Here is a 57,671-nt window from a genome sequence, read left to right as displayed (position 1 = left end):
CCTCAAGATTTGCCTGTTCGGTTGCTAATTTATCAAAGTCTGCTTCAGGATCTGCATATAATGCGTAAACCTCATCTAAGCGAACTAACGCATTTTTTACCTCAGCGACAGCTTCCTCAATGGTCTCTCGAACGGTTTGTTGAGGTTCAAGCTTAGGTTCTTGTGGCAAATAACCAATTTTAATACCGGGTTGTGGGCGAGCTTCTCCCTCAATATCCTTATCAATTCCAGCCATAATACGTAATAAGGTAGATTTACCGGCACCATTTAAGCCAAGCACTCCGATTTTTGCACCGGGAAAGAAACTTAAAGAAATATCTTTTAAAATATGACGTTTCGGCGGAACTACTTTACCTACTCTGTGCATGGTATAAACAAATTGTGATGACATATATTCTCTCTATAATGTAAAAAGTGCGGTTATTTTACTTGAAATTATAGGATTTAGCGAATTGAACGTAGAAATTTAGCGAGTAAGGACCTAGTGCCATAGACATATAGGAAGAGAACAGTGTATCAGTCAAAGAAACGTTAAACTTCCAACTTTGTAATTAATTAAAAAAACCTCCCAAGAGGGAGGTCACAAAGCAGTTTTGCTATATTATGATTATTTTATTTAGGAACTTTATGAACATCAAGCAATCACTTGATGGTGCATATACTACAAAATTTTAGCCTACAAACTCAACCAACATTGAATACTTTATTGATATAAATCATATTTTATGGCAATAATTTAACTGAAATTCACACTTGTTTTGCGTCTTTCGTTGATTATAGCAAATTCATACAGCATTTTTGACGTAGTCTTCCCACATCCAAATAGTTTTCAGTATTTTTAAACAAAAGCCTATTGAAAGTTTAAAGCATAAAGTGCGGTCAATATTTCCCGAATTTTGCCACTCAAGAAACACGATCCAAATAATCCCTTTCAGCTTGTTCATCAAAAATTTCTTGTTGCTCTGTTACAACAACACCGTCTAAATCTTGAGCGATGGTTTTTGCCGCTCTAATCATCATTCGTAAATTGGCTGTAGCATTACCATAAGAAGGCAGTTGCATAAATAATGCAATTCCAACCGTGTAAAAATCTGCAATGTTTGTTAAATCAAACGTACCGGGCTGTTCAATATTTGCCACACTAAACAAAACAGGGCTTGTAATACTTAAGTCCACATGACGATGATAAATCTGTTTTTTACCAAAAATAAATCCTAGCTCATCAAGTGTTTTAGTCAATTGCAAACCGCTAAAACCTTGATTTTCAGAGGCAACCACATAAAGCATGATAAAAGAAGAATTACCTGATTTTGTTTTTTCAACAACCTTTTGGGATTCCGTGTTTGTCTGTGGTTCTACAAAAGATATGCTGCTTTCAGTAAACATATGCTCTTCTATATTGACCTTATCATCAGCTATTGATTGCCCTGAAATTTGAGCTAGCTCTTGGCGTAAATGTTGAGAAGATGAATTAATTCCCTCATCAAGATCAATTGATTTTTCCAGTTCTTCAATGCTCATGGAGGCGTAGTCGGTATGCTTCGGTGAGAACTGTTCTTGCATTACATAGTTAGACTCACTGTCAGGCAACCTAATTTTAATTTGATCAACAGATTGTACCGCACTTTGCTCACTATAATGATAAAGAGGTTGGTGAGAATTATGTGCTGATTCACTAGAAAAACAGTCATTATCAGTTTCAAGCAAATTACGTTGAAAATCCGACTGAGATTGATCAGCGGTTTGATATTGCTGATTTTCTTGTGGTTCACGGATACGTGCCTCTCGAGTAAAGTTTTTTGAATTTTCAAAATACTGCGATTTTTCGCGGCGATTAGACCATATGCCATGTGCAACTAAAATTATTAATGCGATTACACCTAAAATAATTAAAATAGCATTTAAATCCATTATCTTGTTCTCCTACTTAGCTTCATCGAACAGCAAATTTTTGCTAGCTTATCATATTTTACTTGTTGATTAATATGGAAAATACAGATTTTTTACCCTACTTGAATTCTGCGGTATTATGTCGTTTGATAAGTGTGTTTTTTCAATTAAGGAAAATTTATGTTAAAACTAACAGAGATAAAAAAAGCTTTTCATTACTTTATTATGGGTTGGGATTTGATTAGACAACGTGGTTTGCGTCGTTTTGTCGTTATGCCGATTTTGCTTAACATTCTTCTTTTATCGGGGCTGTTATGGTTATTTATAAACCGATTCAGTACTTGGCTCGAGAGCATGATCACGTTTATTCCCGATTGGCTTAGCTGGTTAAGTATGATTCTGCTCATCTTAGCTGTACTTATGTTGTTAAGCATTTTTTATTTTATGTTTACAACACTCTCTGGATTTATTGCCGCACCTTTTAATGCCTTGCTCGCTGAAAAAGTGGAAAAAATGTTAACGGGAGAAAGTCCGACTGAAGGAAGTGCGGTAGATTTTCTAAAAGATATTCCAAGAATGCTAAAACGAGAATTGCAAAAATTGACTTATAGCTTACCTCGAATTATTGCTCTATCTCTACTTAGTTTCATTCCATTTATTGGACAAAGCATTATTCCAATTTTAGCATTTTTGTTTACTGTATGGATGATGACTATTCAATATTGCGACTATCCTTTTGATAACCATAAAGTGCCTTTTCAACGTATGAAAACGGAACTTGGACAGAAACATACATTAACGTTAACTTTTGGTACTTTGGTGACTTTATGTACATTTATTCCGCTCATTAATTTGCTGATTATTCCTGTTGCTGTCTGTGGTGCAACAGCTATGTGGGTTGAACAATATCGTTATGCCGGTAAGAACGACATTAACAAACCTCATACGGATTAAAACCACGATTGTGAAATAGCGTTTAGTTATAAAATAGAATGTTTTGCTATTTTGAAATTCATAAAGCTATGATAAAAATACTGTAAAAATACGACTCACAACTCTTAGGAGAAAATAATGACAATTTATGCAGATAATTCCTATTCTATTGGTAACACACCATTAGTTCGTTTAAAAAACTTTGGTAATAACGGCAACATTATAGCGAAAATTGAAGGGAGAAACCCCAGCTTTAGCGTGAAATGCCGCATTGGTGCCAATATGGTATGGCAAGCAGAAAAAGATGGTATTTTAACCAAAGATAAAGAAATTATTGATGCAACTAGTGGTAATACAGGTATTGCTTTAGCTTATGTTGCTGCAGCACGTGGCTATAAAATCACGTTAACTATGCCGGAGACTATGAGTTCCGAACGTAAACGCTTATTGCGAGGTTTAGGGGTAAATTTAGTGTTGACTGAAGGTGTCAATGGTATGAAGGGGGCTATTGCTAAAGCGGAAGAAATTGTTGCTTCAAATCCAAATCACTATGTAATGCTAAAACAGTTTGAAAACCCTGCAAATCCAGCCATTCATCAACAAACAACAGGACCTGAAATTTGGTCAGGCACTGAAGGTAAAATTGATGTATTGGTAGCTGGTGTTGGTACTGGCGGAACAATTAGTGGAATTAGCCGTTACATTAAGCAAGATCAAGGCAAAAAAATTATTACCGTAGCCGTTGAACCTGAAGAATCACCAGTGATAACTCAAACGCTAGCAGGTGAAGAAACCAAACCGGGGCCACATAAAATTCAAGGTATTGGTGCGGGGTTCATTCCGAAAAACTTAGATTTATCTTTAGTAGATCAAGTAGAAAAAGTCAGTAGTGAAACAGCGATTATAACGGCTCGTCGTCTAATGGCAGAAGAAGGTATTCTCGGAGGGATCTCATCCGGTGCAGCACTCGCTGTAGCCGATCGAATTGCACAACGTCCGGAATTTTCCGATAAACTCATTGTTGTTATCTTACCTTCTGCATCAGAACGCTATTTAAGCACCGCCTTGTTTGACGGCTTCGAAGGATAATAACTATTCCCTGTTAAGCGGTTAGATACTCAATACAACTAACCGCTCTTTTTTACTTGGAAAACCAGATCAATGAAGCCAATCGACCTGTCTTACCATCACGACGATAAGAAAAGAACCGCTCTTTATCGCTATATGTACAATGTTCTCCGCCGTAAATTTCTGTAATTCCCAAAGCATTTAGACGCTGTTTGGCGATTTGATACAGATTACCCAGAAATTTATTTTCCTGTTCCCGATCCGGCGTAAAGGCATTTTTAGCTTGAGGATCTTTTGCTATAAATTGCTCAACAACCTCTTTACCGACCTGAAAAAACTTAGGGCCGATAGCAACACCTAGCCAAACTATAATATCTTCTTTGGGAACACGAAATTGCTTAACGGTTTCCTCTAAAATACCGTCGCATAATCCTCGCCAACCGGCATGAGCAGCAGCAACTTCATTGCCTTGTCTATTAGTAAAAAGTACCGGCAAACAATCTGCCGTCATCACCAAACAAACTTGGTTAGCTTGATCACTATAAACTGCATCTGCATTTAAATCCATGCCTTCTTGATAAGGAAGTCGCAGAACTTTTGTACTATGCGTTTGGTTAAGAAAAATAGGATCTTGCGGTAAGCCTAATTCTTTCACTAACAAAGTGCGGTTAATTTTAACCGCACTTTCATCATCACCGACATGATCACCCAAGTTTAAGCTGTCATAAGGTGCAACACTTATACCGCCTTGCCGAGTTGTCATTAGCCCTTGAACATTCGCTACTTGACCGAGATTCGCTTTTATTATTTGCATACTAATAATCTAATTCATCTTTATGTAATTGATAATCTGCTTTTAAGGCATTGATTAATGTTACAAAGTCATCAGGCAAAGGAGCCTCCCATTCCATTATTTCGCCTGTAATGGGATGAGTTAAGCGGAGCATAATTGCATGCAACGCTTGACGTTTAAAATCACGCATCACTTGCATAAATTCTTCACTTGCATTTTTCGGTGGACGAGGACGACCTCCATAAGTTTGATCGCCTAGTAAAGGATGGGAAATATGTGCCATATGCACTCGAATTTGATGAGTGCGTCCTGTTTCCAAACGAAGGCGTAAGCGAGTATAATTGCGGAAACGTTCCATTATACGATAATGAGTTACCGCCGGTTTTCCCAACGGATGAACCGCCATTTGGGTACGTTTTGTCGGATGTCTGGACATGGGTTGATCTACTTTTCCACCTTGTGTCATCACACCAAAAGCAACTGCTTCGTATTCACGTATAATTTTACGTTTTTGTAAATCCTGTACCAATTTTGTTTGTGCCGGAATTGTCTTTGCAACAACCATTAAACCCGTCGTATCTTTATCCAAACGATGAACTATGCCCGCTCTTGGCACTTCTACTATTTTTGGATAATGATACAACAGTGCATTTAATACAGTTCCTCTTTGATTCCCTGCACCGGGATGGACAACAAAATCTTTTGGTTTATTAATAACTAAAATATGCTCATCCTCATAAACAATATTGAGTGGTAAATTTTCAGGTTCAAACTTGCTTTCTTCTTCAATTTCCACACAAATTTCCACTAACTCACCACCGTAAACTTTTGTACGAGCAACATTAATAATTTCGCCATTAACTTTAACTAAATCACCCTCAATCCATGTTTTCAAACGAGAGCGGGAATAATCTGGGAACAATTCTGCTAACGTTTGGTCTAAGCGTTGTCCCATATGTTGGGGCTGAATATCGGCTGACAATATCACTTGTGTCATAATAAAAAATCCATCAGATAATTTGCTTATTTAGCAATGTGCTATAAAATAACGAATTATTGTAACATTTATTATTGATTGTAAAAATAAGGATTCACTCATGCATAAATTGAAATCTCTCGCTTTAGTCGCTTTTGCAAGCCTTGCTCTTGGTGCGTGTTCAAGCTCAGGTAAAGCTATTGAAGAAGGAACAGCACAAACTCTTTATGAAAAAGGACACACCTATCTACAAGACGCAGATTATAGCCAAGCAATTCGTTATTTAGACACGGCAAAAAAACGCTTCCCGGGAAGCCAATATAATGAACAAGTACAATTGGATCTAATTTATGCTTACTATAAATCTCAAGACTACACTAATGCTTTAGTAACAATTGATCGCTTTATTCAACAATACCCGCAAAGCTCGCATTTAGATTATGTCATTTATATAGCAGGTTTAAGCAATTCAGCATTAGGTGATAACTGGTTCCAAGACCTTTTTGGTGTAGATCGTGCGACACGTGAAAGTACGTCTATCAAAACTGCATTTGCTAACTTCCAAACGTTAGTTCAGCATTTCCCAAATAGCCCTTATGCGGCGGATGCTTTAGCACGCATGGCTTATATTAGAGCAAGCCTCGCTCGTCATGAATTGGAAATTGCTAAATTCTATGCAAAACGCAATGCTCATGTTGCTGTAGCAAATCGTGTAGTGGGTATGTTACAACAATACCCTGACACGAAAGCTACTCTTGATGCGTTGCCATTGATGAAAAATGCTTACGAAAAAATGGGGCTAACAAAATTGGCTCAACAAGCAGACAGCCTTATTCAAGCGAATCAAAATAAATCTTTTGAAAATGTAGCGAAACCTCAAGAACCTGAATTGCTTGCACCGAAAAAATAAATCAACGCCTAATCCCCTTTTTCAATAAAGGGGATTTTTTTGATTTAGACCGCACTTTTTATTAGACTTCGGCAGGTTTCACAATTTCACTTGGATAACAACCTAAGATTTTCAAGTAGTTACTGAATGCTTTTAGTTCAGTAAAAGCTTGCTGAGCGATAGGGTTATTAATATTAGCCTCAATTTCTAAATAAAACATCTCTTCCCATGGTTTACCATAAATTGGACGTGACTCTAACTTCGTCATATTGATGTTATATTTTTTGAAGACCAATAAAGCATCAACTAATGCCCCCGCTTTTTGTGCAGTACTCATTAATAATAATGTCTTTGTATGAATTTGCGGTGATACTGCAATCGGATTCTTAGCAAGAACAATAAATCTCGTAATATTGTTTTCTTGGTTTGCTATACCGGACTTTAATACTTTTAAACCATATAAATTCCCACCGTCTTCATTGCCTAAAGCTGCAATATTAGGTTTATTTAAGCTGGCAACAAGTTGCATTGCATGTGAGCTGCTTTCACAATATTCAATATGAACTCGCGCTAAAGTACGAATAAATTGGCTACATTGCTGAATAACTTGCGGATGACTATATAAAGTATCAATCTTATCTAAATCATCTTGAGCATTTACCAGAACACAATGTTTAATTGGATAAGCCAATTCACCTACTAAAGAAAGATCTGTATGCTGTAATAAATCATACACTTCATTAATCGCTCCTGAGGTTGTATTCTCCAACGGTACAATACCGTAATCTGCCTCTTCATTTTGCACGGAGGAAAATACCTCATCAAAAGAAGCACAACTTAGCTCAATTAGTTGCTCCTGATAACGAGTTGCATAATTTCTAGCGGCTAAATGAGAGTAGGAACCTCTTTTACCTAAAAAAGCAATATGAATATTCTTCTCTCTTTGCTCATTCAATTTCTTTTGCAAATATACTTGCTGAGTCAACACGGAATCTTCGATAATTTTTTGGAAAATCTGAGTAATATATTGTGGTTCCAATTGATAATTTTCATTTTCCGCAAATTGAACCAACTCTTTCAATAATTGCTGCTCACGTTCAACATCACGTAATGCTTTCTGCGAGATTTCTTTACTGCGTACGACATCAAATGCTAAACGATGACGCTCTGAGAGCAGCTTTAATAAACTGCGGTCAATTTGTGTAATTTGTTGACGAATTTCATTTAAATCTAATGACATATAAAATCCTACGATGAATTGAATATTTTTCCATACCAGCAAGTAATAGGTAAAAGCAAAAACTATAGCTATAAAAAAAGCTATACTTCGCTGGAAATATAGCTTTTATCTTACAACACTAATTTAGATAAAAACCTGTGCAGGAGAAACATAACCTTGCGGGATTTCTTCTTTATCTTCAAAGCTTACTAATTCCCACGCTTCTTGATTTTCAAGTAATGCTCTCAAAAGCTTATTATTCAATCCATGACCAGACTTATAGGCTTTAAAATCACCGATAATATTATAACCGCACATGTAAAGATCTCCAATCGCATCAAGCATTTTGTGGCGAACCAACTCATCTTTAAAGCGTAAACCGTCTTCATTTAAAATTCGATAATCATCTAAAACGATAGCGTTATCTAAACTTCCACCTAAAGCAAGACCTTGGGATTGTAAGTATTCAATATCTTTCATAAAACCGAAAGTTCTTGCACGACTAATTTGTTGTACAAAAGCTTGTGCAGAAAAATCCATCACATAATTACGTACATCTTTACCAATTGCAGGATGTTCAAAATCAATTGTGAAATCTAAACGGAAGCCATCATAAGGTTTAAATTCAGCCCATTTATCACCGTCTTCTATACGAATTGGCTTCTTAACACGAATAAATTTCTTCGCTACATTTTGTTCTTCAATACCAGCATCTAATAACAAATAAATAAATGGACTCGCACTTCCATCCATAATCGGAATTTCAGGCGCATCAACCTCAATAATAATATTATCAATACCTAATCCAGCTAAAGCAGCGTTCAAATGCTCAACCGTAGAGATCCGAACCCCATCCTCGTTGATTAAGCATGTACAAAGCATAGTATCACGTACCGCATTTGCATTTGCCGGAAAAGTAACCGGCGGGTTCATATCGGTTCGACAATATATTACGCCTGTATTTGGCATCGCAGGGCGTAAAGTTAATGTCACTTTATTCCCACTATGTAAGCCAACTCCGGTAACTTTTATACTTTGTTTTAATGTTCTTTGTTTAATCATCTTTCTTTAACCTTATTGCTAAACAACAAGATGAACTCTGTTAGTCACGAGAGAAACTTGTTGGGTCTACGGGTCTAAATGCTTTTAATCTCTCTGTAATCGGTGTATCTAAATCATGTCTAGGTTCTGGACGAATATGCTGCTGTTCAACAGGTTTTACGGGCTCATTCAGTGGAGATGTTGACATAATCTGAACATCTTGTCTTTCAATGTCCCCAATTCCTGTTGCAACAATAGTTACCCTAATTTCATCTGACATTTCAGGAACCAACGTTGTACCAACCACCACGGTAGCCTCTTCAGATGCAAATGAACGGATAGTCTCACCTACTGTTGAAAACTCATCTAAAGTTAAATCGAATCCCGCAGTAACATTAACTAAAACACCTCGTGCACCGGATAAATCAACATCTTCTAACAACGGACTGGCAACAGCCTCTTGTGCTGCTTTTTCTGCACGACCATCAGCTGCTGTGCCTTGAACAACACCGGAACCCATCATTGCACGACCCATCTCAGACATAACAGTACGCACATCAGCAAAGTCCACGTTAATTAGTCCCGGAGAAGTAATCATATCGGATATTCCAGTAACCGCATTACGCAATATATCATTTGCGGCAGCAAAAGCATTAATTAAACTGATATTTTTGCCAAGTACTTTTAATAATTTTTCATTAGGAATAATAATCAGGGAATCTACATGTTTAGATAATTCTTTGATTCCTAATTCGGCAAAATGCATACGCTTTTTACCTTCAAAAGAGAAAGGTTTTGTGACAACAGCAACCGTAAGAATACCTAGCTCTTTTGCAATTTGTGCAACAATAGGTGCTGCACCTGTTCCTGTTCCGCCACCCATGCCGGCTGCAATAAAAACCATATCTGCACCTTCTAACATAGCACGAATAGCATCCTGATCGTCCTCGGCTGCCTTACGTCCTACATTAGGATTAGCTCCCGCACCTAAGCCTTTTGTTGTTTCACCACCGATTTGAACTGTTTTTTGTACATTACTTTTACGCAAAGCCTGAGCATCAGTGTTCACAGCATAGAAAATAATTTTGCCATGATTATCATCTGACATTGGATAAGCCAATTCATCAACGCCAAGTAGCGTCCCGCCAATATCGTTTTGAATCATATTAGCCACCATATGGTTAACAGCATTACCGCCACCGCCACCAACACCAACCACCTTGATGAGTGCACCTCCGCTAATATCATCGTAATCGTAATCAACCGGTTCAATCATATTTCTTCTCCGTAAATGCTAATTCCCGACTTTAGCACAAAATTAAAACCTAAATTCTGTCTATTGTAGATTAAAAAATCAAATTTTCAAAACTCTGACCGCACTTTATTGACAACTTTCTTACAAATATTCCAAAATTTTTTGCCGACACCGTCAGTTTCTGTTTCACTTTCAGATAAAATATCCTCAAAATCATTATTATGATGATGTAATAAACCAACTACGGTTGAATATTGTGGTTTATTTACATAATCAGTTAAACCGGTAATATTAAGCGGGACACCAATCCTCACTTGAGAACCGAATACTTGCGTTGCACATTCTCTTAATCCTTCAATTTGAGCTCCGCCACCAGTAATAACAATTCCAGCAATAAGTTCAAATTTTATCTGTTTATTTTCTAATTGATATTTCAATTGATCCAATTCAGATTTAACTACACCAAGTAATTCCGCATACCTAGCAGAAGTAATAATTGAAAGTTGTTCTTTGCTGATGACTCGAGGTGCTCTCCCACCGATACTGGCAACTTCAATTTTTTTATCTAAAGGATCTAATGGAGGACTGACCGCACTTCCATAAGCAACTTTAATACTTTCCGCCTCTGTCCTAGAAGTCGCACAAGCATAAGCAATATCGTCAGTCACTCGATTACCCGCATAAGGAATAACTTTACTAAAGCGAATAAAACCATTGGTATAAACCACAATATCCATCGTACCGGCACCAAAATCAATTAAGCAAACACCTAATTCTTTTTCATCTTCAGTCAACACCGCTTGAGATGAAGCATATCCGGAATAAACAACTTTGTTCACTTTTAATTTACAACGTTCAACCGCTTTTTTCAGATTATTTAGCCAATCTTGATGACAAGCGATTAAATGTGCTTGAGCACTTAAACGCACACCTTGCAATCCTAGTGGATCTTTTATATTTACTTGCTTATCCACTGCAAATTCTTGGGGAATTATATGTAATAATGCCAGCCCATCTCCAATACGGACTGAACTCGCCGTATGCAACGCCGCTTCAACTTCCTCTTGAGTCACCTCTTCCTCAGCAATAGGCACAAATCCATTTTCATTCAAACTTTGAATATGCTCACCGGTAATAGCCAATGTCACACTAAATATCTGACTATCTGCAACCGCTTCGGTTGAATCAATTGCTCGTTGAATAGAAGTTACGACCGCATTTAAATCTGTAATGCTCCCCTTATCAATACCTTTAGAAGGACAGCTTCCGGCACCTAATACATTGACAACGCCATCGGGTAATAATTCCCCTACTACAGCAACAACTTTTGAGGTTCCTACTTCTAAACCTACAAATATCTTATCTTCTACAATTCTAGCCATTTTAGTCACTTCACATATTTAAAATTAAATTTAGTCAGAATCTACTACACCGATAGCAGCACCAACACCATATCTTAAATCAACATAAGATAACTTTTTATTTTCAGGTATTTCAATCTGTGGATAAATTGTGAAAAAACGATCCAATTTATCTTTCCATTCTCCACGTCCTAATTTTAATACAACATCGTTCTCTAACACAATTTGCCATGAACCACGCTCATTGATAGCAATTTTTTTTAACAACAAATTTTTTCTCTTTAAATCAAGATAAATTTTATTCCAAGCTTCCAGTACCTCAGCACTTTTATGATCAGGTCCTGACAAATGAGGTAATCCTTGTGTTTTTAATTTGCTAATTGGTAATTGAAATATTATTCCCTCTGATGACAAAAATTCTGTTTCATTCCAACGTGCAATGGGTAAATGCTCCGTTACCCAAATACTTAAGCGATTGGGCCAAATTTTACGTACTGCCACAGATTTAACCCAAGGTATCATTTCAATTTGCTGTTTAACCAAATCAATATCTTGTCCAAAAAAACCTTTTAACTCACCGCTGTCCGATATTCGAGACAAAACTTCACGAACATCATTGTCATCAGTAAAATTTGTTATACCTGCAATAGCAAATGAATTAATTGAGCTATCATCTAACTTTTCTAAAATCGACTGACGATTACTAACAATAAAAATCAGTATTGCAACCAATAACAACATAACAATAAATTTAATGTTGACAAATCGGTAGGACTTCCGTTTTGTCACTTTCAAATTTTCAGTTACTTTATGCGTTATTCTCATTTAAAGACTTAGCTCCAAAATTTTGACGACCAATTGCTCGAAAGAATAACCGACAGTTGCAGCTGATTTTGGAAATAAGCTATGACTTGTCATTCCCGGATTTGTATTGACTTCCACTAAGCGGAATTTACCCTCGCCGTCCAGCATGACATCAATACGGCTCCATCCCCTGCAACCCACGACATCATAAGCTTGTTTGACTAATTGACGAAGCTCTTGTTCACGCTCTTCCGTTAATCCTGAGGGGCAAAAATACTGCGTATTATCGGCAATATATTTTGCTTCATAATCATAAAATTCCCCTTGGGGTACAATTTTAATCGAAGGTAAAACTTCGTTACCTAATATCGGAACCGTTAATTCATCACCGGAAAGCCATTCTTCAATCAGTACGGTTTCATCATATTGAAGTGCAAATTCCACCGCACTTTTTAGATCATCAATAGCGTTAACTTTTGTCAATCCGACACTTGAACCTTCCAAAGAAGGTTTAACCATTAAAGGCAAGCCCAATTTTTCTACAACTACTTGCGGATTTAACTGCGAAAAACTAGTGCGAGTAACGACTTCCATATCTGCAACAGGTAACCCGAATGCTTTCCACAACATTTTAGTTCGCATTTTATCCATTGTTAAAGCAGATGCCATCACGCCACAACCCGTATAGGGTAAGCCTATTTGCTCTAATAATCCTTGTATCGTACCATCTTCACCGCCACGCCCATGTAAAATATTGAAAACTCGATCAAAGCCCTGTTCTTTCAACATAACAACCGGATATTCTTTTGGATCGATTGGGTGAGCATCAAAACCCTGATTACGTAACGCTGTTAAGACCGCATTTCCTGAGTTTAATGATACTTCACGTTCAGCTGAAGTCCCCCCTAATAAGACGGCGATTTTTTGTTGTTTCAATGGTTTAGTCATTTTATATCCTACTTCTTTTTTATTTTGCTCACTTTAAAGTACGTAACTATTCTTTACTCCAAGCTAACGCTAATTCACGAGAAAGTTTACTCACATTACCGGCACCTTGTGCCAAAATTAAATCACCATCTTGAATAACCTGATCAACAATTTCAGCTAATTGCTTATGATCGGAGACTAAAATCGGATCTACTTTACCTAAATTACGGATTGAACGACACAAAGAGCGACTATCAGCACCGGCGATAGCCTGTTCACCCGCCGCATAAACATCCAGCATAATTAACACATCAACTTGCGATAAAACCTGTACAAAATCATCAAATAAATCTCGGGTACGAGAATAACGATGAGGTTGGAAAATCATCACAATACGTTTATTCTCCCAACCTTGGCGAGCTGCCTGAATGGTTACGTTAACTTCAGTAGGGTGATGACCATAATCATCAACTAACATCACTTTCCCATTTGGACGAATAAATTGCCCTAATTGATCAAAACGACGACCAGCACCTTGAAACTCGGCAAGTGCGGTCAAAATAGCATCATTTTCGATCCCTTCTTCTTTAGCAACGGCTAATGCGGCAGTCGCATTTAAAGCATTATGTTTACCCGGCACATTTAACAACACATCAATACGCTCTCCATTCGGCGTTACAACCGTATAATGCCCCTGAAAACCTGTTTGTTGATAATCTTCTATGCGATAGTCCGCCTCATCACTGAACCCGTAAGTAACCACTTGGCGTCCCACTTGAGAGGATAATTCCATTAAAACGGGATCATCAGCACACATCACAGATAACCCATAAAACGGCAAATTACGCAAGAAATTCACATAAGTTTGTTTCATTTCTTCAAAATCGCCATGATAAGTTTCCATATGTTCAGGCTCAATATTGGTCACTACCGACACCATTGGCTGCAAATGTAAAAAGGACGCATCGCTTTCATCTGCTTCTGCAATTAAATAACGACTGCATCCTAAATACGCATTTGTTCCGGCAGACTTAACCAAACCACCGTTAACAAAAGTAGGATCTAAACCGGCTTGTGCATAAATCATTGCAACCATTGCTGTAGTAGTCGTTTTACCATGCGTTCCCGCAATAGCAATTCCGTGACGAAAACGCATAATTTCTGCCAGCATTTGTGCACGTTGAATAACCGGTATACGTTTTTCATGTGCTGTAATAACTTCAATGTTATCTCCCTTAATCGCACTGGAAACAACGACAACGCTAGCACCCTCAATATTTGCTGCATGATGAGAGAAAGAAATTTTAGCTCCCAAAGAAATTAAGCGACTGGTTACCGCATTTTCCGCAATATCTGAACCGGTTACTTGATAACCTTCATTTAATAACACTTCCGCTATTCCTCCCATACCGGCTCCGCCAATCCCAACAAAATGAATTTGTTTTACTCGACGCATTTCAGGTACAGTTTGTCTAATTCGTTGTCTAAATGCTTGCATTCATCATTCCTTTATTCATTTACATAGCAAAATGTTCTTTTCATTTTAATTGGCTAAGTTTTAACAGTATCCATTATAACTTCAGCAACACGTTGAGTGGATAACGGCGTCGACATATTTTTTGCTTTTTCCGCCATTTCCAATAATTTTTCTTTATCTACATTTTTTAATAATTGAGCTATTTTTTCCGCATCCAATTCATGTTGTTCAACAATATAGGCGGCTCCAACATCAGCTAAATATTTTGCATTTAAATATTGTTGTTTATCTTTATGTTGAAAGGGTACAAAAATAGCCGGTGTACCAACAGCTGCAAGTTCACAGACAGTCAATGCTCCGGAACGGCAGATGACGATATCCGCCCAAGCATAAGCCTGAGCTATATCATCAATAAATTCGGTAATTTGTACTGATTCTTGCGTAAGATTAACTTTATCATGATAAAGTGCGGTGACGTTTTCCACCGAACCTGATCCGACTTGGTGAACAATTTCCAGACGATTAGGCAATTGAGCTAATACTTCCGGTAATATTGTATTCAATATATGAGCCCCTTGACTTCCTCCAACCACTAAAACTTTGAGTGTCTCACAAGCAGTGTTAAAACGTTCTTGTGGCATAGGCACAGAAAAAAACGCCTCACGCACCGGATTACCAACGACTTCTGCGTTAGGAAATGTATTTGGAAATGCTTGTAATACCCGTGTCGCAATTTTAGCCAGCAATGAATTCGTTAAACCTAATACAGCATTTTGTTCATGCACAACTACAGGTATGTTACAAAGTTTTGCGGCAACTCCACCAGGTCCAGAGACATATCCTCCCATGCCGAGTACCACATCCGGTTGATATTTCTTTATGATTTTTCTCGCTTGTAGAACCGCTCTTAAAATGACAAAAGGTGCTTTCAATAAAGTTATTAATCCCTTGCCTCTTAAACCGGAAATCTGAATAAACTCAATTGGAATCCCGTGCTTTGGCACCAACTTTGCTTCCATACGGTCCCGAGTGCCTAACCAACAAATATCCCAATCTTGCTTTTGTAAATATTGTGCAACAGCAATAGCAGGGAAAACATGACCTCCGGTTCCGCCAGCCATAACCAATAATTTTTTTCTTTTTGACACGGTATTTTCCTTATTTTAATCATCTCTTAGTCGAGCACTTCCAACTCGAACAACTCTATTTTCGTAATCTATCCGCAACAAAATTGCAATACTGACTGACATAATCAGCAAGCTTGAACCGCCATAACTCACTAATGGAAAGGTTAATCCTTTGGTCGGTAACATGCCTAATGCCATACCGAGATTTACAAATCCTTGAAAAAATATCCAAAAACCTATACCAAAAGCCAAAAACCCTTTAAAGCGTTCTTCTAATAATAATGACTCTCTCCCTATTTTCATTACTCTAAAAACGAGTAACGCAAGTAAGAACACCACCACAATAATGCCTACAAGCCCAAATTCCTCACCGACAATCGCCATGACAAAATCGGTATGTGCCTCAGGCAAATATTCCAATTTTTGTACAGAGTTTCCCAATCCTTCGCCCCATAACTCACCTCGCCCAAAAGCCATTAAAGAGTTTGTTAATTGATAACCTGCTCCTAGAGGATCTTTAAAAGGCTCAAGAAAACCTGTAAAGCGTTTTAAACGATAAGAGGCAGATGCGACTAACCATAGGAATAAGAAAAAAGCGATTCCTCCCAACCCTACAAACTGCCAAAAATTTGCACCGACAATAAAAAGCAAGCCAAAAGTTATAACAAATAAAACAACCGCACTCCCTAAATCAGGCTGTAACAATAATAATCCACCCAATATAGCCATGACAAAAAATGGCTTAAATGCACTTAATTTTTTGCTACGTACATCATTATAACGGCGTGTGAAATAATCTGCCAAATAACACGTTAGTGCTAATTTGGCAAATTCAGCCGGTTGAAAATTAAATAGTTGTAACGGAATCCAACGCTTTGCACCGTTTGCATCTTTTCCGATTCCAGTAAGCACCAGCAATAATAAAATCACAGCAATCCAAAATAATATAACGTTATATTTTTGCCACATTCTCATTGGTATGAGAACAACAAACGCAAAAGCAATTAACGAGATAAAAATATATCCTATATCACGTTTTATAAAGTAAAAAGGTTCATTAAATAATCTTGTACTGATTGGAATAGATGCGGAAGATACACTAATTAATCCCAAGCACAATAGAATAATAAACAACCATAGCAATGCTCGATCATATAATGCTGTTGTTGGTGTAATACGCAACCAACGATCAATATGTTGTTTTACGTTATTTTGTCCCATTTTGTCTCTATCTTTAACCCTGTGCCAACTTCGCTAAATCACTAAAAACATCACCTCGATGTTCAAAGGATTTAAATTGATCCAAACTTGCACAAGCCGGTGATAAAAGCACCATATCACCTTGCTGTAAATTCGGACGAATAGCTTCTATTGCCTGTTCCATCGTATCAAATAACTGACTTTGCACTGATAGTGCGGCAAGTTCTTTACCATCTTGCCCAAAACAATAGCAATAAATATGGGGTTGATTAATTAATGTTGCCAATTCCGAAAAATCTGCGGATTTACCATCCCCCCCCAACAATAAATGTAATTTATTAGCTACATACAAACCGGTCAGTGCAGCAACTGTACTTCCAACATTGGTTGCCTTCGAATCATTAATCCAACGTACATCATCTTTCTGATATGCTAACTGAAAGCGATGAGCTAAACCGGTAAATTTACGAAGTGCGGTCCGAATTGCAGTAAAACTTATGTCGACAGCCTGAACCAACGCACTGGCCGCCAACGCATTCATATAATTATGACGACCTACCAATTTCATTTCATCACAAGGTAAAATTAACCGCTCTTTTGCCATTAAATATTGCTTGCCATTTTCCGTTTTTAGCCAATAATCAGCCTGACTTTCTCCAAAAGTAATTGGAGACTTTAAATCTTCCGTTGTTGTTAATACATCTTCGGCATTTATTACCGCACGTTGACAATTTTCATAAATTCTCAATTTGGCTTGGCGATAATCTTCAATATCGAGATAACGATCCATATGATCTTCACTAATATTTAAAATCGTTGCGGCTGTCGCTTTCAAACTATAAGTCGTCTCCAGTTGAAAACTTGATAGCTCTAAAACATAGAGATCATAATCTTGTTGCAATAACTCAAGAGCAGGAATACCAATATTTCCCCCCATTCCAACTTTTAAGCCATCCTCTTTCGCCATTTCACTGACCAATGTAGTCACGGTACTCTTACCATTTGAGCCTGTAATAGCAATAATTGGCTTATTGGCGTAACGACAAAATAATTCAATATCACCGACAACCTCTACACCGGCCTGAAGTGCGGTCTGAATTTCAAGTGTTTTAACAGAAAGCCCAGGGCTAATCACAATGAGATCAGCTTCAAGTAGCCATTGTTGGTTTAAGCTTCCTGTATGTAAGGGGACATTTTCAGGTAATTTTTCTGCTCCCGTCGGTTGTTGACGAGTATCAATGACATGTACATTTGCTTGCTGCCGTAACAAGAAATCAACGCAAGACAATCCTGTTTTACCTAATCCGACTACGCAGATATTTTTGTTTTGATATTGATTAGTCATAGCTTGCCTTAACGTAATTTCAAGGTAATTAATCCGAGTAACACTAACATCAGCGAAATAATCCAAAAGCGGATAATTACTCGTGGCTCTGGCCAACCTTTCAGCTCATAATGGTGATGGATTGGTGCCATTCGGAAAATACGTTTACCATTGCGTAACTTATAAGATCCTACTTGCAAAATAACCGATAAAGTTTCAACGACAAATACACCGCCCATAATCACCAATAAAAATTCTTGTCGAACTAAAACGGCAATAGTACCTAATACTCCACCCAATGCTAATGAACCAACATCCCCCATAAAAAGTTGTGCGGGATACGTATTGAACCACAAAAAACCCAAACCGGCACCCACAATTGCAGTACAAAATATAACCAATTCAGAGGTATGTTTAATATAGGGAATATATAAATATTTTGACCATTCAATATTTCCGGTCGCCCATGCAATCAACGCAAATGCAGCAGCAACAAAAACTGTCGGCATAATAGCCAAGCCATCCAGCCCATCGGTCAAATTAACCGCATTGCCGGTGCCCACAATAACAAAATATGCCAATACAATATAAAACAAACCTAACTGAGGCATGACATCTTTAAAAAAAGGCACAACCAACCGTGTCGCATCCGTATCTTTACCTATCGCATACATACCGAAAGCAGAGACTAAAGCGATAACAGAAAGCCAAAAATATTTCCAACGAGCAACTAAACCGGCAGTATTTTTGCGTGTAATTTTACGATAATCATCAACAAAACCGACCGCACCATAGCCAAATAATACAAACAAGCAAAACCAAACATAAGGATTGGCTAAATTTGCCCATAATAACGTACTGACCCCTATAGCAAATAAAATCATAATACCGCCCATCGTTGGGGTGCCTTTTTTGCTTAAGTGACTATCAGGACCATCATTACGTATTTCTTGCCCAAATTTCAAAATTTGTAAACGACGAATCACTTTAGGACCAATCCATAGCGAGAGTAAAAGTGCGGTGAAAAGTGCAAGAATTGCACGCACTGTCAAGTAAGAAAAAACATTAAATACACTTTGATATTGGTGTAAATATTCAGCTAACCACACTAACATTGAAATTTATCCTTTACTAAATTAATCACGTCTTCCATTTGCATACATCTCGCCCCTTTGACTAATAAAACAACTTTTTGACCGGCTAATTTTTGCTGAATAACGGGGATTATATAATTCACTAACTCGGTTTTATCACTAAAATGAACGCCATCACAAGCATCGGAAATGACCGCACTTTGTGTACCAAAACTGACCACTAAATCTAAGTTCGCCATCTGAGCAAAATCCGCTACTTGTTTGTGACAACTCACTGAATTTTCCCCCAATTCCGCCATATCACCAACAGCAAAAATACGGAAAAATTTATCATATTGTCGCAATACATCAATAGCGGATTTCAATGAACTTACATTAGCATTATAAGTATCATCTAATAACAATAGATTTGGACAAGGCTCAATGGGAAATAAACGCCCTTTTACATACGATTTTTTTTCTAAGCCTGCTTTGATTTGTTCTAAACTCACACCTAAGCATGAAGCTAATGAGGCTGCCGCTACGGCATTACTGACATTATGTAATCCTAAATAAGGCAGATTAATCTTAATTTCTCCTTCCCGAATGCAACACAATGTAAACTGACTGCCTGTTTCCGTTAATTTGATTTCTTGTGCATAGTAATCCGACACCTTCCCCATAACGGAAAACAATCGAGTATCTGCATTACCTATTTGTTCATACCAATACTTTTTTTGGTAACGCACAGAATGCTCATATTCCATTATGGCAATGCCGTTTTCACTTAACCCTTGATAGATTTCGCCTTTTGCCTGTGCCACTCCCTCAACACTTCCAAATCCCTCTAAGTGAGCCGCAGCAACATTATTAACCAATGCCACATCCGGTTGAACTAAATCCACGGTATAAGCAATTTCACCTTGATGATTTGCACCTAACTCAATAACAGCAAACTTATGCTTCGACTCAAGACGTAACAAGGTCAAAGGCACACCGATATCATTATTAAAATTGCCCTGAGTAAATAAGACCGCATCAGGATCTTGTGCCACTTTTTGCAAAATAGAAGCTGTCATTTCTTTGACAGTTGTTTTGCCTGAAGATCCCGTTATTGCGATTGTTTTTGGATTAATTTTTACTCTTAGCCATTTAGCTAATTGCCCTAAAGCAAGACGAGTATCAGGTACAATTAACTGTGGTACATCAACATCACACTCACGCTCAACTACAACAGCTGAACAACCTTGTTCTACTGCCTGTGTCAGATAATCATGAGCATCAAAATTTTCACCTTTCAAAGCAAAGAACAAACTTCTTAAACAAGGCTTTCTTGTGTCGGTACTAACCTTTTCCACACAAATATCCTCCGCTCCAATTAATCGTGCGGAAAAAATGTCAGCCAGTTCTTTTGTCGATAACTTAATCATGTTATTTCTTACTTCTCATCATTCAATACAATGAATTATTTCTGTATTTTACTCATCAATGACTTCAAATTTTACTAAACTTAAAAATACTTTTTTACAATTTCCTGATCCGAAAAATGGTATTTAGTTGTTCCAATAATTTGATAATTCTCATGACCTTTTCCAGCAATCAAAACAACATCATTTTCTACCGCACTTTGTAACGCTGTTTTAATTGCTTGCTCACGCTGATGAATAATCTGCACCGCACTTGATTGCTGAAAACCTGTCAAAATATCTTGCATAATTTGTTCAGGATTCTCTGTTCGAGGATTATCATCAGTAACAATCACACTATCAGCAAATTTTTCGGCAATAGCTGCCATTAATGGACGTTTACCTCTATCACGATCACCGCCACAACCGAAAATACACCAAAGTTTTCCCTGACAATGAACTGCAGCAGATTGCAAAGCGTTCTCTAAAGCATCCGGTGTATGTGCATAATCAACAATCACGGTAGCCTTATGTTTTGCACTCAACATTTCCATTCGACCGCAAACACCGGTTAATTGCCGTACTGTAGCAAGTAATTTATCTATGTCATACCCAAGCGATAAGAGTGTGGCTAAAACAAGTAATAAATTACTCACATTGAAGCCCCCAATTAATGGGCTACTTAAGATCCCATTTCCCCAGCTTGAGGCAAATTCAATCGTTGTGCCTTTGCTGTGAAAACTAAGTGCGGTTGCTTTTAGCCAATTTTTTGTATCGGGCTGATAATCCGCACGGCAACTTACTGCAACCACATCAGGATCATCTTTACTTAATTCAATCAACCATGTTGCCCCGATTTCATCATCAACATTTAAAATTTTATGTTGACAATTCAGTTCACTAAACAAACGTTTCTTCGCTTGTGCGTAATTTTCCATGGTATGATGATAATCAAGATGATCACGGCTTAGGTTGGTAAAAATGCCTGCACGAAAAGTCAGTGCCTCAACTCTATGCTGCACTAACCCGTGAGAAGACACTTCAATCGCAGCAAAATCAGCACCTTGCCGAATAAATTTATCTAACGAGGATTGTATTTCTATTGCCGATCCCGTTGTATTTGAAGCTTCTTTTATTTGTCCAAATAAACCATTGCCAATCGTCCCCATGACCGCACTTGTATGCCCTAAAATTTGTGTCCACTGTGCAAGTAACTGAGCTATGGTTGTTTTACCATTGGTTCCCGTTACGCCAACAAGGGTTAAACGTTGTGAAGGAGATGAATAAAATCTATCTGCAATATGAGAAAGATGTTTTGACAGTTCATAATACGCAATAAGCGGAATATTTTGCTCAAAGCTTACTTTCAAATGCTGCTCCACTAGATCAGTTTCAAACAGCACCGCACTTGCTCCATTTTGAATGGCTTGCATAATAAATTCTCGACCGTCAACACGATGTCCTTTAATCGCAACAAAAAGACAGCCGGTCTTGGCTAAACGGCTGTCTAAAATCATTTCTTGAAGTTCAATATCTCTATGAACGCTATCTAATTGTTCATCAATATCCCAAAGTGCGGTTAATTTTTTCATAGATTACCTGAATGATTAATTGGCGTTCGCTTTATTCTCTTGACTATTGAGATAAACTGTACGTCTAACAGTTTTTGTATAGTTACTACTATCAGGAGGAATATTATTTGCTTTCAAAGCATAACTCATAATATTGGAAAATACAGGGGCAGAAACAACCCCACCATAATATTCTCTACCTTTAGGATCATTAATTAATACCACTAAGGCATAGCGAGGGTTGCTGATTGGAGCAAGTCCGGCTGTATAAGCAATATATTTGTTAACATATTTCCCATTTTCAATTTTCTTTGCTGTTCCTGTTTTTATTCCCACTCGATAACCCTCTACCATTGCTCTTTTATTTTTTATCGCAACTTTCTCCATCATATTAACCACTTCACGAGTCATTTTTTCAGAAAACACTCGCTGCCCAATAACAGGAGGATCTACTTTTGTAATTGAAAGAGGTCTATAAATACCGAAACTGCCCAAGGTAACATAGGCACGAGCAAGTTGTAACGGCGTAGTGCTGATGCCATAACCAAAGGAAACACTGGCTCTATCAATATCTGACCATTTCTTACGATCGGCATTCAAGAAACCTGCCTGTTCCCCAACTAAACCTAATTCTGTTCGTTGCCCTAAACCTGCTTTTTTATATGTATCTATTAGTGCATTTGCAGGCATACGCAAAGCCAAACGGCTCACCCCTCTATTACTCGAATTTTCTAAAATTTGATCAAGCGTTTGGCGATCTCTGACTGCAACATCTTTAACTTCATACCCATCTAAAACTAAACGACCAGTGTCGATTATCTCATCTCTTCGCACTACTTTTTTTTCAAGTGCGGTCAAAATAACAAAAGGTTTAATAGTCGAACCTGGCTCGAAAGTATCTGTAATAGCTCTATTACGCATCACTTCAGTCTTAAAACTTGTGCGTATATTTGGATTATAAGAAGGTGCATTAGCCATAGCCAACACCTCTCCCGTATGAATATCAACAAGTACTGCCGTTCCTGATTCCGCTTTGTATTTTTCAACAGCTTTCTTTATTTCACGATAAGCTACGGACTGTAATTTTTCATCAATACTTAAAATGACATTTTGCGGATCGTATTTCTTAAGATCTGATATATTCTCAATAATCCTACCATGCCTATCCTTGCGAACTGTTCTTGATCCAGGTTTACCAACTAAAAATGAATTAAAACTTTTCTCTATCCCCTCAATACCTTCCCCGTCTATATTGGTATAGCCGAGTAAATGTGCAGTTTCCTCTGTCTTAGGATAAAAACGACGAGGTTCAGTTTTTAAGTTAACTCCATATAGATTTAATTCTTTAACATACTCCGCAATGGTTGGTGACACCTGACGAGCTAAATAGACAAAACTAGATTTAGGATTTTTTTCTAGAATTTTTCGTAAGTCCTTGTAAGACATACCTAATGCTTTAGCTAATGCACGCCAGCGTTCCTCATCTTGTAAACCATTTTTACTAAAAATTTTTTTTGGTTCAGCTGAAATTGAAAACATAGGAACACTCACTGATAAAAGTTGCCCATTGCGATCAACAATGGTACCTCGCATAGACAAAATTTTTTCTTTACGCAAGGATCGTTCATCCGCCTCATTAGATAGCACATCGGATTTAATCATCTGTACATAAGTAGCACGTCCCACTAAAGCTGTGAGTGATAAAATAATAAGACCAACAACAACCATAAAACGCCATTTCAAGAAACTATTTTCATAGATCTTTTTAGGTTGATTACGCTTTGCACCATTTTCAAATGCTCGTTTGTTTTTTCGATTTATCTTATTATGTGTCATTAATAACCGCCTAATATCTATTATCTATTCAATGATAACAACCTCTTGTTCAGCCGGAACGGATTTCATCTTCAACTTTTGAGTGGCAAAAGACTCTATATCGGAATGAAGACTATGGGCCTTTTCCTCTAATCTTAAATTTAAATATTCTTGCTCAAGCGATTGATTTTCAACAACTAAATTACTTTTTTTAGCGACTAAAATACGAGTTTGATGAGTAATCCAAACTGTACTTAACGCACTCAATACAACCAAAATCGTTAAAACAATTAATAATTTATTTGCAGAAACCAAGTCCTCAAAAATAACTTTATACAATGGGTAGCGTTCGAAATCTCTTACCATTATATTCTCTCCGCAATGCGTAAGACCGCACTTCTTGAACGAACATTAGCAGCCATTTCTTGTTCTGTCGGCATAATCGCTTTACCAACAGGTTTTAATTTTTGATTATGTTGAATTTGCTCTTCACGCAATGGCAATCCTTTGGGCAAATCATCACCTTTACTTTGCTTACGTATAAAATGCTTTACCATACGATCTTCTAGAGAATGAAAGCTGATAATCGACAGACGTCCTTGAGGAGCGAGAACATTTAAAGCTCCATTCAATACTTTTTCTAATTCATCTAATTCTGAATTAATAAAAATACGAATAGCTTGAAAACTTCTCGTTGCAGGATGCTTATACTTATCTTTAAAAGGTACAGACTGAGCAATCAGTTCAGCTAATTGTAAAGTTCTGTTTAAAGGTTCTGCTCCACTTTGCACCGCACTTTTGTTATATCCTATAATCGCCTGAGCTATACGTTTGGCAAAGCGTTCTTCACCGAAAGTTTTCAATACCCATGCTAAATCCTGTTCAGAAACCTGCCTCAACCATTCCGTTGCCGATAATCCTTGTGTCGTATCCATACGCATATCCAAAGGACCATCTTTCATGAAACTGAATCCCCTTTCCGCATTATCAAGTTGTGGAGATGACACGCCAAGATCAAGTAAAATCCCGTCAATTTTGCCCGTCAATCCTAATTTTTCACAAATATCCGGAATAGCTGAAAAGCTGTCATGCACAATACGAAAACGTGGATCTTGAATATTTTGTGCAACCTGAATTGCTTGGGGATCACGATCAATCGCAATTAATTGACCCTTTTTTGACAGTTGAGAAAGGATAAAACGAGAATGACCGCCTCGACCGAAAGTCCCATCAATATAGATACCATTTTCTTTTAAGGCTAAACCGCCAACTGCTTCTCTTAATAAAACAGTGAAATGCTCAGGTGAAGAAAATGTATCTTGCATACTCATTTGCAATAACCTAGGAAAAATCAATAAAATCAAAAGGGATAAAAGGTACAACAAAAAACGTACCTTTTTACCTTTGCTAGTACCGTTACTGACTGTAACGTATCTTTTTTATTATAGGGATAACATACTTAATGCTTCAGACATGGCAAATTGTCCACTCGCACCTAATGTCATATCTTTTTCAATTTGAGCTTGCCACTCTGACTCGCTCCAAATTTCAAATTTATTTAATTGCCCCACCAACATAATGGATTTTTCTAATTTTGCATGTTGACGTAAAGGAGCACTAATAAGAATTCGTCCGGCACTGTCAAGTTCACATTCAGTTGCATAACCTAGCATTACACGTTGCAAACTACGCTCTTCCGGATTGAAATTCGACAATTTCGATAATTTCTGCTCAATAATTTCCCATTGGTTTAAAGGGTAAAGTAATAAGCAAGGCTGGCGAATATCAACGGTACAAACCATCTGCCCCTGATTTATTTCGAGGATTTCCTGACGATAGCGAGTAGGAATTGCAATCCTCCCCTTAGAATCAAGATTAACCGCTGATGCCCCTCGAAACATATTGTTTCCTTACTTTAATCACAAAAAATTATTGGTTGTGTAGATAAATGAGGAAATTATGACAAATTTCTCCACAAAATTCCACTTTTTACCACTTCATAAGTGTATTACCAGTGAGATTAGGTTGCAAGTTTTTTATCTTGAAAACATATAAATAAAGTAAATTTTTTATAAAAAAACCGTTCAAGTTGCCTCGAACGGTTTTTATCTATTACTTATGAATTGAATTATGTAGCATCATTTATAAAGGCATCCGGATCTTTCGAACCTAACGGTTTCAATAAAGTAAAGAAAGCCACTAAACAAAAAATAGTTAATCCAATACCAATATAAACGGAAAGTTGATAATCTAAACCAAAACCAATTTTGTTATAGGCTAAGTATGTAAAACATACCGCACTAATAAACGCTGCCGGAATAGTACACACCCAATGGAATTTATTGTAACGATATAGATAAGCCGCAGCTGTCCATAGCATCACCATTGCTGTTGCTTGGTTTGCCCAAGTGAAATAACGCCACAACACACCAAAGTCAATTTTTGATGCAATAATCCAAAAACCGACTGCAAATAACGGAACTGCAATAAGTAACCGTTTCACCAAAGTGCGTTGTTCAATTTTTAAGAACTCCGCAATAATCAAACGAGCGGAACGGAATGCTGTATCTCCGGAAGTAATAGGTAGCACAACTACCCCTAATACAGCAAAAACACCACCAATAGTCCCTAAGAAATAAATAGAAGAATCATACACTACTTTGGAAGGTGAACCTTGTTGGGTTGCAGCTAATAGTTCACCCAAATTTTCATAGAAACTTAAACCAACAGTACACCAAACTAAAGCAATAACACCTTCTGCAATCATGGCTCCGTAGAAAATAAAACGACCTTCTTTCTCATTTTCAGCACAACGTGCCATCAATGGAGATTGAGTTGCATGGAAACCGGAAAGTGCACCACAAGAAATGGTTAAGAATAATAATGGCCATAATGGTAGCTCTTTACGAGTTTCAAAGTTTTGTAAGAATTTTTCAAAACTCATACCATCAACGGAACGGAAAAATTCAATTGGATCAGCACCATTTAAATGGCTGGATACTAAGCCATATACCATACCGGCAGACATAAATAATAATAGTCCACCAAATAATGGATAAATACGTCCAATAATCTTATCAATCGGTAACAATGTCGCCACAATATAGTAAAGGAAAATAATTCCAGTCCAAATCGCCACAACTGTCGGTTTATCCATTCCCCAAACACGGATCTCACCAGCGTTTTGTACCGCACTTACCACCTCATGTGCATTGGTTGTAGCCATACTTGCACTACCAAACATATCCAAAGTAATAGTACTTAATAACTGAGCAGGACTGGTTACAAACACAATCCCGACAAGGAATAATAAAACAACGGCAAGTACGTTAATAAATACTTTAACGGGAGTACCTAAATAGCGTCCGGCAAGAGTAGGCATTGAAGCACCACCATTACGAACACTCAACATACCACAGAAATAATCATGTACTGCACCGGCAAATACACAACCCAGTACAATCCATAACATCGCCACCGGTCCATATAATGCCCCCATAATCGGTCCGAAAATTGGACCTGTGCCTGCGATATTCAATAATTGAATTAGCCAAATTTTCTTTTTAGACATCGGAACATAGTCAACACCATCTGTCATAGAATAAGCGGGCGTTTTCTTGTTCGGATTGATAACAAATACTTTCTCAACAAATTTACCGTATGTGAAATAGCCTAAAATCAATAGGGCAACACAAAAGAAAAACCATAACATAATAATCACCTAAAAATAATAATAATAAAAATACGCCAACTTCACTGAAGTAAAGCGTGCGTATTTTAGAGAGTTGTTATAGTTAAGTAAACTAAGATGGGTACATTGGTTGGCTAAATCTTTTCCATTATGTGAAGTACTTCACAATTATGATGCTTTACCAGCCTCATTATCTGTTTCTTGTTTTGCATCTTCATCAAATTTGACTATAGGTACACAGCCTCGACAAGTCCCTTTATCCACCTCCATTTCATTACAAAATTGATTGTACGCATCCAGCATACGGCGGAAAAAACCTTTCTTTTCTGATTGATCCGGCATCACATTCTCCTTCCTGTATAAAAATCACTCCATCATAGAAAGTTTTTATATTTTTGCAACACTTCTTTTACTTCGTTGCGGCAAATTATCACTCCTTGTCGATAACCGCCATAAGACAAGAAATCTTTTTCACCACAAAAATATTTCCTCAAGACAGGACATTCAGAGGGAGCTATCATCTTCAATAGTCTCCATAAGGCAGGACGAGCAGCCGATAAAGTGCGGTAATAAAATGCAAATTTTTGCAATGAGTATACATCAAAGGCATTTAACTCTACCTCAATAGTTTGATTATTTATAACCTCATTCAATAAAGGATGATCCGATAAAACAAAATCTCGTCTGAATTGACTCATACATTGTTGTGAAAATTCTTTGCCTCGCAAAGTCAAAGGACAAATAGCCATTGCATTATATGTGCCACTGCTACTTTCTTTATACTCACTCAAATACACTAAATTAAAACCGCACTTATGCCAAAAAGAAACCAACTCCGAGCTGTAACCAAAGCTCACTGATAAAAAATCAATGTTACTTTCTACTTTCAAAGCAGCTATCAAATCTCGCCCTACTCCTCTTCTCTGCCAATTAGGTTGAAGTGCAATGCGAGAAATTCGTAAAGAACGTAATTCACAAGCCTGTGAATTAAGATATTGAAAAGCCAATAATTGTGCTGCTAAATTACCTTTCGGACGGCGTTCTCCTCGACAAATTCCCGCAATCAATCCTCGATCCGACAATCCCCCTTCCTCTAATGCCCATACCCCACCAAGCAAATGTCCTTCTGTCTGTGCCAAATAAAATCGTTGTTTTGGAGCATCCAATAAACGACGTAAATCAATAGGAGAAGTGCGGTAATGTGCTAAAGACAATAGACCGTAAAAATCTGCTATTTGTGTCAATAACGCCTGTTGATTTAGCGATTTTATGTGAACGTCCAAATTGGATTTGTAATGATATTGCCGAAAATCATCTTCACTATTAAGCAATAAAAGCACATCAATAAAAGGTTCTAACTTGTCGTCCTCACGCCAACGCAATGGCTCCTTTAATTCAAATTCAAGACATTTTCGCCGTTGTTGTAAAATTCGTTGCTTAAATTTTAAGCCAAAACCACGCCCCGTACCTTCGTAACTATGAATGGTTGTACTAAAAACAATATGTTTAAAATAAGCACTAAAAAAATTTAAGGTACTGACAGGTAGCATGGCTGCTTCATCTACAAATAGCCAAGCATTTCGATAGTCTTGCGGATTTTCTGTCAAACACTGAACAAACTCATCAGGTGCAATAAAAGTAACTGATTGACCGGCGAACTTTTGCAAAATATTCACCGCACTTTTATTCGGTGCCGTCAAATAAACTTTCTGTTTTACTTGTTGAGATAACAAACCCAATAATGCTGATTTGCCTCGTCCACGTTTTGCTGTTAAAAAATAAATATCTGCCTGTTGCTGTAAAATACTGTCAATAATTTTTTGCTGTGCTTTAGTTGCACTCAATTGAACTGAACAAAATAAATCAGGTAGATTATTTTGAGTAATCGCCGGAATAGCGAAATGATTAACAGGAAACTGAAATTGATTAACAATCTGTTGAAAATGCCGAATAAAGTGCGGTGTTGCAATCATTCCTTCTACACCGCTCCAACGCAAACTATCAATATCAGCTTGTTGTTCTAAAAGATCCCAATGATTAAGTAGAATATTTAATGTTCCACCCTCTTTTACTGTTCCTGCCACAATCGCTAAACTTTCTAAATGAAATCCCTGACGAGCATCAAAAATCACATTTAAAAACTCTTGCCCAAGTAACTTTTTTGCTTTTTGCACATGGCAAAAATGCACATTAAAATCGGGTTTTTCCCACCCTAACCACAAAACATCAAAATGTGATAAAAAGTGCGGTCCAAAATCTTGCAGATTGGGTGCAATACTAATTTGCACATGGCGAGGAGATATCATTTCAGGTTGGTTATTTCTCAATAATATAAGGATCAGTAAAACCTAACGAAAGCATAATTTCCGTTTCTAACCTTTCCATTTCTTCCGCCTCATCATCTTCAATATGATCATAACCTAACAAATGCAAACTACCATGTACGATCATATGTGCCCAATGTGCCATTAGTGGTTTTTCTTGCTCTGTCGCCTCTCGTTCTACTACTTGACGACAAATCACTAGATCACCAATTAATGGTAATTCAATTTCATCAGGACATTCAAAAGGAAAAGAAAGCACATTAGTCGGCTTATCTTTACCACGATAGGTTAAATTCAAATGGTGACTTTCTTCTTCATCAACAATGCGTACTGTCATTTCAGGTTGTGAGTTTTCCGCTCGAATTGCCGCATTTGCCCATAGTTGAATTTGTTCCACACTTGGTAAATTGGTCGCATCTTCGCTCGCTATCTGTAGGTCAATAATGACATTTTTCATGAATTGAACCTTTGTATAAAATTATTCTTGTAACGCTTTTACCCGTTCTTCGGTAAACTGCTCTTTTTCTAACCGCTCTTGTTGTTTTTGCTCGGCTAATTGTTGGCGACGAAACTCATCTTTAATTTCCCAAACCTCATAAGCTTGAACAACTTTTGCCACAACAGGATGACGTACAATATCTTTGCTGTCAAAATAGTTAAAACTTAATTCTGGCACATTTTCTAATACTTCAATCGCATGGCGAAGACCGGATTTTTGACTACGAGGTAAGTCAATTTGCGTAACATCACCGGTTACAACAGCCTTAGAATTAAATCCAATTCGGGTTAAAAACATTTTCATTTGTTCAACCGTTGTGTTTTGACTTTCATCTAAAATAATAAAACTGTCGTTTAACGTTCGTCCCCGCATATAAGCTAACGGTGCAATTTCAATTACATTACGTTCTATTAATTTTTGCACACGCTCAAACCCCAACATTTCAAATAAAGCATCATAGAGCGGACGTAAATAAGGTTCAATTTTCTGTCCTAAATCACCGGGTAAAAAACCCAATTTTTCACCGGCTTCAACAGCAGGACGTGTAAGCAAAATACGACGCACTTCTTGACGCTCTAATGCTTCAACCGCTGCGGCAACGGCTAAAAAAGTTTTCCCTGTTCCAGCCGGTCCAATACCAAAACTAATATCGTGTGTGAGAATATTATGTAAATATTCAATTTGGTTTTTACCACGAGGTTTGATTAAGCCACGTTTAGTTTTAATCGTTGTGCTATAAACTTTACTATCTTCCCGCTTTGTTTGAGTATTATTTTGTAATAACATTCGGCTCTCTTGAATTGCCAAATGTATATCTTCCAAATCCAGCTCTTTCACTTTGCCACGAATTTTTGCAGTGTCAGCATATAAATTTTTAATTAATTTCACCGCACTTTTTAGCAAAGTTGGATGATACGTGTTTTTTTCTTCTTCGTCTGCGGATTGTACAGTAAAAGTAAAATTACGGCGTGAAACAACCAAATTAAAACTGCTTTCAATTAATTGCAAATGCTCATCAAATGTGCCACAAAGGGATTGTAAGCGTGCATTATCTTGAGGTTCGAGAGTAAACGTTTCAGTAAGATTGTTCAAAATAATATCCTTATCTTTATAAAAATCCTTGCATTAACAAATTCACTGCTAATCCTCCTAAAACCAACCAAATAAAGAGTAACATACCTAATAATAAAGGTTTTACACCCGCTTTCTTGATAGCACTAATATGAGTGGTTAATCCTAAAGCTATCATTGCGGCAATTAACAGTAAATCGTCTAATTTTACAATAAATTTAACCGCACTTTTTGGCAAAATATCAAAGGAATTAAAGATTGCCATGAGAATAAATAAGAAAGCAAACCAAGGAATATTAATTTTACTTTTATCTGATTTCTGTTTTGATAATGCCCAAGATAAAACTAATAAAAATGGCGCTAACATCATTACTCTAATCATTTTGGTGATTACTGCTGTATCAGCAACCGTAGGACCAATATTACCGCCGGCAGCATAAACTTGTGCTACTTCATGTACCGTTGAACCGATATAAATCCCAAATTGATGATCTGTTAGCCAATGTTGTAAATAAGAATAGGCAAACGGATATAGAAACATGGCAATCGTGCCAAAAATAACAACGACCGCAACAGCAACGGATACTTTATGAGATTCGGCTTTGGTAACAGGTTCCATTGCCATCACAGCCGCCGCCCCACAAATGCTACAGCCTCCAGCCGTCAAATACACCGTCTGCTTGTCCATTTTAAGCCAATAAATTCCTATCCCAATGGCAAGGAAAAAAGTGGAAAGCAACATAACACTGTCTGTAACAATGGCATTGATTCCCACATGGCTAATGTCCTGCAAAGTCAAACGGAAGCCATATAATATAATTCCAATACGTAACAATGTTCCCTTGGCAAATAACACGCCTTTGTCCAGTTTTGATGAAAGTGCGGGATAAAAGGTATTACCAATTAAAATGCCTAACAAAATTGCGATAGTCAAAGCACTGATTTTCGCTTGATGTGCAAATTGAGTATTTGCCAACCAACTCACGATAATGGTAAGCAAAGCAATAAAACCCAATCCAAAATAAAAATTTCTATTTTTCATATATTTCTACCCGATAATAATGTGATTGATTTTCTCTTCGTACTTACTGATGTAAATCATTCATTTCAAAATCAAGGAATGATGGAAAAGAAAATAAAAGTTGCCAACATTACCAAATGAATAACTCCCAACAAAAAGTTGCTACGTCCTGTGCTTAAAGTATTCATTGTCAATAAAAGTGTAATAATCAGCATCAAACTTTCTTTGGCTGTTAAACCAAACACAATAGGCTGACCGGAGATAACAGAAATAATCGCAATCACAGGCACAGTTAAAGCGATAGACGCTAATGCCGAACCCAAACCAAGATTCAGACTGTTTTGCAACTGGTTATTATAGGCAGCCTTAATTGAAGCAATTGATTCCGGCAACAATACCAAACCGGCAACGATAATCCCCAACATTATTTTAGGCAACCCGAAACTAACTAGTGCAGACTCAATAGTAGGCGATAGCATTTTAGCCAGTCCTACCACAGAAACTAAACTTATCAATAAAAACACAATACTCACACCAATTGTTAACCAATTGTCGTTGTGATGGCTTTCATTTTCATCCTCATCAACAAAATAATTACGATGGCGAATAGTTTGCGTAAAAATGAAAGAGCCGTAAAGTACCAAACAGCACATTGCCACAAACAACAGCTGTGAATTGACCATTCCACCACCCTCGGCAGAAAGCGTAAAATTAGGCAATACAAAAACAATTAATGAAATTGCCAGTAAAACACTGACAGCAGCCTTAATACCGTGCAAGCTAAATAATTGGACATAATTTTTCATACCGCCTATCAGCAGCCCGATACCCACGATCCCATTACAAATCAACATTAATGCCGCATAAACTGTATCTCTTGCCAACACCAAAGAATTTTCCTGCGTGCTGTTACTCATCAGGATCACAATTAATGCCACTTCAATAACGGTTACCGCTATTGCAAGCACCAACGTACCAAACGGCTCCCCCACCTTATGAGCAATCACTTCAGCATAATGCACTGCAGCAAATACCGAACCGATAAGCAAAACCGTAGTAACAGTATTAATCAACCAGCCTGTTGGGTAAGTCAGCAAATGAAATGCCAATACTAATAATGCAAATAAAGGCAACAACAATGTCCATACAGGTAAATTAAGGGAAAATTTACTGTCCAACCAAAGTTTTTTGACTTCATTGATTTTAATCGTTTCAGTACAATTGTTTTGTTCCTGGTAGGATGGTTCCATTATAGATACTCCAAAAAAAACTCATATACAGATTACAACAACACACAAAAACAAGACATAAAATAATCGCCGTTACCAACGGATAGGCATATTAAATAACAATACATAAATTAAATCAAATTATCGCTTCATTATTTCACATTCAAAAACAAAAAAAACGATAGCATTGATATGTAACCATTTGATTCAATAAACGGCATTGCAAATAGCGATTTTTTCATTTAAAAAATCACATATTTTGTCTTCATGAAAAGTTTTTTACCAATCAACGAAATGATTTTTATCGCTAAAAAACACCGCACTTTCAGGAAGAAATGGGGTAGGGTTGCCGTTTTTTTCTTAATTTGACCAGTTCGGCAATTTCTGCTTGCGTTAGCCACAATTACCCGCCCAATTCGTATAACAAAAATTGGGCTTGAATGTCTGTGGTCGTGTAAAGAATTAAGTCGTTTTCGGATATTTACCTGCCTTTATTTTTCAGGTTGTCTGAAAGTTACATCACTGCAAATACTGCACCAAAATTGCCTGTTTTTGAGCGGGCAAAGATTGGATTTTTTGCTCGCAAGTGGCGATTTGGGCTTCGTATTGCGCGATTTGGGCGAGGATTTCAGTTTGTTTCTCAATACTTGGCACGGGAACTGGCAAACTTTCATAAAACCCGATTGGTACACGGCGATGACCGCTAGCCCCAGTCATATGTTGTTCTGCTGATTGACGAATTTCATTCCGATTTAAAAAATGGAATAAAAAAGCATTATTCAATGTTGGTGATTGGGAGCGGATAACATGAAATTCTGAGCTACCCATGCCAATGTGATTGCTCAATTCTGTTGCTAATGCACATTTACCGTTTTCCATGCAAGGCGTTATTTTGGCAATAATGATGTCATTTTCTTGGAAATAGGTGTAGCTGCTTTTACGCAATTCGCCCAATGGACGGTTAATTTTTTGTTGAATGTAACCATCATTGCTGACCGATGCCATTTCCACAAAAGAAACAATCAAGTCATCAGGCAAATCCCTCAAAATATTTTTTGAAGGATTTGTTTTGCATAAATCTTTGATTTTAAACAGTTTTACCCCCCTCGATGAATTTTGTGCCAGCACTTCTAAATCGCTGAATATTTGGGCAATTTTGGCACGATAGGTTTCAATCGCCATGCGGCTGGTTTCGTATTCTTGGTCAATTTTTTGGCATTCGGCAATGATTTGTTGCTGAATATCCAATGGTGGCAATGGGATTTTAATTTCGCCAATAGAACTAGATAAGTTTTTAATATTGTTACCATTACTTAATTGACGAACTTGATTTCTCATTTCTTCCAAATTCAAAATATTGAACAAATAAGCAGGATGAATGTTTTCTAAACAACGTAAAATACCCATAAAGCCACCAGCATAATAATTGGTATCCGCAGGAATTAAACACAATTTGCCAACGTGTTTTTTACTGCCACTTGAAAAACAGATAAAAATATCATTGGCTTTCAAACGTTTTTCATCATCAAGCTCTTTATTTTCCAATAAATAAATTTGCTTACTCACATTGAGCCTGCCGTCTAATGAAATATTATCGGCAGGCAAAATGATGTTAGATGTTGGCGTTTGCACTTGCTCATTTTTAGCATACGTTACGCCACGAACAATATGTGCTAAATCTTTAAGTTTAACCAAAGTGAATTTACTGGATATTTCCACTTTCTCCACCAATGCCGTCTGAATGGCTTTATCAAACACCGTGCGCGAAAAATCCAGCATTTCATGCAAAGGACGCAAGCTGGCAAATGGGCGCAAATCTTCGCTGATTTCAGGCTGCGTTTGCGTGCAGGCGGCCTGAAAATTTTGGCGGATTAAGTGATTGAGTTTGCTAGAGTCATGCAAATCATTCGGATTGAAAAGTGGCGTGTGCATTTTGAAAATGCCTTGATTGCGGTTGGGGTTTTCTTCGTTTTCCGCTTCGCTACTGCCGATGTATTTGATGCCTTCGCTGCCTTTGCGTGTGCTCCATTCATAGCCCAAGAATTTTTTCGCTTCTTTGTTGTCGGCGGGGCTTTTGATGATGAGTACAGGCTGCGGATTGGCATAAGCCAATAAAAAATAATGCAATTTGTCTTTTTCCATTTCACGCGCAAACGCCCACGCACTTTGTTCAAACAAATCTGCTTTTTCCGTATCGGAAAGTGCTTTGTAATCGCGTTTGGCTTGACGTTGTTTCCAATCAGTGCTTTGGCGATAAGTTTCGCGGTAATCGGCGAAAATACCGCTTTCAGGCAGCCTGAAAGTCAAAAAGTCTTGATAATCTTGCCAATTTAAACCGCAATGTTGGCAATATTGCTGCAATAAATGTGCGTCTTGGAACAATTCATCGGCGGACTTGTCATTGCTAAACCAAAAATCCACGCGGTTTTGGTAATGTGCGGACAAGCTGGGTGCGTCTGATTTGCGACGCAAAAACAGGGTTACGGTATTGGTGCCTGTTTTGCCGAATGTGCCTGAACCAAATTCGGCAATCGCCACAATATCAAAGTGTTGCAATAAAATTTCGCGTGCTTTGATGTAAATGTTGCCATTGCTCAACACAGAAGACGGCAAAATAATCGCCGCCACGCCATTTTGTTGGAGCAATTGTGCGGTGCGTTCAATGAAAAAAGTTTCAATGGAATTAAAGGTATCGGTTTTATCCACATGTTTGTAAAGCGAAAAAGATTTGCACTCATCGTCTGAAAGCGTGTCCAAAAAACCTTTCACGCTGTACGGCGGATTGGCGACCAGCACCGAAAACGCACCATTTTCCACTTTCACTTTATCGTTGTGTGCAGTCAAACCATCGCCATAGACAATCTGAATGCCGTCTTGCCCATACATAAACGCGGAAACTTTCGCCACTTTGGAGAGGCGGTATTCTTTTTCAATGCCGACGATGGCTTGATAATAAGGTGCGGTGTCCGCTTGTTTAAATGCTTGAACCAATGGGCGAATTTGGCTGGCGTATTCATTCAAGAAATGCCCCGCACCGCAAGCATAGTCAATCATTTTCGGCGGTGCATCGCTGCCTGAAATCAAATCTGCCAAAGGCAAAGACGACACCAAAAAACGCACAATCGGCAAAGGCGTGAAAAATTGCCCTTCCGACTGCTTCACGCCTTGGTCTAGGAAACCTTCAAACAAATCGCCCAAAAATTGATTTTCGCCGCCATTGTCGGTTTTTAGGCGAATGTCCTGTAGCATCTGTACCACTTCTTTCAAAATTGCACCGTTTTGGAAAAACAGTTTTTTATTATGTACGTCCAAAAAGGCGAAATCGTTGTTGGTGTAATATTTGATTTCGGTGAATTTGTCCAAAATGGTTTTCTTGGTTTCGTCTTTTTTGTTTTTGAATAAGATAAAGGCGGCTTCAATTTCTTCTTTGGTAACGTGGGTAATTTCTTCGCCCAAAAATTCGTCCATGCCTTTTTTGTAAAGTGCTTGCAGGCGGTCTTGCAGGTCAAAATAATTATCTTGTGCCGCGCCTTTCCAATAAACTTTTAATTCATTTGGGTTTTCGCTTTCGTCTTTGATTTTGGCGAGAAACAAATTCACCAATTTATCAAACGCATTTTCGCGCCCCGAAACATTGTGTTGGCGCATAATGGTGGCGAATTGGTGGTATTTTTTCTGAATGCTGGTGTTATCCACCACTTTCAAATCGCTGGCTGAAAAGGGGCGTGTGCCGATATTAAATGGCGCAGATTCAAATAATTGATGTTCTGTTGCGTCCAGTTGGTAAGTGTTTTTCCAAACTTCAAAGAAATCGCTTTTGCTGCCACTTTCTGCGTGAATTTGCTCATAACCAATCAATTTTTCATCGCTTTTTAAATATTCGGTGTTGTCTTTCATAGAAACAAGGCGGTAGCTGTGTTCTACGTTTTCGCCATTCCAGTCAGAAGCATACAAGCATAAATATTGTGCTTTGCGGTAGCTGTTGAAATAATTGAACAATTGACCACCGTCTTTTTGCATTTTGCGCCATGCTTTTTCAAATTCGCTGTTGCTGTTGCTGTTGTCGGTGGTTTTGCATTCAATCAACATATAGGGCGTGTGGTCGTTATCGCGCAATAAAATATCGCAATAAAAACTGGTGTCTTCGCGTCCGCCTGTCATTTTCGGCTCTAAAACGATTTGATTGGGCGTGTAACTCGTTTGCAATAAGTGGCACACGCATTCCAACACCACGAAATTTTCAGGCTGGCTGAAATTGAGCGTGGTGTCGCGTTCGGCGGTTAAACCATTGGGATAATGGATTTTTTCTGCTTTGAAATCCACGCTTAATTCATATTGCCCATGAAAAACTTTGCGGTAGATTTGATTCTGTTCGGTAAAACCGAGATGGTTTAATAATTCGGGAAGGTTGTGTTTGGTAATCATGTTTTATTTATTCCAACTCTCTTTAACAATTTTGCCTGTTTTATAATAAATGGCAACGTATTCAATAAATTTGTTAAAATCCGTATTTTGTTCCACAATGCGATTAGCAGATTGCCAATCTATTTCGGTTTTGCGTTTGGCAGGCAATAAAATTTCGCTTTCGTTTAAATCGTCTAAATTCAAAATTATCACACCAATGCCGTGTAATGCCGACAAAATCCGCAATTCTTCCTCGGTGTGTTCACCAACAATGGCGGTGGTCACCAAATAGCCTTCATTTGCCCAACTGGAATTGCTGACCGCTTGGAAAAAACTTTCACGCACATTTCCACCGTTTAATTCGCATTTTACTTCAAACGACCACAATACCACATTTTTCCCTGAACCCAATTTAGCACAATCTTGAATATCTTGTGTCCATTGTTTATCCAAGGCTTGCATAGCGACAATATCAGGGTGTAGCCATTGATTACCTTTGTGGCCACGATTGTTTTTAGAGCGTTTTTCATCAATCCGTAAACAGTACAAGTTCAATTCTTGTGATAAAAATTGCATGAGTTGAGGATACAAATCGTGTTCTGAAAACGTTTGATGTTTCAGGCCGCCTGAAATCTCGGTATCCGATGAATTTTCATACCAAAATAGGCGCGGACGTGGCTTATCCTGTATTTGAATTTCGGGGCAATTTTTTAAAATAGCATCTTTCTGCGAACCAATTTCCGCCACAATTTGCTGCATAAAGGCTTTTGGATTGGCAAATTTGGCTTTTTTATGCTGATAATCAGCAGAATATTGAGCGGTAATTGCTTCGGCAATTTTGCGAGCCGTGAATTTTTGTTGTGGATTTTGCCGTAAAAAAGTGACTACTTTAGCGGCTTGACTGAGTGTTTTCATGGCTATTTTATTTCCATAAATTTTTAGATTAACTAAAATATCAATGAGTTAAAATCGGAACAAGTCTATATTGATGTAATAATTGCTACAACTTTTTTCTGTTTATGCAAAAAAACCGCTTGGGTTAATTTTTTAAATGGCAAGGGATCCCAAAGCGGATATTGACGGAAAACTTTGAATGAAATATTTTTAATTCAAAAACAAAAAAGCCAATGGGATTGATATTTCAATACACACCACACTGGCTCATTGAGTCACCCCCTTAACGATGACTTGCTAACCAGTTCACCGCAGCTTGTGCCATAGTTGCAGGGCCGATAATCAATGCCTCTTCATTGAAGACCACCTTAGGGTGGTGTACCGCATAGACATTGCCGTCCGCATCCGGTTGCGGGCAAGACACAAAGAAATAGCAGGATTCAGGCAATTGACTGGCGATATGGGCATAGTCTTCGGAAGCTAAAAGAGGATCAATATATTTCACCGTATATTCCGGGCCCAAGGCTTCTTCGGCAGAAGCTTTGACCAACTCAGACATGGTAGGCGTATTGACCAACGCAGGCACATTCGCTACTTCCTCATAGACTGTCTCGGCTCTGAATGCCTTACCGATATGCTCGACAATTTCAGGCAATCGTTTTGCCATGTGTTTAGCCGAATCATCGTATAACGAGCGGGAAGTTCCTTCCAAATACGCATTAGGAGGCACAATATTGATTGCCCCGCCCGGTGCACTGATCGATCCTATGGATAAAGAAGCCCCTTTGCTGGAAGGCAACTCACGTGCCAAAATACCATTGGCACCGTTAATAATTTGCGAAGCCACAAACACAGGATCGACACCGTTATAAGGCATCGCACCGTGTGCCCCTTTGCCCTTAATCTCGATTTTAAAATTCAATGCAGATGCCAATGCAGCTTCTTTATTTATCAAAATCCCTGGTTTTTCACCATTAGGCCACATATGGAGTGCTAGACCAGCATCCGGTTTTGGGTTTTCCAACACCCCTTTTTCGATCATCAACTTGCCACCATTCAGCGTTTCTTCGGCAGGTTGGAATAAAAATTTGATTTGCCCTTGCAACTTATCTTCATCTTCTTTGAGCATGATCAGGGCAACCAATAAACTTGTCGCATGAATATCATGACCGCACAAATGTGCACATTGATTTTTGGCGGCAAATTCCAAATTCGCTTCTTCGACCATCGGCAAGCCGTCCATATCCGCACGCAACAACAACGTCTTACCCTTGCTCGGATCGCCCAACGTCCCCACTAGAGCATAGGCATCGTCCAATTGACGATACTGAATATTATGTTCATCCAATTTTTTCTTAATCAACGCCATGGTATCGGGCAACTCAAAACCCACTTCAGGGTGTTGATGGATTTGTCTTCTCACTGCTTTTGCTTCATCAAAAAGCTCTCTTGCACGTTCTAAATAGGACATCGCAAATTCCTCACTCAAAATATATTATATCAAAGCATGCACCATGCACCATGCACCATGCACCATGCACCATGCACCATGCACCATGCACCATGCACCGCACTTATTGTAGCACCATATATATCGGATTAATATTACTTTTGATTTACTCATCAATAATCTCCTTTAGTAAAAGAAGATTGACAGATTATACCCAAAAAAGAAACGGCACACCGTATCGGATTATTTAGATTTTAAAATATCCCATACACAACAGCAGAGATTACAATAAGCCCATGATCATTACAGGAATTATCGGAGATTACTATTTCTCAAAGAGTTAGTAAGAAAACAGTGCGTTATTATAATTGAATTAAAGCTACTAAGGTTGTCAAAGGATAAAGGATAAAAAATAGAAATGAATAATGTTATGTTAGAAAAATACGTGGATTAATGTATGAGTTAAAGAATTTAGCTATAAGATTACTTGGGGCAACAAAGATATAAAAAAACCCAACATAAAAGTTGGGTTCTGTCATTATAATTTTAATGATTACTCTGCAACAATAACAACATTTAATGTTGCAAATACTTCGCCGTGTAATTGGAAACGGACTTGGTGTTCGCCGGTTGTGCGAAGTGGTCCTGTTGAAAGGCGAACTTCACTTTTAGCGATTTCAACACCTGCCGCAGTTACTGCTTCAGCCACATCACGTGCGGTGATAGAACCGAATAAACGACCTTCATCACCGGCTTTAGATGTAATAGTAACAGTTGCCAATTCTGCTAACTGATTAGCACGAGCTTGTGCTGTAGCTAGAACTTCTGCTGCTTTACGTTCTAATTCAGCACGACGACTTTCAAAATATTCAATATTAGCTTGAGTTGCCATAACTGCTTTACCTTGTGGAATTAAGAAGTTACGAGCAAAACCTGCTTTAACGCTAACTTGATCACCTACGTTACCGAGATGAGCAATTTTATCTAAAAGAATTACTTGCATTACCGTATTCTCCTTAAATTACTGATGATTGTCAGTGTATGGAAGTAACGCTAAATAGCGAGCACGTTTGATAGCACGAGCTAATTGACGTTGATACTTCGCACGAGTACCGGTAATACGGCTTGGAACAATTTTGCCGCTCTCTGTGATATAGTTCTTCAATGTAGCAATATCTTTATAGTCGATTTCTACTACATTTTCCGCTGTAAAACGGCAGAACTTACGACGACGGAAATAACGTGCCATTTGGCTAGTCTCCTACTCTATAAATTCGATTTGCTCGGCATGCAATATTAATTGATTTAAACCATTTGAACTTCTATGCGAAGTAACAAAACCTACAACTAATAATTGCTGACCGACCGTAATGCTTTGAGTTTTCTCTATTAATTGATTGCCACTAATTTGGATGGCTATTTTACACCATGCTTGACGGGTAAAACCTGCTTCTTTCTTATTTGAACGATGTTCCAAATAGAAAAGGCAATGATCAATTCCATTTGGGCTCTTGTTTCGTTTTGGAAAATCAGCAACTTTGCCAATTAACGAAAAACGATTATCAACCTCTAAATTACTCTTCAGCATCCTCAAAATCGTTGTTTTCAACTTCAGTTAAAGGCTTACGCTCTTCACGTGCTTTAACCATTGGGGACGCTTCTGTTACGGCGTGCTTAGTACGAATAATTACGTTACGAAGAACTGCGTCGTTGTAACGGAAAGTTGTTTCTAGCTCGTCGATGACTTCTTGAGGCGCTTCTACATTCATTAGCACATAATGTGCTTTGTGTAATTTATTGATTGGGTACGCTAATTGGCGACGACCCCAATCTTCTAAGCGATGAATTTGACCGCCGGCTTCTTTGATAGAAGAAGTATAACGTTCAATCATGCCGGGTACTTGTTCGCTTTGGTCCGGATGAACCATAAATACGATTTCGTAGTGACGCATTACTGCTCCTTACGGGTTAATCAGCCTCCGATTATAAGACCAGCCACCAATCTTGCGGAAGCAAGGAACGAAAATTAACTATGGCTGTAAGGTTGGCGATTATACAGAGATTAAAAATAAAGCTCAAGTGAAAAGGATAAAATTTTTAAGGAGATATTCCCTTTGATCATAAAAAATCTGCCCCTTAATTTGTTGATGGTGTATGTAGTACAACTTTTGGAGCAAATCAATTAAATATCTGGATTTTTCTTTTAATTAGCCAAATCAATACTGACAACGCCTTCTTCATCTTTTAGTAACAAATAAACGCCTTGTACTTTCGATTTATCTGTGATTAATCCTCTAATGGTTAAACGTACTTCTCCATTTTGTAAATCTTTGACAGATAAACTATCAATTCGGTAATTATTATTAATTAAAATATCCGTAACTTTACTGATGATCAATGGTGAACTAAGTTGAATATAAATTTTAGTTTTACGTGTTCTACGTGTACTGCGACGGATAATTTGTTGTAACGTCGGACCTACCCGAACTGCGATTAAAATCATAAATGTAGCAACTGAAGCATCAAAAAAGAAGCCGGCTCCAGCAACAATACCAATACCAGCAGCTGCCCAAATAATAGCAGCAGTTGTCAATCCTGAAATAGCATCGTTACTTTTACGTAAAATTACCCCCGCACCTAAAAAACCGATGCCGCTAATGACCTGTGCAGCTAAACGCATTGGATCAGTTCGAATATTTTCTGAAACTTGTGCATAATGTTCCGCAGCTTTAATTGAAACAATCGTTAGAATACAAGTTGTAACCGAAATAATTACGCAAGTTTTTACTCCAACCGGTTTATGTTTCAATTCTCGCTCTAAGCCAATTGCTCCACCCAATAGCATAGCAACAGACATTTTTATTAAAATGATAAAATCGGGAGATTGCAAAACTTGTTCAAATAAAGAAGAAAATGAGCTATACATAAACTAGATTTCGTTAAAAATAGGTGAATGGGTATTCTATCAAGAACATTTTGGCTTTGATATAAAAAAGTGCGGTATTTTTACCGCACTTTTTCAATATAATATTCAAAAGCACGCTACAGAATGTTTTCAAACTGTTCTGTAACAACTTTTGGCCAAACACTTGATTGCACTTCGCCAATATGTTTTTTCTGTAAAAGCAACATCGCCAAGCGAGATTGACCAATCCCACCACCAATAGAAAGCGGTAAACGTCCGTTGACAAGATCTTGATGCCAGTCAAATTGCAACCGATCTTCATCACCGGTTAATGCCAGTTGTTTACGTAATGCGGTTTCATCTACACGAATGCCCATAGAAGATACTTCAAATGCACGCTCCAATACAGGATTCCAAACAAGAATATCACCATTCAAACCTAAATACTCACCTTCAGACGGTGTTGTCCAGTCATCATAATCAGGTGCACGCTTATCATGTGGTTTGCCATCTGATAATACTCCCCCAATTCCTATTAAGAATACTGCACCATATTCTTTGCAAATCGCATTTTCACGTTGTTTATCGTTCAATTCAGGATAACGTTGAACAAGTTCCTCACTGTGTATAAAAGTAATCTCTCTAGGTAAAAATTTACTCAACCCAAATTTTTGGTGTACTGCTTCTTCCGTTTCCAAAATAGCTTGATAAATTGAACGTACAGTTTCTTTTAAATAAGCAAGGTTGCGACGTCCCGTTGGAATAACTTTTTCCCAATCCCATTGATCAACATAAACAGAGTGGGTTTGATCCAGACTATCTTCATCGGGACGTAATGCTTTCATATGTACAAATAAGCCTTCATTCTCTGCAAAGTTAAAACGAGCTAATGTATGACGTTTCCATTTTGCCAATGAATGCACCACTTCAAATTTGGCATCAGTGATCTGTTTCACATTTACTTGAACCGCTTTCTCTGTACCTGAAAGATTATCTTGAATACCATTTCCCACTTGACTTAAGATAGGTCCTTGCACTTCAATGATGCCTAAATGTTCGATTAATTTTTCTGTAAAAGTGTTTTTAGCAAAACTAATTTCTTGTTGTTGTAAAATAAATGATTTTTTCATGACATACATCCTAATAATTAATAACGAGTAATTGAATATTAAATTCACGTTAAGTATTATTTAATAAAATATACCACTAATTCAATACCATTTATTTATTTTTTTATTAATATTGAATTTATATTAAAAATAGCATAATATTTTTATATATTTTCTAATTCTAAACAATAAGGAAAAATAAATATGCCAAATTTAGACCAATTAGATCAACAAATCTTACGAGTATTAATCAAAGATGCACGTACACCTTATGCAGAAATGGCGAAAAATTTCGGTGTCAGTCCTGGCACTATCCATGTGCGAGTAGAAAAAATGCGTCAATCCGGCATCATTCAAGGCACAAAAATCCGCATTGATGAACGTAAATTAGGTTATGATGTATGTTGCTTTATCGGTATTATTTTAAAAAGTGCGAAAGACTACGACAAAGTTATCAAACAATTAGAGAATATCAATGAAGTCGTTGAAGCGTACTATACGACCGGTAACTATTCTATCTTTATTAAAGTAATGACCCATACTATTGCTGAGCTTCATTCAGTTCTTGCGACAAAAATTCAACTAATCGATGAAATTCAATCCACAGAAACGTTGATTTCTATGCAAAATCCCATTTTACGGGACATTCGCCCTTGACTTCCAACCTCTGAAAATCCTTCAGAGGTTTATTCTTTAATCATGTATTTTCTGTTATATATCGGTCGGTACTCCTCTTAACAAAGGAATAGTTTGAAATGGTGCTTGCGATGTCGGTGCGGGTATATCATTAAACAGATAAATAAAAGGTTTCTGAGGAATTATCTTCTCATTACGCCACAAACTGCCAATACCCACTAATTGAATATCTTTTGGTAATTGTTTTATCCCCATTTGCAAAACTGCAATCGTATTTTTTCTCGGATGTCCAATCACAATAGCCGTTCCCCGTTTACGAGCATATTGAATGGCTGCATTCCATTGGCGTTGAACATCACTAAGTTTATCACTATCATCAAGAAAAATATGACGTTCCAAAGTGGGTATACCAAACTCTCTCGCTATTTTCCCCGCAACTGATCGCCCAATGGTTCGGCTATCAAGAAAGAATAAATCTTGTTGCAAAAGTGCGGTCATTAATTTGTTCATTAAATCTTTATCCGCTGTCGCCGCACTTCCCATGTGATTATTCATACCTATAGCATTGGGTAAAATACTTTTGGCATTTCTTACTCGATGATAAACTTCCGGTTGCGACATACCTAATTTTATTCCACCGTCTTCAATTTTTTGCAGATTAAGCGGTTGCATAGGCAAATGAATTAAAATATCTCTATCTTGTTGTTTTGCCTGTTGATCACGTTGCTTGGCATGAGGTGCGGAAGGAATAATGGCAACAGAAACTTCTTTTGGCAGAGAATAAATCTGATTATCTTCCTTAAGACGATATCCAATATCATCAATTACAATCGCCAGTTTATGTTGAGCATAAATAAAAGACGATACAATGCTCAGGATTAGCCCCATAAGACTGATTTTAACCGCACTTTTAATACATATATTTCTTCTCATTTTATTTTACCCAACCCATCGGGTTAACGGGTATCCCTTTACGACGAATCTCAAAATAAAGTGCCGGAAGTGCATAACTCCCCGTATCACCAACCTCAGCAATTTTTTGTCCGGCTTTCACAAATTGTCCTTCTTCAACCATAGCAGATTGATTGTAACCGTACAGGGTGAGATCATACTCTCCATGTTTAACGATTACCATTAAACCATAACCTGCAAGACGACTGACTAAAATAACCCGTCCATCTGTAATTACTTTTACCGGAGAACCTTTTACCGCAGAAATTACCATACCCTTCCATTTCAATTCTCCCATTTGACTTGTACCGAAACCTTGTACAACTTTACCCTGTACAGGAAAAGAATACTGTTTTTTTGCAACACCTAAACCTTTTTTACTTGCCATAAGTTGCTTTTCTTGTGCTGTCGGTTTATAAGGTTTTCGGTTTTTCCTTTCTTCCGACTCTTTTTTCCGTGCCAATGCTGCCCGCTCTCGCTGTTCCTTCTCTTTAGTAATTTTCTCCGCTCGCTGAATTTGTTGACGCAAAGTAATTTCATTTGCCTTTAATTGCTCCAACTTATTTTGATCTTTTACTAAATTTTGATTCAGCTGTTCAAGCATTAATTGTTGCTCACGCTGTAATTTTTGTAGTTCTTGTCGTTGTTGTTTTTGTGTTGTCAGCTGATTTTGCTGATTTTTTCTTTTTCCTTGAATAAGGGCTTTTTCATTCTCCAGCTGTTCTTGAGTTTGTTGGATTTCATTAATCAACTTTAAACGAGTTTGATTCATCTGACGATAATAAATCTGCATACGTTCAGATTTTTGTGCCTCTTGAGAAAACAACTTTTCAACTGCGGAAGAATTAATCTCAGCTCGGTACATTTTATCTATTTGCTCTGCAAGCAGTTTTTTTTGACTTTTGAGCTGCATTTCCAAGCGTTTTATCTGTTTATCTGTTGTATTGATAAGTTGTTGTGTTTCTTTCAAATTTTCTTCTGTTTGACGTAATTTATCTTCCGCTTGACTAATTTTATTTTCTTGGTTTTTTAATACGTTTTGTAATTCATTTTGTTCATTTTTTTGTTGTGCAATTTTTTGTTCTTGTAACTTAATTTTTTCTTGGAGGCGAGTAAGTTCATTGGCACGAGCAACAAACGAAAAAAGCAAATAAACTACATAAAAAAGTGCGGTAAGTTTTAATCTATTTTTGAATTTTTGTCGTAAAAATAACATGATACATATCCTGGAAATTGAATTTTATAATATATCACTGCTTCTGAGGGAGAATAAATATTCCGGTAATTCACCCCGCACTTAACGGCACTTAAATCTCTCCCCATAAATCATATTCATCTGCGTTGGTAATAGTTACATTAATAATTTGTCCGAGTTTTACTTCCACTTTTGAAAAATTATCTACGTAAACAACGCCATCAATTTCCGGTGCATCTGCCATCGTACGACCAATAATGCCTTCTTCGTCAATCTCATCAATAATGACAGGTAATGTTCTACCAATTTTTTGCCGTAAACGTTCAGCGGAAATTTTTTGTTGCAACTGCATAAAACGGTGAAACCGTTCCTCTTTGATTTCTTCCGGTATTTGATCTTCCATATCGGTGGCGACCGCACCTTCAACAGGACTGAATTTAAAACAACCAACACGATCAAGTTGTGCTTCTTGCAAGAAATCCAATAATAACTGGAAATCTTCCTCCGTTTCTCCCGGAAAACCAACAATAAAGGTAGAACGCAAAGTTAAATCAGGACAAATTTCACGCCATTTTTTGATACGCTCTAAAGTACGTTCAATTGAACCCGGGCGTTTCATCATCTTTAAAATTTTAGGACTGGCATGTTGTAAGGGGATATCCAAATAAGGCAAGATTTTACCTTCTGCCATCAATGGAATGAGATTGTCTACGTGCGGATAAGGATAAACATAATGCAACCGCACCCACGCACCGAGCGAACCTAATTTTTCACATAAAGTAATCAGATCATTTTTAATCGGCATCCCATTCCAGAATACCGTTTTACTGGCATTTTCTTTCTTCTTATCCAAGGCATAAGCAGAGGTATCTTGAGATACTACCAAAATCTCTTTCACACCAGCATCTACAAGGCGTTTGGCTTCATCGAGTATATGCACAATGGAGCGGCTATCTAAATCACCTCGCATAGAAGGGATGATACAAAAAGTACAACGATGATCACAACCTTCCGAAATTTTTAAATAAGCATAATGTTTTGGCGTCAGTTTTATCCCTTGTTTCGGCACAAGACTAGTATAAGGACTGTATTCAGGTTTAGGTACATATTTATGCACATGTTTCATCACGGCTTCATAGCTATGCGGACCTGTGATCTCCAGCACCTGCGGATGAATTTCACGAATTTGGTTCTCTTTCGCCCCTAAACAACCAGTTACAATCACTTTACCGTTATTCTCTAAAGCTTCTCCGATAGATTCCAATGATTCCTGCACCGCACTATCAATAAAGCCACAGGTATTGACAATAACTAAATCCGCCCCTTCATAACTGGAAATAATATTATAACCATCAGAACGTAACTCTGTCAGAATACGCTCAGAATCAACTAAATTTTTGGGGCAACCAAGGCTGATAAAGCCAATATTTGGGGATGAACTCATAGAATATCTCAATAAACACAAAATCTGCCGATTGTACAGAAATTAAAGAGGAATTGCGACAAGATAAAATCAAATCAATGTAAAAAGTGATACAAAAAGGCTGAGATACCCTCAGCCATTGATTAGGTATATAAAGAAATTATAGATAGAATTTCTCAACAAAATTTAACTGTTCATCCAGTTTTAACACTAACGGCTGACCAGTTGGAATTTCAAAAGCCATAATTTCTTCATCAGAAATACCGATAATGTGTTTTGCTAATGCACGTAAAGAGTTACCGTGTGCAGTGACAAGTACACGTTTACCGGAAAGAAGTGCGGGTGCAATTTGATCTTCCCAGAATGGCAGAACACGTTCAAGAGTGATTTTTAAGTTCTCAGCATTTGGCACAACGTCTTTAGGTAAAAGAGCATAACGGCGGTCGTTATGTGCAGAATTCGGATCTTGCGGATCTAAATCCGGTGGAGAAACATCATAAGAACGACGCCAAATGTGAACTTGTTCATCACCATACTGTTCAGCAGTTGCTTTTTTATCCAACCCTTGTAAAGCACCGTAATGACGCTCATTTAAACGCCAGTGCTTCACTTGAGGAATCCATAATTGGTTAGATTCTTCTAACACGATATTGCAGGTTTTAATTGCCCGAGTTAAAACTGAGGTAAATGCAATATCAAATTCATAACCAGCTTCAAGTAATTTTTTACCTGCTGCTTTAGCTTCTTCAATACCACGTTCTGTTAAATTCACATCACGCCAGCCGGTAAACAAGTTTTTGGCATTCCACTCACTAAAACCATGGCGAATAAATACTAACTCCATAAAATATCTCCTAAGTATTAAGTAAAAAACTGCCGACTTTATAGCAAAAAATGAGTATATTTTAAAGTGAAAAGTCAGCTTTTCCTGATCTGACGCAATTCTTCTTGAACATATTAACACTACCAATGACAGTAAAATAAATTTAAGGCAAAGTGCGGTAATTTTTCAACAGTTGATCTTACTATCGTTTAGCGTGTAATCTTTCGTAACCATCTTGACTGCTTGGAGAAAAGAAATGTCATCAAGAGAAACATTGATTTTGCAATTAATAAATTCATCCGGAAAAGTGAATGTAAATGATTTAGCTAAACAATTTGACGTATCTGTGGAAACTATTCGAAGAGATCTAACCGATCTGGATAAGAGAGGGTTAATTCATCGTGTACATGGAGGTGCTGTCAGTCGTAAAGCGAAAGATGTCGGGAGTTCTTTTCAAAGCCGACAACGCTTTAATTGCGATAAAAAACGTGCCATAGCCGCTTCCGCCATTGAATATATGTTTGAAGGTATTGTACTTGGTTTGGATGCCAGTTCAACCAGCTGGCATTTTGCACAAATGATCCCCGATATTCCTTGCACAGTAGTGACCAATTCTATGCATAACATTACCGCACTTGTTAATAAACCTAATATTAAAACCATTGCAACGGGTGGCGTTTATTCAGTGAAATATGATGCTTTTTATGGACCGTTATCCGAACAATTATTACAACGTTTACATATTGATATTGGGATTTTCTCTTGCACCGGCATTGATAGTAGCGGTGGAGTTTGGGAATCAAATGAGCTTAATGCCTCAATTAAACGTAAATTAATGGATGCTTGTGAACAGAAATTTCTCTTATTAGACAGTTCTAAGTTTGAACGTAGAAATTTGATTCGTTTAACAGATTTATCACAAATAGATATTTTATTTACAGACCAAGTTCCAAATCCAACTTTGACATCATACTGCCAAAAATCTGATGTTTTAATCACTATTGTTTAAAGCCTCTTTATCCAAACAAAATAATGCCCGATTTACAAAAGAATTGATTTAATTCGGGCATTATCTTTTAATTTTTTTTAGCGTTTTTTGTGATGAATTTCACAGAAATTTAACTACTTTCATAAATTTCTTATTGTCTTTCTATTTTTCCTTTCTAATAGTTTTAACATTCTTTCAAAAAATGATGCAAAGCACGCAGCATAATTTTACGAGAATGTAATCCTTGAAACTACTCTCATAATTAAGGAAAGAAAAATGACAGCTAAAACTCTTGAAAAGCAATTTATTGCACCTTTTATATTAATTACCAGTTTGTTTGCTTTGTGGGGATTTGCAAATGATATTACGAATCCAATGGTAGCCGTTTTCCAAACTGTTATGGAAATTCCAGCATCAGAAGCTGCTCTTGTTCAATTTGCCTTTTATGGAGGCTATGGAACAATGGCAATTCCAGCCGCACTTTTTGTCAGCCGATTTAATTATAAATCCGGTGTCTTATTAGGTTTAGCCCTTTATGCAGTTGGTGCATTCTTATTCTATCCGGCAGCTTTGTATGAAGAATTTACTTTTTTCTTACTATCACTTTATATTCTGACTTTTGGGTTAGCTTTTTTAGAAACCACAGCCAACCCATATATTCTTTCGATGGGAGATCCGCAAACCGCAACCCGCCGTTTAAATTTAGCACAATCTTTTAACCCGTTGGGTTCGATTACAGGTATGTTTGTGGCATCACAAGTAGTATTAACCAGCCTAGAATCTGAAAAACGTGATGCAATGGGAAATCTAATTTTTAATACCTTATCTACCGCAGAAAAAGCGACTATACGCACCCATGATTTAGAAATTATTCGTAATCCTTATTTAGCTGTTGGAGGTGTTGTTTTAATCATCATGTTAGTCATTAGTTTATACAAAATGCCTACTACAAAAATGGAAGAGCTAGGGGGGGGGGGAAGAATTGCATTCAAAGACGCATTTTCTCGCCTAATCCAAAATGCAAAGTATCGTGAAGGTGTAATTGCTCAGGTTTTCTATGTAGGTGTTCAAATTATGTGCTGGACCTTTATTATCCAATATGCCGAACGCTTAGGTTTTACTAAATCTGAAGCACAAAATTTTAATATTATTGCAATGATAATTTTTGTTGCCAGTCGCTTTATCAGCACCAGTATTATGAAATACTTAAAAGCTGAGTTGATGTTATGCCTATTTGGTATCGGCGGTTTCTTAAGCATTGTAGGCGTAATTTTTATCGATGGAGAATTAGGATTATATTGCTTAATTTTAACCTCAGGTTTTATGTCTCTTATGTTCCCAACAATCTACGGTATTGCCTTATACGGTTTAAAAGAAGAGGCAAGTCTTGGTGCCGCAGGTCTGGTTATGGCAATCGTAGGCGGTGCATTAATGCCACCTTTACAAGGCATGATCATTGATAAAGGTGAAATTTTTAATTTGCCTGCTGTGAACATTTCTTTTGTTCTGCCATTAATCTGCTTTATTCCAATTACTATTTATGGCTATAGAAGTTGGAAGGTATTGAAATAATTCGAAGCCTGATTTGATCGTTTTGCCCGAAAAATCATGAATCATTTAAAAATCGGGCAAATAAAAACAAGAAATTTAACCCAAAAAAGGATTTTTTTGTGATTTATCTCACGAAAATTTTACAAATTACACAAAAAACTATGTTCTGTTGTTTTTTGTGAAAAAATAAACTTAATCATCAAGAAGGAATAAAAAATGACACATTTAAAATCAACACCGGTAAAAATCGGTATCCGTCCAACTATTGATGGACGTCGTATGGGCGTTCGTGAATCTTTAGAAGATCAAACCATGAATATGGCAAAAGCGGTGGCTCAATTAATTGAAACGGAAGTGCGGCACACAAATGGGCAATTTGTGAAATGTGTAATTGCGGACACCACGATTGGTGGTGTCGCTGAAGCTGCTGCATGTGCTGAAAAATTCAAACGTGAAAATGTCGGTGCAGTCATCACTGTAACCCCTTGCTGGTGCTATGGTTCTGAAACAATCGATATGGATCCCCATATGCCAAAAGCAATTTGGGGCTTTAACGGTACAGAACGTCCCGGTGCGGTGTATTTGGCAGCGGCTCTTGCCGGACATAACCAAATGGGGCTACCTGCATTCTCTATTTACGGTACTGAAGTTCAAGAAGCATCTGATACAACAATTCCAACAGATGTTAAAGAGAAATTACTGCGTTTTGCTCGTGCCGGTCTCGCAGTTGCGACTTTACGTGGTAAATCTTACTTATCTATAGGTTCAGTTTCTATGGGTATTGCCGGTTCTATCGTTAATCAAGCATTCTTTCAAGAATATTTGGATATGCGTAATGAATATGTAGATATGACCGAAATTAAACGCCGTTTAGATCGCAAAATCTATGATGAAAAAGAAGTTAAATTAGCGATGGAATGGGTCACTCAATACTGTAAAGAAGGTATTGATGTAAATGCTAAAGAAAATCAGCGTAGTTCGGAAGAACGAGCAAAACTTTGGGAAAATGTTGTCAAAATGACGATTATTTGTCGAGATCTAATGGTTGGTAATCCTCGTTTAGCTGAACTTGGTTATGTAGAAGAATCAATGGGACATAATGCGATTGGTGCTGGTTTCCAAGGTCAACGCCATTGGACAGATCATCTACCGAACGGCGACTTTATGGAAGCAATATTGAATTCAACTTATGACTGGAACGGTGTACGTCCTCCTTATATTTTAGCCACAGAAAATGATTCATTAAATGGCGTTAACATGTTATTCGGCAATTTGCTAACCGCTCAGGCTCAAATTTTTGCTGATGTACGTACCTATTGGAGTGAAGATTCTGTTGAGCGTGTAACAGGTTGGCGTCCTGAAAGTGGATTTATTCATTTACTCAATTCCGGCTCTGCCGCTTTGGATGGTACGGGACAACATACAGATCCAAACGGAACATCAGTCATTAAACCGGTATGGGAAGTAACAGAAGAAGATGGAAAGCGTTGCTTAGAAAATACTCGTTGGTGTCCGGCGGTACACGAATATTTCAGAGGAGGCGGTTTATCGTCACAATTTTTAACTAAAGGCGGGATGCCATTTACCATACATAGAATTAACTTAGTCAAAGGTATTGGGCCTGTTTTACAAATCGCCGAAGGATGGTCTATTGCTTTACCAGAAAACGTGCATGATATTTTAAATAAACGTACTGATCAAACATGGCCAACTACTTGGTTTGTTCCACGTTTAACGGGTACAGGAGCATTTACTGACGCTTATTCTGTCATGGCAAATTGGGGGGCAAACCATTGCGTTGCAACTTATGGACATGTTGGTGCTGATTTGATCACTCTTGCTTCCATGCTACGTATTCCAGTCTGTATGCACAATGTCGAAGAAAAAGACATTTTCCGTCCAAGTGCTTGGAGTGCATTTGGTCAAGATAAAGAAGGTCAAGATTACCGTGCTTGTGCAAACTTTGGTCCTTTATATCGTTAATTTATGAAATCCAAGGGGAGGGGGAAGGACTAAATTTCCCCTCTTAATTAAGCAATAAGCTCATGATTTTATGGAGTTATTATGGCAATTGCATTGATTTTTGATTGTGGTGCAACAAATTTACGTACCATTGCAATAAATGAAGCAGGTAAAATCGTTGCATCACATCATACACCTAATCACACTCAACCTGATCCTGAAAACTCTCTTTATCATATTTGGGACATCGAAGAAATCTACCAAAAACTTATTTTTTGTGCAGAAAAAACAATTGTGAATCTACGCCAAAAACAAATTGATTTAGCTGAAATTAAAGGGATTGGTATTACTACCTTTGGTGTAGATGGTGCTCCTTTTTCGAAAAATAGGAAGCAAATTTTTCCAATAATTTCTTGGAAATGTCCCCGCACTTTGCCTGTCATGGAGAAACTTCATCAATACCTTGATGTAAAAAAGCTCTATCAGCGTAATGGTATTGGACAATATAGTTTCAATACATTGTTCAAATTATTGTGGTTGAAAGAAAATAAACCGGATATTTTTGCCGAGATGGATAAGTGGGTATTCATTTCATCTATATTAACTCAACGTTTGACAGGTCAATTTAGTACAGATCGTACTATGGCAGGTACATCAATGATGACAAATATAGAAAATGACTCTTGGGATAAAGAGGTTTTAGATTTTCTAGGTTTGAATGAACAACATTTCCCACCGATGAAAAGAGCGGGTGAAAAAATAGGTAATTTATTACCTGAGGTAGCAAAATATTTAGGTTTATCAACACATATCCCAGTACTTTCCTGTGGACATGACACTCAATTTGCTATTTTCGGTTCCGGTGCCGGATATAACCAACCTGTTTTGAGTTCAGGCACTTGGGAAATTTTAATGGTAAGAACACAGCAAGCTCAAGCACAATGGCAATATGTCAGAGATGGTTTAACCATAGAATTTGATAGTCTGCCTGGTGCTTTTAATCCGGGAGTGCAATGGGTTAGTTCGGGTGTGATTGAATGGTTGGGCAAACAATTCTTTTCCGATGTAACCAAAGAGCAATATTATCAAACTATGATCGCAGAGGGCGAAACAGTACCTGCCGGTTCCAATGGCGTGAAGCTCGTAGGAAATTTTGACGGCAAAATGGAACAAACAGGTGAAATCAAAGGTTTATCAATGCATACGAAACGTGGCGAAATTTATCGTGCAGGTTTGGAATACATGGCTTACCGTCTAAAAGCAGGCTTGAATGTATTACAAAAAGTGGGAAATTTTAGTGCGGATCGTTTGATTGTGGTTGGCGGTGGATCTAAAAATAAACTTTGGAACCAAATTCGTGCTGATGTCTTAGGTTGCCCTATTGATGTTATTGATATAGCAGAGAGTACAGTATTGGGTGCAGCTATGTTTACTTTAACCGGTGCGGGCGTTTTTGCAAACGTCGAAGAGGCACAGCAAAAAATGAAGCCGACATTCCGACGAATTGAGCCTTCAACAGATATGGAATTTTATAAAAAACTTCAGGAGGATATATGTTAAAAGGGATTCATCCGGCAATTTCACCGGATTTGTTGAAAATTTTAGCAGAAATGGGACATGGAGATGAGTTAGTTTTATCTGATGCTCATTTTCCAGCTCATCAATTGCATCATAAAGTTGTTCGTGCTGACGGTATTAGTATCAATTCTTTACTGACAGGTATTACCCCTTTATTTGAGTTTGATACTTATACTGAGGCACCGTTAATTATGATGCAAGCAGTGGAAGGGGATAGTTTGGATCCCGCTGTGGAGCAAAGCTATCTTCAAACAATTAAAAGTGCGGTAGGTAATGTGCCTAAATTAGCAAGAATGGATCGTTTTGCTTTTTATGAGCGAGCAAAACAGGCTTATGCAGTAGTTATTACCGGTGAAACTGCAAAATACGGCAATATTATTATTAAAAAAGGTGTTACACCTGTGAAATAGAAGGACAATAAAAATGGATAGATCACTACTTTCAAAAAAAATTATCTTCACCTGTTTAGAAATGACAAGACTTGGTTTAAACCAAGGAACTGCGGGTAACGTCAGTGTCAGATATAAAGACGGTATGTTAATTACTCCTACAGGCATGCCATATGAATTGCTGACTGAAAACAACATTGTTTATGTAGATAAACATGGCAAACATGAAGAAGGCAAATTCCCCTCCAGTGAATGGCATTTCCATCTAGCTGTGTATGAAGCACGTCCTGATGTTGATGCAGTTGTACATAATCATTCAATCAATTGTGCAGCTGTCTCTATTTTAGAAAAACCCATTCCTCCTTTTCATTACATGATTGCCGTAGGCGGTGCTGATCATATTCCTTGTGTTCCTTATGCAACTTTTGGTACACATGAATTAGCTGAGCATGTAAAACAAGGTATTAAAAAATGTAAAGCAATTTTATTAGCACATCACGGTTTAATTGCTGCAGAGAAAAATCTTGATAAAGCACTATGGCTTGCTCATGAAGTTGAAGTCTTGGCACAATGGTACATGAAACTTTTAGCGACAGGTTTAGAAATCCCATTGTTAACTCCAAAAGAAATGGAGATTGTATTAGAGAAATTTAAATCTTATGGATTACGAATTGAAAAATAATTTGTAACAAACGAAGCAAATATTGCTTATATGTTTTCGATATCGGCATGAATGTTAATTAAACACGAGATACAACTTAGTTTCAATTACATCATGCCTACATTTTTATGGAGAAAAAGTAAAACTATATGTTTTGTCATTTCTCTGAACATTCTTGTAAAAATTGAGTATAATAAAATCGTCTTAAAATTTGAAATTAAGGTTATTTTTAGGAGAAAAATATGCGTTTTTGTTTAATCGGTTTGTGTATATTATTAACAAGTTGCGTTGTACCGACATCAACAAAAGATCAAACAGCCATTCCAGTTCCAATTTTCATCGGTGTTTCGGAACAAACTGATTTTGATGCTATTCATGTTTGTACATTAAAACCATTTACTCAAGAATATCGCAGTGAGCATAGCAACAGAGGCCGAGCTAAACTTAATGTACAAAGACAGTGTCAAGCACAGCATAGTGAGATGTTTTGTGAAGAAAAAGATATTGTTTGCCGGACGTATGAATAAGGCAAACGATAAATAAATTACCTAAAAAAAGAGCGGTAGAAAAAAAACAATTTTCCTACCGCACCTCTTCACGCTGCTTCATTACCCTACTTTTTATAACTACCTTGTTATCACCTTATTACTTTTTTCTCCCATTTTCCTCTTCCCTCTTCCCCGCCTTATCCCAAATAACAAAAAACCCTGAGTGTCTCCACTCAGGGTCATATCATAAAAAACTTGGCGGTGCCCTACTCTCACATGG

At 37.5% G+C, this 57,671-nt stretch carries 53 protein-coding genes (1 of these 53 running past the window's edge); 11 read left to right on the top strand and 42 right to left on the bottom strand.

Annotation, left to right across the window (positions count from 1 at the left end):
* A protein-coding gene (ettA, locus tag HNR69_RS03415) for an energy-dependent translational throttle protein EttA (RefSeq protein WP_011608528.1) crosses the window boundary here: on the bottom strand, positions 1-391 show its start. The gene continues 1,280 nt to the left of window position 1, outside the view; 391 of the gene's 1,671 nt are visible here — the first part of the coding sequence; its start codon is at positions 389-391; its stop codon lies beyond the left edge, outside the window.
* A gap of 512 nt (positions 392-903) precedes the next feature.
* Positions 904-1,911 (bottom strand): cell division protein ZipA, encoded by a 1,008-nt coding sequence (gene zipA / locus HNR69_RS03410; protein ID WP_075294385.1) that lies wholly within the window; start codon positions 1,909-1,911, stop codon positions 904-906.
* A 159-nt stretch (positions 1,912-2,070) separates the two neighbouring features.
* On the opposite strand from zipA, the gene cysZ reads away from it, so the two are divergent.
* Positions 2,071-2,844, top strand: a complete 774-nt coding sequence (cysZ, locus tag HNR69_RS03405; RefSeq protein WP_075290504.1) for a sulfate transporter CysZ — start codon at positions 2,071-2,073, stop codon at positions 2,842-2,844.
* 117 nt (positions 2,845-2,961) lie between these two features.
* Positions 2,962-3,912 carry a cysteine synthase A gene (gene cysK, locus HNR69_RS03400; protein ID WP_011608525.1) on the top strand — a complete coding sequence of 317 codons (951 nt, stop codon included), beginning with the start codon at positions 2,962-2,964 and terminating at the stop codon, positions 3,910-3,912.
* Between the two features lie 52 nt (positions 3,913-3,964).
* On the opposite strand, the gene pgeF is transcribed toward cysK, so the two are convergent.
* On the bottom strand, positions 3,965-4,705 hold the full coding sequence (gene pgeF, locus HNR69_RS03395) for a peptidoglycan editing factor PgeF (protein ID WP_075294386.1): 741 nt from the start codon (positions 4,703-4,705) through the stop codon (positions 3,965-3,967).
* Between the two features lies 1 nt (position 4,706).
* Positions 4,707-5,681 (bottom strand): 23S rRNA pseudouridine(1911/1915/1917) synthase RluD, encoded by a 975-nt coding sequence (rluD, locus tag HNR69_RS03390; protein ID WP_075294387.1) that lies wholly within the window; start codon positions 5,679-5,681, stop codon positions 4,707-4,709.
* Between the two features lie 100 nt (positions 5,682-5,781).
* Between rluD and HNR69_RS03385 the strand changes: the two genes are divergently transcribed.
* Positions 5,782-6,570 (top strand): outer membrane protein assembly factor BamD, encoded by a 789-nt coding sequence (locus tag HNR69_RS03385; RefSeq protein ID WP_075294388.1) that lies wholly within the window; start codon positions 5,782-5,784, stop codon positions 6,568-6,570.
* 61 nt (positions 6,571-6,631) lie between these two features.
* Here HNR69_RS03385 and pheA read toward each other — a convergent pair whose 3' ends face one another.
* The 34 genes from pheA to asnA all read right to left on the bottom strand — a co-directional run bounded on the left by pheA (position 6,632) and on the right by asnA (position 44,767).
* Entirely contained in the window at positions 6,632-7,789 is a 1,158-nt protein-coding gene (gene pheA, locus HNR69_RS03380; RefSeq protein WP_075294389.1) for a prephenate dehydratase, read from the bottom strand.
* Positions 7,790-7,912: 123 nt separating this feature from the next.
* Positions 7,913-8,830 carry a UDP-3-O-acyl-N-acetylglucosamine deacetylase gene (gene lpxC, locus HNR69_RS03375; RefSeq protein ID WP_012341458.1) on the bottom strand — a complete coding sequence of 306 codons (918 nt, stop codon included), beginning with the start codon at positions 8,828-8,830 and terminating at the stop codon, positions 7,913-7,915.
* A gap of 40 nt (positions 8,831-8,870) precedes the next feature.
* Entirely contained in the window at positions 8,871-10,085 is a 1,215-nt protein-coding gene (ftsZ, locus tag HNR69_RS03370; RefSeq protein WP_012341457.1) for a cell division protein FtsZ, read from the bottom strand.
* A gap of 86 nt (positions 10,086-10,171) precedes the next feature.
* Positions 10,172-11,446 (bottom strand): cell division protein FtsA, encoded by a 1,275-nt coding sequence (ftsA, locus tag HNR69_RS03365; protein WP_075294390.1) that lies wholly within the window; start codon positions 11,444-11,446, stop codon positions 10,172-10,174.
* A gap of 30 nt (positions 11,447-11,476) precedes the next feature.
* Positions 11,477-12,250 (bottom strand): cell division protein FtsQ/DivIB, encoded by a 774-nt coding sequence (locus HNR69_RS03360; protein ID WP_075294391.1) that lies wholly within the window; start codon positions 12,248-12,250, stop codon positions 11,477-11,479.
* Positions 12,251-13,177, bottom strand: coding sequence for a D-alanine--D-alanine ligase (locus HNR69_RS03355; protein ID WP_075294392.1), 927 nt, complete (start codon positions 13,175-13,177; stop codon positions 12,251-12,253).
* A 46-nt stretch (positions 13,178-13,223) separates the two neighbouring features.
* Complete coding sequence (gene murC, locus HNR69_RS03350) at positions 13,224-14,654, bottom strand: UDP-N-acetylmuramate--L-alanine ligase (protein ID WP_075294393.1); 1,431 nt, start codon at positions 14,652-14,654, stop codon at positions 13,224-13,226.
* 53 nt (positions 14,655-14,707) lie between these two features.
* Positions 14,708-15,781 carry an undecaprenyldiphospho-muramoylpentapeptide beta-N-acetylglucosaminyltransferase gene (murG, locus tag HNR69_RS03345; protein ID WP_075294394.1) on the bottom strand — a complete coding sequence of 358 codons (1,074 nt, stop codon included), beginning with the start codon at positions 15,779-15,781 and terminating at the stop codon, positions 14,708-14,710.
* A 15-nt stretch (positions 15,782-15,796) separates the two neighbouring features.
* Positions 15,797-16,981: a putative lipid II flippase FtsW gene (gene ftsW, locus HNR69_RS03340; protein WP_011608513.1), complete on the bottom strand. Its 1,185-nt coding sequence runs from the start codon at positions 16,979-16,981 to the stop codon at positions 15,797-15,799.
* A 13-nt stretch (positions 16,982-16,994) separates the two neighbouring features.
* Complete coding sequence (murD, locus tag HNR69_RS03335; RefSeq protein ID WP_075294395.1) at positions 16,995-18,305, bottom strand: UDP-N-acetylmuramoyl-L-alanine--D-glutamate ligase; 1,311 nt, start codon at positions 18,303-18,305, stop codon at positions 16,995-16,997.
* Between the two features lie 8 nt (positions 18,306-18,313).
* On the bottom strand, positions 18,314-19,399 hold the full coding sequence (mraY, locus tag HNR69_RS03330) for a phospho-N-acetylmuramoyl-pentapeptide-transferase (protein ID WP_075294396.1): 1,086 nt from the start codon (positions 19,397-19,399) through the stop codon (positions 18,314-18,316).
* Positions 19,393-20,787 (bottom strand): UDP-N-acetylmuramoyl-tripeptide--D-alanyl-D-alanine ligase, encoded by a 1,395-nt coding sequence (locus tag HNR69_RS03325; RefSeq protein WP_183405642.1) that lies wholly within the window; start codon positions 20,785-20,787, stop codon positions 19,393-19,395. Before HNR69_RS03325 ends, mraY begins: the two co-directional genes overlap by 7 nt.
* Before the next feature lie 80 nt (positions 20,788-20,867).
* On the bottom strand, positions 20,868-22,355 hold the full coding sequence (gene murE, locus HNR69_RS03320) for a UDP-N-acetylmuramoyl-L-alanyl-D-glutamate--2,6-diaminopimelate ligase (RefSeq protein ID WP_075294398.1): 1,488 nt from the start codon (positions 22,353-22,355) through the stop codon (positions 20,868-20,870).
* A 15-nt stretch (positions 22,356-22,370) separates the two neighbouring features.
* Positions 22,371-24,170: a penicillin-binding transpeptidase domain-containing protein gene (locus tag HNR69_RS03315; protein ID WP_075321688.1), complete on the bottom strand. Its 1,800-nt coding sequence runs from the start codon at positions 24,168-24,170 to the stop codon at positions 22,371-22,373.
* A 24-nt stretch (positions 24,171-24,194) separates the two neighbouring features.
* Positions 24,195-24,515 carry a cell division protein FtsL gene (gene ftsL / locus HNR69_RS03310; RefSeq protein WP_011608507.1) on the bottom strand — a complete coding sequence of 107 codons (321 nt, stop codon included), beginning with the start codon at positions 24,513-24,515 and terminating at the stop codon, positions 24,195-24,197.
* Positions 24,515-25,480 carry a 16S rRNA (cytosine(1402)-N(4))-methyltransferase RsmH gene (gene rsmH / locus HNR69_RS03305; RefSeq protein ID WP_075294400.1) on the bottom strand — a complete coding sequence of 322 codons (966 nt, stop codon included), beginning with the start codon at positions 25,478-25,480 and terminating at the stop codon, positions 24,515-24,517. The genes ftsL and rsmH overlap by 1 nt, the downstream gene beginning before the upstream one ends.
* A gap of 111 nt (positions 25,481-25,591) precedes the next feature.
* A complete protein-coding gene (gene mraZ, locus HNR69_RS03300; RefSeq protein ID WP_075294401.1) occupies positions 25,592-26,050 on the bottom strand; it encodes a division/cell wall cluster transcriptional repressor MraZ in 459 nt (152 codons plus the stop codon).
* 227 nt (positions 26,051-26,277) lie between these two features.
* Positions 26,278-27,861, bottom strand: coding sequence for a carbon starvation CstA family protein (locus HNR69_RS03295; RefSeq protein WP_075294402.1), 1,584 nt, complete (start codon positions 27,859-27,861; stop codon positions 26,278-26,280).
* A 147-nt stretch (positions 27,862-28,008) separates the two neighbouring features.
* Entirely contained in the window at positions 28,009-28,182 is a 174-nt protein-coding gene (locus HNR69_RS03290; protein ID WP_167591112.1) for a DUF5363 domain-containing protein, read from the bottom strand.
* A gap of 32 nt (positions 28,183-28,214) precedes the next feature.
* Positions 28,215-30,146 carry a tRNA(Met) cytidine acetyltransferase TmcA gene (locus HNR69_RS03285; RefSeq protein ID WP_183405641.1) on the bottom strand — a complete coding sequence of 644 codons (1,932 nt, stop codon included), beginning with the start codon at positions 30,144-30,146 and terminating at the stop codon, positions 28,215-28,217.
* Between the two features lie 10 nt (positions 30,147-30,156).
* Positions 30,157-30,621, bottom strand: coding sequence for an rRNA maturation RNase YbeY (ybeY, locus tag HNR69_RS03280; RefSeq protein WP_012341441.1), 465 nt, complete (start codon positions 30,619-30,621; stop codon positions 30,157-30,159).
* Between the two features lie 21 nt (positions 30,622-30,642).
* The gene (locus HNR69_RS03275) at positions 30,643-31,755 is read right to left on the bottom strand and encodes a PhoH family protein (RefSeq protein WP_075294403.1); all 1,113 of its coding nucleotides are present in this window, start codon (positions 31,753-31,755) and stop codon (positions 30,643-30,645) included.
* Positions 31,756-31,771: 16 nt separating this feature from the next.
* Positions 31,772-32,776 carry a YeiH family putative sulfate export transporter gene (locus HNR69_RS03270; RefSeq protein WP_012341439.1) on the bottom strand — a complete coding sequence of 335 codons (1,005 nt, stop codon included), beginning with the start codon at positions 32,774-32,776 and terminating at the stop codon, positions 31,772-31,774.
* Positions 32,777-32,847: 71 nt separating this feature from the next.
* Positions 32,848-34,005 carry a calcium:cation antiporter gene (locus HNR69_RS03265; RefSeq protein WP_012341438.1) on the bottom strand — a complete coding sequence of 386 codons (1,158 nt, stop codon included), beginning with the start codon at positions 34,003-34,005 and terminating at the stop codon, positions 32,848-32,850.
* A 498-nt stretch (positions 34,006-34,503) separates the two neighbouring features.
* Positions 34,504-38,409 (bottom strand): N-6 DNA methylase, encoded by a 3,906-nt coding sequence (locus tag HNR69_RS03260; protein ID WP_147590560.1) that lies wholly within the window; start codon positions 38,407-38,409, stop codon positions 34,504-34,506.
* A 3-nt stretch (positions 38,410-38,412) separates the two neighbouring features.
* Entirely contained in the window at positions 38,413-39,303 is an 891-nt protein-coding gene (locus HNR69_RS03255) for a COG2958 family protein (protein ID WP_075294405.1), read from the bottom strand.
* Positions 39,304-39,565: 262 nt separating this feature from the next.
* The gene (locus HNR69_RS03250) at positions 39,566-40,753 is read right to left on the bottom strand and encodes a M20 metallopeptidase family protein (RefSeq protein WP_075294406.1); all 1,188 of its coding nucleotides are present in this window, start codon (positions 40,751-40,753) and stop codon (positions 39,566-39,568) included.
* A gap of 24 nt (positions 40,754-40,777) precedes the next feature.
* Positions 40,778-40,906 (bottom strand): hypothetical protein, encoded by a 129-nt coding sequence (locus tag HNR69_RS09535; protein WP_260156612.1) that lies wholly within the window; start codon positions 40,904-40,906, stop codon positions 40,778-40,780.
* A 379-nt stretch (positions 40,907-41,285) separates the two neighbouring features.
* Complete coding sequence (gene rplI, locus HNR69_RS03245; RefSeq protein ID WP_011609589.1) at positions 41,286-41,735, bottom strand: 50S ribosomal protein L9; 450 nt, start codon at positions 41,733-41,735, stop codon at positions 41,286-41,288.
* Positions 41,736-41,753: 18 nt separating this feature from the next.
* Entirely contained in the window at positions 41,754-41,981 is a 228-nt protein-coding gene (gene rpsR / locus HNR69_RS03240) for a 30S ribosomal protein S18 (protein WP_005759927.1), read from the bottom strand.
* 12 nt (positions 41,982-41,993) lie between these two features.
* Positions 41,994-42,320, bottom strand: a complete 327-nt coding sequence (gene priB / locus HNR69_RS03235) for a primosomal replication protein N (RefSeq protein ID WP_075294407.1) — start codon at positions 42,318-42,320, stop codon at positions 41,994-41,996.
* Positions 42,307-42,684: a 30S ribosomal protein S6 gene (rpsF, locus tag HNR69_RS03230; RefSeq protein ID WP_011609591.1), complete on the bottom strand. Its 378-nt coding sequence runs from the start codon at positions 42,682-42,684 to the stop codon at positions 42,307-42,309. Before rpsF ends, priB begins: the two co-directional genes overlap by 14 nt.
* Before the next feature lie 251 nt (positions 42,685-42,935).
* The gene (locus tag HNR69_RS03225) at positions 42,936-43,658 is read right to left on the bottom strand and encodes an MgtC/SapB family protein (protein WP_075294408.1); all 723 of its coding nucleotides are present in this window, start codon (positions 43,656-43,658) and stop codon (positions 42,936-42,938) included.
* A gap of 116 nt (positions 43,659-43,774) precedes the next feature.
* A complete protein-coding gene (gene asnA, locus HNR69_RS03220) occupies positions 43,775-44,767 on the bottom strand; it encodes an aspartate--ammonia ligase (RefSeq protein ID WP_075294409.1) in 993 nt (330 codons plus the stop codon).
* A 183-nt stretch (positions 44,768-44,950) separates the two neighbouring features.
* Here asnA and asnC point away from each other — a divergent pair, with 183 nt between their 5' ends.
* A complete protein-coding gene (gene asnC, locus HNR69_RS03215) occupies positions 44,951-45,403 on the top strand; it encodes a transcriptional regulator AsnC (protein WP_011609594.1) in 453 nt (150 codons plus the stop codon).
* A gap of 54 nt (positions 45,404-45,457) precedes the next feature.
* Here the strand turns inward: asnC and HNR69_RS03210 are convergent, their stop codons facing one another.
* From HNR69_RS03210 to HNR69_RS03195, 4 genes are all read right to left on the bottom strand, one after another.
* Entirely contained in the window at positions 45,458-46,315 is an 858-nt protein-coding gene (locus HNR69_RS03210) for a divergent polysaccharide deacetylase family protein (RefSeq protein ID WP_041604337.1), read from the bottom strand.
* 1 nt (position 46,316) lies between these two features.
* Positions 46,317-47,549, bottom strand: a complete 1,233-nt coding sequence (gene envC, locus HNR69_RS03205; RefSeq protein WP_075294410.1) for a murein hydrolase activator EnvC — start codon at positions 47,547-47,549, stop codon at positions 46,317-46,319.
* Positions 47,550-47,640: 91 nt separating this feature from the next.
* Positions 47,641-48,972 carry a 30S ribosomal protein S12 methylthiotransferase RimO gene (gene rimO / locus HNR69_RS03200; protein ID WP_075294411.1) on the bottom strand — a complete coding sequence of 444 codons (1,332 nt, stop codon included), beginning with the start codon at positions 48,970-48,972 and terminating at the stop codon, positions 47,641-47,643.
* Between the two features lie 139 nt (positions 48,973-49,111).
* Positions 49,112-49,795 (bottom strand): 2,3-diphosphoglycerate-dependent phosphoglycerate mutase, encoded by a 684-nt coding sequence (locus HNR69_RS03195; RefSeq protein ID WP_011609598.1) that lies wholly within the window; start codon positions 49,793-49,795, stop codon positions 49,112-49,114.
* A 235-nt stretch (positions 49,796-50,030) separates the two neighbouring features.
* On the opposite strand from HNR69_RS03195, the gene HNR69_RS03190 reads away from it, so the two are divergent.
* The 7 genes from HNR69_RS03190 to HNR69_RS03160 all read left to right on the top strand — a co-directional run bounded on the left by HNR69_RS03190 (position 50,031) and on the right by HNR69_RS03160 (position 57,430).
* The gene (locus HNR69_RS03190; RefSeq protein WP_075294412.1) at positions 50,031-50,783 is read left to right on the top strand and encodes a DeoR/GlpR family DNA-binding transcription regulator; all 753 of its coding nucleotides are present in this window, start codon (positions 50,031-50,033) and stop codon (positions 50,781-50,783) included.
* A 255-nt stretch (positions 50,784-51,038) separates the two neighbouring features.
* Positions 51,039-52,334, top strand: a complete 1,296-nt coding sequence (gene fucP / locus HNR69_RS03185) for an L-fucose:H+ symporter permease (RefSeq protein ID WP_075294413.1) — start codon at positions 51,039-51,041, stop codon at positions 52,332-52,334.
* Between the two features lie 195 nt (positions 52,335-52,529).
* Positions 52,530-54,296 (top strand): L-fucose isomerase, encoded by a 1,767-nt coding sequence (fucI, locus tag HNR69_RS03180; RefSeq protein WP_075294414.1) that lies wholly within the window; start codon positions 52,530-52,532, stop codon positions 54,294-54,296.
* An 81-nt stretch (positions 54,297-54,377) separates the two neighbouring features.
* On the top strand, positions 54,378-55,835 hold the full coding sequence (fucK, locus tag HNR69_RS03175) for an L-fuculokinase (protein ID WP_075294415.1): 1,458 nt from the start codon (positions 54,378-54,380) through the stop codon (positions 55,833-55,835).
* Entirely contained in the window at positions 55,829-56,263 is a 435-nt protein-coding gene (gene fucU / locus HNR69_RS03170) for an L-fucose mutarotase (RefSeq protein WP_012341412.1), read from the top strand. Before fucK ends, fucU begins: the two co-directional genes overlap by 7 nt.
* 13 nt (positions 56,264-56,276) lie before the next feature.
* Positions 56,277-56,924 carry an L-fuculose-phosphate aldolase gene (fucA, locus tag HNR69_RS03165; RefSeq protein WP_012341411.1) on the top strand — a complete coding sequence of 216 codons (648 nt, stop codon included), beginning with the start codon at positions 56,277-56,279 and terminating at the stop codon, positions 56,922-56,924.
* A gap of 221 nt (positions 56,925-57,145) precedes the next feature.
* Positions 57,146-57,430, top strand: a complete 285-nt coding sequence (locus HNR69_RS03160; RefSeq protein WP_075294416.1) for a hypothetical protein — start codon at positions 57,146-57,148, stop codon at positions 57,428-57,430.
* Positions 57,431-57,671: the final 241 nt, after the last annotated feature.

It is taken from the genome of Histophilus somni (assembly GCF_014202395.1).
In the GTDB taxonomy this organism is placed as follows: Bacteria; Pseudomonadota; Gammaproteobacteria; order Enterobacterales; family Pasteurellaceae; genus Histophilus; species Histophilus somni.
The sequence above is the reverse complement of the archived record's forward strand: the minus strand, read 5'-3'. Positions and strand labels throughout refer to the sequence as shown.

Bases quoted from the DNA above. Each gene is read 5' to 3' on its own strand.
- HNR69_RS03225 (WP_075294408.1), bottom strand. From the start codon at position 43,658: ATGTATAGCTCATTTTCTTCTTTATTTGAACAAGTTTTGCAATCTCCC.
- HNR69_RS03260 (WP_147590560.1), bottom strand. From the start codon at position 38,409: ATGATTACCAAACACAACCTTCCCGAATTATTAAACCATCTCGGTTTT.
- cysZ (WP_075290504.1), top strand. From the start codon at position 2,071: ATGTTAAAACTAACAGAGATAAAAAAAGCTTTTCATTACTTTATTATG.
- priB (WP_075294407.1), bottom strand. From the start codon at position 42,320: ATGCTGAAGAGTAATTTAGAGGTTGATAATCGTTTTTCGTTAATTGGC.
- HNR69_RS03360 (WP_075294391.1), bottom strand. From the start codon at position 12,250: ATGAGAATAACGCATAAAGTAACTGAAAATTTGAAAGTGACAAAACGG.
- pgeF (WP_075294386.1), bottom strand. From the start codon at position 4,705: ATGCAAATAATAAAAGCGAATCTCGGTCAAGTAGCGAATGTTCAAGGG.
- rluD (WP_075294387.1), bottom strand. From the start codon at position 5,681: ATGACACAAGTGATATTGTCAGCCGATATTCAGCCCCAACATATGGGA.
- HNR69_RS03315 (WP_075321688.1), bottom strand. From the start codon at position 24,170: ATGACACATAATAAGATAAATCGAAAAAACAAACGAGCATTTGAAAAT.
- envC (WP_075294410.1), bottom strand. From the start codon at position 47,549: ATGTTATTTTTACGACAAAAATTCAAAAATAGATTAAAACTTACCGCA.
- HNR69_RS03290 (WP_167591112.1), bottom strand. From the start codon at position 28,182: ATGCCGGATCAATCAGAAAAGAAAGGTTTTTTCCGCCGTATGCTGGAT.
- fucK (WP_075294415.1), top strand. From the start codon at position 54,378: ATGGCAATTGCATTGATTTTTGATTGTGGTGCAACAAATTTACGTACC.
- rpsR (WP_005759927.1), bottom strand. From the start codon at position 41,981: ATGGCACGTTATTTCCGTCGTCGTAAGTTCTGCCGTTTTACAGCGGAA.
- ybeY (WP_012341441.1), bottom strand. From the start codon at position 30,621: ATGAAAAATGTCATTATTGACCTACAGATAGCGAGCGAAGATGCGACC.
- rsmH (WP_075294400.1), bottom strand. From the start codon at position 25,480: ATGAGTATGCAAGATACATTTTCTTCACCTGAGCATTTCACTGTTTTA.
- HNR69_RS09535 (WP_260156612.1), bottom strand. From the start codon at position 40,906: ATGAGTAAATCAAAAGTAATATTAATCCGATATATATGGTGCTACAAT.
- asnC (WP_011609594.1), top strand. From the start codon at position 44,951: ATGCCAAATTTAGACCAATTAGATCAACAAATCTTACGAGTATTAATC.
- HNR69_RS03285 (WP_183405641.1), bottom strand. From the start codon at position 30,146: ATGATATCTCCTCGCCATGTGCAAATTAGTATTGCACCCAATCTGCAA.
- rpsF (WP_011609591.1), bottom strand. From the start codon at position 42,684: ATGCGTCACTACGAAATCGTATTTATGGTTCATCCGGACCAAAGCGAA.
- mraZ (WP_075294401.1), bottom strand. From the start codon at position 26,050: ATGTTTCGAGGGGCATCAGCGGTTAATCTTGATTCTAAGGGGAGGATT.
- ftsW (WP_011608513.1), bottom strand. From the start codon at position 16,981: ATGGGACAAAATAACGTAAAACAACATATTGATCGTTGGTTGCGTATT.
- pheA (WP_075294389.1), bottom strand. From the start codon at position 7,789: ATGTCATTAGATTTAAATGAAATTCGTCAACAAATTACACAAATTGAC.
- rimO (WP_075294411.1), bottom strand. From the start codon at position 48,972: ATGAGTTCATCCCCAAATATTGGCTTTATCAGCCTTGGTTGCCCCAAA.
- cysK (WP_011608525.1), top strand. From the start codon at position 2,962: ATGACAATTTATGCAGATAATTCCTATTCTATTGGTAACACACCATTA.
- HNR69_RS03385 (WP_075294388.1), top strand. From the start codon at position 5,782: ATGCATAAATTGAAATCTCTCGCTTTAGTCGCTTTTGCAAGCCTTGCT.
- fucU (WP_012341412.1), top strand. From the start codon at position 55,829: ATGTTAAAAGGGATTCATCCGGCAATTTCACCGGATTTGTTGAAAATT.
- HNR69_RS03255 (WP_075294405.1), bottom strand. From the start codon at position 39,303: ATGAAAACACTCAGTCAAGCCGCTAAAGTAGTCACTTTTTTACGGCAA.
- HNR69_RS03160 (WP_075294416.1), top strand. From the start codon at position 57,146: ATGCGTTTTTGTTTAATCGGTTTGTGTATATTATTAACAAGTTGCGTT.
- murE (WP_075294398.1), bottom strand. From the start codon at position 22,355: ATGAAAAAATTAACCGCACTTTGGGATATTGATGAACAATTAGATAGC.
- HNR69_RS03250 (WP_075294406.1), bottom strand. From the start codon at position 40,753: ATGTCCTATTTAGAACGTGCAAGAGAGCTTTTTGATGAAGCAAAAGCA.
- lpxC (WP_012341458.1), bottom strand. From the start codon at position 8,830: ATGATTAAACAAAGAACATTAAAACAAAGTATAAAAGTTACCGGAGTT.
- ftsL (WP_011608507.1), bottom strand. From the start codon at position 24,515: ATGGTAAGAGATTTCGAACGCTACCCATTGTATAAAGTTATTTTTGAG.
- HNR69_RS03195 (WP_011609598.1), bottom strand. From the start codon at position 49,795: ATGGAGTTAGTATTTATTCGCCATGGTTTTAGTGAGTGGAATGCCAAA.
- HNR69_RS03265 (WP_012341438.1), bottom strand. From the start codon at position 34,005: ATGGAACCATCCTACCAGGAACAAAACAATTGTACTGAAACGATTAAA.
- murD (WP_075294395.1), bottom strand. From the start codon at position 18,305: ATGACTAATCAATATCAAAACAAAAATATCTGCGTAGTCGGATTAGGT.
- fucI (WP_075294414.1), top strand. From the start codon at position 52,530: ATGACACATTTAAAATCAACACCGGTAAAAATCGGTATCCGTCCAACT.
- asnA (WP_075294409.1), bottom strand. From the start codon at position 44,767: ATGAAAAAATCATTTATTTTACAACAACAAGAAATTAGTTTTGCTAAA.
- ftsZ (WP_012341457.1), bottom strand. From the start codon at position 10,085: ATGATTGAACCGGTTGATTACGATTACGATGATATTAGCGGAGGTGCA.
- HNR69_RS03270 (WP_012341439.1), bottom strand. From the start codon at position 32,776: ATGAAAAATAGAAATTTTTATTTTGGATTGGGTTTTATTGCTTTGCTT.
- HNR69_RS03210 (WP_041604337.1), bottom strand. From the start codon at position 46,315: ATGAGAAGAAATATATGTATTAAAAGTGCGGTTAAAATCAGTCTTATG.
- HNR69_RS03325 (WP_183405642.1), bottom strand. From the start codon at position 20,787: ATGATTAAGTTATCGACAAAAGAACTGGCTGACATTTTTTCCGCACGA.
- mraY (WP_075294396.1), bottom strand. From the start codon at position 19,399: ATGTTAGTGTGGTTAGCTGAATATTTACACCAATATCAAAGTGTATTT.
- HNR69_RS03355 (WP_075294392.1), bottom strand. From the start codon at position 13,177: ATGACTAAACCATTGAAACAACAAAAAATCGCCGTCTTATTAGGGGGG.
- murC (WP_075294393.1), bottom strand. From the start codon at position 14,654: ATGCAAGCATTTAGACAACGAATTAGACAAACTGTACCTGAAATGCGT.
- HNR69_RS03295 (WP_075294402.1), bottom strand. From the start codon at position 27,861: ATGTTATGGTTTTTCTTTTGTGTTGCCCTATTGATTTTAGGCTATTTC.
- rplI (WP_011609589.1), bottom strand. From the start codon at position 41,735: ATGCAAGTAATTCTTTTAGATAAAATTGCTCATCTCGGTAACGTAGGT.
- fucP (WP_075294413.1), top strand. From the start codon at position 51,039: ATGACAGCTAAAACTCTTGAAAAGCAATTTATTGCACCTTTTATATTA.
- HNR69_RS03190 (WP_075294412.1), top strand. From the start codon at position 50,031: ATGTCATCAAGAGAAACATTGATTTTGCAATTAATAAATTCATCCGGA.
- ftsA (WP_075294390.1), bottom strand. From the start codon at position 11,446: ATGGCTAGAATTGTAGAAGATAAGATATTTGTAGGTTTAGAAGTAGGA.
- fucA (WP_012341411.1), top strand. From the start codon at position 56,277: ATGGATAGATCACTACTTTCAAAAAAAATTATCTTCACCTGTTTAGAA.
- zipA (WP_075294385.1), bottom strand. From the start codon at position 1,911: ATGGATTTAAATGCTATTTTAATTATTTTAGGTGTAATCGCATTAATA.